General features: G+C 70.3%; 46 protein-coding genes and 1 pseudogene (1 of these 47 only partly in view). 15 read left to right on the top strand and 32 right to left on the bottom strand.

Annotated features, from left to right (window positions below; translation table 11 throughout):
• The 3 genes in view from hisB to hisD are tightly spaced (each overlapping or abutting the next) and all read right to left on the bottom strand, a layout consistent with a single transcriptional unit that may run on beyond the window.
• A protein-coding gene (gene hisB / locus QF035_RS37900) for an imidazoleglycerol-phosphate dehydratase HisB (RefSeq protein ID WP_307525480.1) crosses the window boundary here: on the bottom strand, positions 1-388 show its 5' portion. The gene continues 215 nt to the left of window position 1, outside the view; only the first 388 of its 603 coding nucleotides appear in the window; its start codon is at positions 386-388; its stop codon lies beyond the left edge, outside the window.
• Positions 385-1500 carry a histidinol-phosphate transaminase gene (locus QF035_RS37895; protein ID WP_307525478.1) on the bottom strand — a complete coding sequence of 372 codons (1116 nt, stop codon included), beginning with the start codon at positions 1498-1500 and terminating at the stop codon, positions 385-387. The genes hisB and QF035_RS37895 overlap by 4 nt, the downstream gene beginning before the upstream one ends.
• Entirely contained in the window at positions 1497-2819 is a 1323-nt protein-coding gene (gene hisD / locus QF035_RS37890) for a histidinol dehydrogenase (protein WP_307525476.1), read from the bottom strand. The genes QF035_RS37895 and hisD overlap by 4 nt, the downstream gene beginning before the upstream one ends.
• 212 nt (positions 2820-3031) lie before the next feature.
• On the opposite strand from hisD, the gene QF035_RS37885 reads away from it, so the two are divergent.
• The 4 genes from QF035_RS37885 to ybaK all read left to right on the top strand — a co-directional run bounded on the left by QF035_RS37885 (position 3032) and on the right by ybaK (position 7131).
• Positions 3032-4615 carry an oxidoreductase gene (locus QF035_RS37885; RefSeq protein ID WP_307525474.1) on the top strand — a complete coding sequence of 528 codons (1584 nt, stop codon included), beginning with the start codon at positions 3032-3034 and terminating at the stop codon, positions 4613-4615.
• A 173-nt stretch (positions 4616-4788) separates the two neighbouring features.
• The gene (locus tag QF035_RS37880; RefSeq protein WP_307525472.1) at positions 4789-5844 is read left to right on the top strand and encodes a hypothetical protein; all 1056 of its coding nucleotides are present in this window, start codon (positions 4789-4791) and stop codon (positions 5842-5844) included.
• 11 nt (positions 5845-5855) lie between these two features.
• On the top strand, positions 5856-6596 hold the full coding sequence (locus QF035_RS37875) for an LON peptidase substrate-binding domain-containing protein (protein ID WP_190230354.1): 741 nt from the start codon (positions 5856-5858) through the stop codon (positions 6594-6596).
• A 31-nt stretch (positions 6597-6627) separates the two neighbouring features.
• Positions 6628-7131 carry a Cys-tRNA(Pro) deacylase gene (gene ybaK, locus QF035_RS37870; RefSeq protein ID WP_307525469.1) on the top strand — a complete coding sequence of 168 codons (504 nt, stop codon included), beginning with the start codon at positions 6628-6630 and terminating at the stop codon, positions 7129-7131.
• Positions 7132-7325: 194 nt separating this feature from the next.
• On the opposite strand, the gene QF035_RS37865 is transcribed toward ybaK, so the two are convergent.
• The 4 genes from QF035_RS37865 to QF035_RS37850 form a co-directional block, all read right to left on the bottom strand.
• The gene (locus tag QF035_RS37865; protein ID WP_307525467.1) at positions 7326-7961 is read right to left on the bottom strand and encodes an AAA family ATPase; all 636 of its coding nucleotides are present in this window, start codon (positions 7959-7961) and stop codon (positions 7326-7328) included.
• Positions 7962-7995: 34 nt separating this feature from the next.
• Positions 7996-8847 (bottom strand): ABC transporter permease, encoded by an 852-nt coding sequence (locus tag QF035_RS37860; RefSeq protein ID WP_307525466.1) that lies wholly within the window; start codon positions 8845-8847, stop codon positions 7996-7998.
• A gap of 70 nt (positions 8848-8917) precedes the next feature.
• Entirely contained in the window at positions 8918-9898 is a 981-nt protein-coding gene (locus tag QF035_RS37855) for an ABC transporter ATP-binding protein (RefSeq protein WP_307531734.1), read from the bottom strand.
• Between the two features lie 262 nt (positions 9899-10160).
• Positions 10161-11381, bottom strand: a complete 1221-nt coding sequence (locus QF035_RS37850) for an NYN domain-containing protein (RefSeq protein ID WP_307525464.1) — start codon at positions 11379-11381, stop codon at positions 10161-10163.
• Positions 11382-11605: 224 nt separating this feature from the next.
• Here QF035_RS37850 and QF035_RS37845 point away from each other — a divergent pair, with 224 nt between their 5' ends.
• A complete protein-coding gene (locus QF035_RS37845; RefSeq protein WP_143637796.1) occupies positions 11606-11785 on the top strand; it encodes a hypothetical protein in 180 nt (59 codons plus the stop codon).
• Between the two features lie 152 nt (positions 11786-11937).
• Here QF035_RS37845 and dnaE read toward each other — a convergent pair whose 3' ends face one another.
• Positions 11938-15477 (bottom strand): DNA polymerase III subunit alpha, encoded by a 3540-nt coding sequence (gene dnaE / locus QF035_RS37840; RefSeq protein WP_307525461.1) that lies wholly within the window; start codon positions 15475-15477, stop codon positions 11938-11940.
• Positions 15478-15777: 300 nt separating this feature from the next.
• Here dnaE and QF035_RS37835 point away from each other — a divergent pair, with 300 nt between their 5' ends.
• From QF035_RS37835 to QF035_RS37820, 4 genes are all read left to right on the top strand, one after another.
• Positions 15778-17130 (top strand): DUF2252 domain-containing protein, encoded by a 1353-nt coding sequence (locus tag QF035_RS37835; RefSeq protein WP_307525459.1) that lies wholly within the window; start codon positions 15778-15780, stop codon positions 17128-17130.
• Between the two features lie 84 nt (positions 17131-17214).
• Positions 17215-17898, top strand: coding sequence for a hypothetical protein (locus QF035_RS37830; RefSeq protein ID WP_307525458.1), 684 nt, complete (start codon positions 17215-17217; stop codon positions 17896-17898).
• 46 nt (positions 17899-17944) lie between these two features.
• Complete coding sequence (locus QF035_RS37825) at positions 17945-18745, top strand: DsbA family protein (protein ID WP_307525457.1); 801 nt, start codon at positions 17945-17947, stop codon at positions 18743-18745.
• A gap of 139 nt (positions 18746-18884) precedes the next feature.
• A complete protein-coding gene (locus tag QF035_RS37820) occupies positions 18885-20543 on the top strand; it encodes an alkaline phosphatase D family protein (RefSeq protein WP_307525455.1) in 1659 nt (552 codons plus the stop codon).
• Positions 20544-20619: 76 nt separating this feature from the next.
• On the opposite strand, the gene QF035_RS37815 is transcribed toward QF035_RS37820, so the two are convergent.
• Complete coding sequence (locus tag QF035_RS37815; RefSeq protein ID WP_307525453.1) at positions 20620-21189, bottom strand: dienelactone hydrolase family protein; 570 nt, start codon at positions 21187-21189, stop codon at positions 20620-20622.
• Between the two features lie 170 nt (positions 21190-21359).
• Between QF035_RS37815 and QF035_RS37810 the strand changes: the two genes are divergently transcribed.
• Positions 21360-22481 carry a mechanosensitive ion channel family protein gene (locus tag QF035_RS37810; RefSeq protein ID WP_307525451.1) on the top strand — a complete coding sequence of 374 codons (1122 nt, stop codon included), beginning with the start codon at positions 21360-21362 and terminating at the stop codon, positions 22479-22481.
• A 146-nt stretch (positions 22482-22627) separates the two neighbouring features.
• On the opposite strand, the gene QF035_RS37805 is transcribed toward QF035_RS37810, so the two are convergent.
• The 5 genes from QF035_RS37805 to QF035_RS37785 form a co-directional block, all read right to left on the bottom strand.
• Complete coding sequence (locus QF035_RS37805) at positions 22628-24214, bottom strand: Na+/H+ antiporter (RefSeq protein ID WP_307525449.1); 1587 nt, start codon at positions 24212-24214, stop codon at positions 22628-22630.
• A gap of 238 nt (positions 24215-24452) precedes the next feature.
• The gene (locus tag QF035_RS37800) at positions 24453-24923 is read right to left on the bottom strand and encodes a GNAT family N-acetyltransferase (protein WP_307525447.1); all 471 of its coding nucleotides are present in this window, start codon (positions 24921-24923) and stop codon (positions 24453-24455) included.
• Positions 24920-25864 (bottom strand): RluA family pseudouridine synthase, encoded by a 945-nt coding sequence (locus QF035_RS37795; RefSeq protein ID WP_269650347.1) that lies wholly within the window; start codon positions 25862-25864, stop codon positions 24920-24922. Before QF035_RS37795 ends, QF035_RS37800 begins: the two co-directional genes overlap by 4 nt.
• A gap of 81 nt (positions 25865-25945) precedes the next feature.
• Positions 25946-26620 (bottom strand): signal peptidase II, encoded by a 675-nt coding sequence (gene lspA, locus QF035_RS37790; RefSeq protein ID WP_307525444.1) that lies wholly within the window; start codon positions 26618-26620, stop codon positions 25946-25948.
• Between the two features lie 110 nt (positions 26621-26730).
• Entirely contained in the window at positions 26731-27756 is a 1026-nt protein-coding gene (locus tag QF035_RS37785) for a TraR/DksA family transcriptional regulator (protein WP_307525442.1), read from the bottom strand.
• A gap of 622 nt (positions 27757-28378) precedes the next feature.
• Between QF035_RS37785 and ileS the strand changes: the two genes are divergently transcribed.
• Positions 28379-31552 carry an isoleucine--tRNA ligase gene (ileS, locus tag QF035_RS37780; protein WP_307525440.1) on the top strand — a complete coding sequence of 1058 codons (3174 nt, stop codon included), beginning with the start codon at positions 28379-28381 and terminating at the stop codon, positions 31550-31552.
• 217 nt (positions 31553-31769) lie between these two features.
• Here the strand turns inward: ileS and QF035_RS37775 are convergent, their stop codons facing one another.
• The 16 genes and pseudogenes from QF035_RS37775 to rsmH form a co-directional block, all read right to left on the bottom strand.
• Positions 31770-32957, bottom strand: coding sequence for a DivIVA domain-containing protein (locus QF035_RS37775; protein WP_055612104.1), 1188 nt, complete (start codon positions 32955-32957; stop codon positions 31770-31772).
• Between the two features lie 55 nt (positions 32958-33012).
• On the bottom strand, positions 33013-33297 hold the full coding sequence (locus QF035_RS37770) for a YggT family protein (RefSeq protein ID WP_055612103.1): 285 nt from the start codon (positions 33295-33297) through the stop codon (positions 33013-33015).
• 50 nt (positions 33298-33347) lie between these two features.
• Positions 33348-33989 (bottom strand): cell division protein SepF, encoded by a 642-nt coding sequence (locus QF035_RS37765; protein ID WP_055612102.1) that lies wholly within the window; start codon positions 33987-33989, stop codon positions 33348-33350.
• A 128-nt stretch (positions 33990-34117) separates the two neighbouring features.
• Positions 34118-34837 carry a YggS family pyridoxal phosphate-dependent enzyme gene (locus QF035_RS37760; protein WP_307525436.1) on the bottom strand — a complete coding sequence of 240 codons (720 nt, stop codon included), beginning with the start codon at positions 34835-34837 and terminating at the stop codon, positions 34118-34120.
• A gap of 6 nt (positions 34838-34843) precedes the next feature.
• Positions 34844-35581, bottom strand: coding sequence for a peptidoglycan editing factor PgeF (gene pgeF, locus QF035_RS37755; RefSeq protein WP_307525434.1), 738 nt, complete (start codon positions 35579-35581; stop codon positions 34844-34846).
• Positions 35578-36774, bottom strand: coding sequence for a cell division protein FtsZ (gene ftsZ, locus QF035_RS37750; protein WP_055612099.1), 1197 nt, complete (start codon positions 36772-36774; stop codon positions 35578-35580). Before ftsZ ends, pgeF begins: the two co-directional genes overlap by 4 nt.
• A gap of 275 nt (positions 36775-37049) precedes the next feature.
• Positions 37050-37844 (bottom strand): cell division protein FtsQ/DivIB, encoded by a 795-nt coding sequence (locus QF035_RS37745; RefSeq protein WP_307525432.1) that lies wholly within the window; start codon positions 37842-37844, stop codon positions 37050-37052.
• Positions 37845-37867: 23 nt separating this feature from the next.
• Positions 37868-38956 carry an undecaprenyldiphospho-muramoylpentapeptide beta-N-acetylglucosaminyltransferase gene (murG, locus tag QF035_RS37740; protein WP_269650340.1) on the bottom strand — a complete coding sequence of 363 codons (1089 nt, stop codon included), beginning with the start codon at positions 38954-38956 and terminating at the stop codon, positions 37868-37870.
• A gap of 6 nt (positions 38957-38962) precedes the next feature.
• Positions 38963-40327, bottom strand: a complete 1365-nt coding sequence (gene ftsW, locus QF035_RS37735) for a putative lipid II flippase FtsW (RefSeq protein ID WP_269650339.1) — start codon at positions 40325-40327, stop codon at positions 38963-38965.
• A gap of 214 nt (positions 40328-40541) precedes the next feature.
• Positions 40542-41981 (bottom strand): UDP-N-acetylmuramoyl-L-alanine--D-glutamate ligase, encoded by a 1440-nt coding sequence (murD, locus tag QF035_RS37730; RefSeq protein WP_307525428.1) that lies wholly within the window; start codon positions 41979-41981, stop codon positions 40542-40544.
• Positions 41963-43033: a phospho-N-acetylmuramoyl-pentapeptide-transferase gene (gene mraY / locus QF035_RS37725; RefSeq protein WP_055612094.1), complete on the bottom strand. Its 1071-nt coding sequence runs from the start codon at positions 43031-43033 to the stop codon at positions 41963-41965. Before mraY ends, murD begins: the two co-directional genes overlap by 19 nt.
• Positions 43030-44442 carry a UDP-N-acetylmuramoyl-tripeptide--D-alanyl-D-alanine ligase gene (locus QF035_RS37720; protein ID WP_307525425.1) on the bottom strand — a complete coding sequence of 471 codons (1413 nt, stop codon included), beginning with the start codon at positions 44440-44442 and terminating at the stop codon, positions 43030-43032. Before QF035_RS37720 ends, mraY begins: the two co-directional genes overlap by 4 nt.
• A gap of 4 nt (positions 44443-44446) precedes the next feature.
• Complete coding sequence (locus QF035_RS37715) at positions 44447-46135, bottom strand: UDP-N-acetylmuramoyl-L-alanyl-D-glutamate--2,6-diaminopimelate ligase (RefSeq protein ID WP_307525423.1); 1689 nt, start codon at positions 46133-46135, stop codon at positions 44447-44449.
• Between the two features lie 89 nt (positions 46136-46224).
• Positions 46225-48007 (bottom strand): annotated as a pseudogene (locus tag QF035_RS37710) (peptidoglycan D,D-transpeptidase FtsI family protein).
• A gap of 173 nt (positions 48008-48180) precedes the next feature.
• A complete protein-coding gene (locus QF035_RS37705) occupies positions 48181-48771 on the bottom strand; it encodes an FtsB family cell division protein (RefSeq protein ID WP_307525421.1) in 591 nt (196 codons plus the stop codon).
• A 96-nt stretch (positions 48772-48867) separates the two neighbouring features.
• Complete coding sequence (rsmH, locus tag QF035_RS37700) at positions 48868-49824, bottom strand: 16S rRNA (cytosine(1402)-N(4))-methyltransferase RsmH (protein ID WP_307525419.1); 957 nt, start codon at positions 49822-49824, stop codon at positions 48868-48870.
• A 421-nt stretch (positions 49825-50245) separates the two neighbouring features.
• Between rsmH and QF035_RS37695 the strand changes: the two genes are divergently transcribed.
• The 4 genes from QF035_RS37695 to QF035_RS37680 all read left to right on the top strand — a co-directional run bounded on the left by QF035_RS37695 (position 50246) and on the right by QF035_RS37680 (position 55796).
• Positions 50246-50794: a beta-class carbonic anhydrase gene (locus tag QF035_RS37695; protein WP_307525418.1), complete on the top strand. Its 549-nt coding sequence runs from the start codon at positions 50246-50248 to the stop codon at positions 50792-50794.
• A 204-nt stretch (positions 50795-50998) separates the two neighbouring features.
• The gene (locus tag QF035_RS37690) at positions 50999-52036 is read left to right on the top strand and encodes an AAA family ATPase (RefSeq protein ID WP_307525417.1); all 1038 of its coding nucleotides are present in this window, start codon (positions 50999-51001) and stop codon (positions 52034-52036) included.
• On the top strand, positions 52036-53388 hold the full coding sequence (locus QF035_RS37685; protein WP_307525416.1) for a DUF58 domain-containing protein: 1353 nt from the start codon (positions 52036-52038) through the stop codon (positions 53386-53388). Before QF035_RS37690 ends, QF035_RS37685 begins: the two co-directional genes overlap by 1 nt.
• Complete coding sequence (locus tag QF035_RS37680) at positions 53385-55796, top strand: transglutaminase TgpA family protein (RefSeq protein WP_307525415.1); 2412 nt, start codon at positions 53385-53387, stop codon at positions 55794-55796. Before QF035_RS37685 ends, QF035_RS37680 begins: the two co-directional genes overlap by 4 nt.
• 218 nt (positions 55797-56014) lie before the next feature.
• On the opposite strand, the gene QF035_RS37675 is transcribed toward QF035_RS37680, so the two are convergent.
• Together QF035_RS37675 and QF035_RS37670 are read right to left on the bottom strand one after the other, a co-directional pair.
• On the bottom strand, positions 56015-56416 hold the full coding sequence (locus QF035_RS37675) for a DUF3040 domain-containing protein (RefSeq protein WP_189840297.1): 402 nt from the start codon (positions 56414-56416) through the stop codon (positions 56015-56017).
• 289 nt (positions 56417-56705) lie between these two features.
• Entirely contained in the window at positions 56706-57533 is an 828-nt protein-coding gene (locus QF035_RS37670; RefSeq protein ID WP_307525413.1) for a methyltransferase, read from the bottom strand.
• Positions 57534-57671 lie beyond the last annotated feature (138 nt).

The following is a 57671-nucleotide window of genomic DNA, read 5'->3' as shown; positions in this document are numbered from 1 at the left end:
TCGGCGCCATCTTCTCGGGCTCGGTGTGCACGAGGTACGGGCGGCCGGAGAGGTCGACGGTGACCTGGGCGAGCGACTCGTCCAGCGGGACCGTGCAGTTGCCGAAGCGGTAGATGCCCACCTTGTCGCCGAGCGCCTGCTTGAAGGCGGCGCCGAGCGCGAGGGCGGAGTCCTCGATGGTGTGGTGCGAGTCGATGTGCAGGTCGCCCTCGGTCTTCACGGTCAGGTCGAACAGACCGTGCCGGCCGAGCTGGTCGAGCATGTGGTCGTAGAAGCCGACTCCTGTCGACACGTCGACCTTGCCGGTTCCGTCGAGATCGATCTCGACGAGGACCGACGTCTCCTTGGTCACCCGCTCGATTCTTCCAACACGCCCATCGCGAGTCATGTGCTCTGCTCCTTCTTCAACTCACGTACCGCGTCGAGGAACGCGTCGTTTTCGGCGGGAGTTCCGGCGGAGACCCGCAGCCATCCGGGTACGCCGTTGTCCCGGACCAGGACGCCCCGGTCGAGGATCTTCTGCCAGGCGGTGTGCGACCCGTTCTCCCCGTCGAACCGCCCGAACTGCACGAAGTTCGCGTCGGACTCGGTCACGTCGAAGCCGATCGCCCGCAGTTCGAGGACGAGCCGGTCCCGCTCGGTCTTCAGCTGCTCGACGTATCCGAGCAGGGTGTCGGTGTGCTCCAGGGCGGCCAGCGCGGTCGCCTGGGTGACGGCCGACAGGTGGTACGGCAGCCGTACGAGCTGGACGGCGTCCACGACCGCCGGGTCCGCGGCGAGATAGCCGAGGCGCAGCCCGGCCGCGCCGAAGGCCTTCGACATCGTCCGCGAGACGACGAGATTCGGCCGACCTTCGAGGAGCGGAAGCAGCGAGTCGCCGTGGCTGAACTCGATGTACGCCTCGTCGACGACGACCATCGACGGCTTCGCCGCCTGCGCGGCCTCGTACAGCGCGAGGACCGTCTCGGGCGGAACCGCGTTGCCCGTGGGGTTGTTGGGGGTGGTGATGAAGACGACGTCGGGCTTGTTCTCGGCGATCGCCTGCTCGGCGGCCGCGAGGTCGATCGTGAAGTCCTCGTTGCGCGGGCCGGAGATCCATCCGGTGCCGGTGCCGCGCGAGATCAGGCCGTGCATCGAGTAGGAGGGCTCGAAGCCGATCGCCGTGCGGCCGGGCCCGCCGAAGGTCTGCAGCAGCTGCTGGATGACCTCGTTCGAGCCGTTGGCCGCCCAGACGTTCTGGACGCCGACCGCGTGCTTGCCGGTCTTCGTCAGGTACTTGGCCAGCTCGGTGCGCAGCTCGACCGCGTCCCGGTCGGGATAGCGGTTGAGGTTCCGGGCCGCCTCGCGCACGCGCTCGACGATCCGCTCGACGAGCGGCTCGGGCAGCGCGTACGGGTTCTCGTTCGTGTTCAGCCGTACGGGGACGTCGAGTTGGGGCGCGCCGTACGGGGACTTGCCGCGCAGCTCGTCGCGTACGGGGAGGTCGTCGATGCCGGTCACTTGCTGGGTACCTTCCAGTCGAACCTTGCCTTGACGGCGGCACCGTGGGCAGGGAGGTCCTCGGCCTCGGCGAGCGCAACCACGTGGTGCGCCACCTCCGCCAGGGCGTCGCGCGTGTAGTCCACGATGTGGATCCCGCGCAGGAAGGACTGGACCGACAGACCCGAGGAGTGGCAGGCGCAGCCGCCGGTCGGGAGGACGTGGTTGGAGCCGGCCGCGTAGTCGCCCAGCGAGACGGGCGCCCAGGGGCCGACGAAGACCGCACCGGCGTTGCGGACACGGTCCGCCACCGCGCTCGCGTCGGCGGTCTGGATCTCCAGGTGCTCGGCGCCGTACGCGTTGACGACCCGCAGGCCCTCGTCCACGCCGTCGACCAGCACGATCGCGGACTGCCTGCCGCCCAGCGCCGGGACGATCCGGTCCTCGATGTGCTTGGTGGCCGCGACCTGCGGCTCCAGCTCCTTCTCCACCGCGTCGGCCAGCGCGACCGAGTCGGTGACCAGGACGGCGGCGGCCAGCGGGTCGTGCTCGGCCTGGCTGATCAGGTCGGACGCGACGTGCACCGGGTCGGCGCTCTCGTCGGCGAGGATCGCGATCTCGGTCGGACCCGCCTCGGCGTCGATGCCGATCTTTCCCGCGAAGTAGCGCTTGGCGGCGGCGACCCAGATGTTGCCCGGGCCCGTGACCATGTTGGCGGGCGGGCAGGACTCGGTGCCGTACGCGAACATCGCGACGGCGGTCGCGCCGCCTGCCGCGTACACCTCGTCGATCCCGAGCAGTGCACAGGCGGCCAGGATCGTCGGGTGCGGCAGACCGCCGAACTCGGACTGGGCGGGGGAGGCAAGGGCGATGGACTCGACGCCCGCCTCCTGCGCCGGGACCACGTTCATGATCACGGACGACGGGTAGACGGACCGGCCGCCGGGCGCGTACAGCCCGACCCGGTCGACGGGCAGCCACTTCTCGGTGACCGAGCCGCCGGGCACGACCTGGGTGGTGTGCGTGGTGCGGCGCTGCTCGCGGTGGACGATACGGGCGCGGCGGATCGACTCCTCCAGGGCCGCGCGGACGGCCGGATCGAGCTGCTCCAGCGCGTCGGTGAGCGCCCGCGCCGGGACACGGACGGACTCCAGGCGTACGCCGTCGAACTTCTCCGCGTAGTCGATCAGCGCCGCGTCTCCCCGATGATGCACGGCCTCACAGATCGGACGCACCTTCTCCAGTGCGGCCGAAACGTCGAAGTCGGCTCGGGGCAGCAGGTCGCGCAGGGCGGAGCCCTCGGGGAGGGCGTCGCCGCGCAGATCGATTCGGGAGATCACGAACCAATTCTCTCAGACGGGGATCGGGCGCCGGACGGCTGTATCAATCGCTGATACGGGCCGTGGAACACCGGTCGGCACGTGGCCCGATTTCGTTGTTGGCACGGGTTCCGGAAGATCGCCTTCACCACTGGCGTTCAGGCTGTCACTCAGCGGGCATCACAGGAACGACTGTACGAAACCCGCGAGTAGCGGGGGAGAAAGGGAAGACCGTGACCCAGGGGGCCGGCGTCCGCGCCGGAGAACTGCCCGATGACCTGACCGCCGCCGAAGCCGGGATGTGGCAGGCGTTCCGCAACGGCAGCGTGTACGACCTGCGCGCCGGGGACACGACCGTCGACGATCCGCACGGCGGCCATCCATGGGGCTCCGAGCGCTGTGTGCGGGCCCGGATAGTGGCCTGGCTGCTGCTGGACGGACCGCCCGCGCTCGACGGCCGCGTCGCCTCCCTCAAGCTGACCGGCGTCCAGATCGTCGACGTCCTCGACCTCGCGGGCGGCACGATCGAGCCGTACGTCGAGATCAAGGGCTGCCGGTTCGAGAAGGAGGTCCTGCTGCCGGAGGCCCGGTTCACGACCGTGCGTCTGGTGGACTGCGCGGTGCCGCGTCTCGAGGCGGCCCGGGTGCACACCGAGGGCGATCTGCATCTGCCGCGCTGCCGCTTCCACAACGGCGTACGCCTCACGGACGCGCACATCGGCACCGACCTGCTGCTCAACCAGGCGATCGTCTACCGGGACCGGCGCGGCCGCTCCCTCACCGGCGACGGGATGACCGTCGGGCAGGACCTCCAGGCCGAGATGCTGGAGTCGCACGGCGAGCTGAGCCTGCGCGGCGCGAAGGTCGGCGTCTCGCTGAGTCTGCGCGGCAGCCGGCTGGCCAACCCGTACGGGAGCCGCCGCGCGCTGAACGCACCGCAGCTGACCGTCGAGCGCACGCTGTATCTGACCCCGGCGAGCGTCGGCGACCCCCTCCACACCAGCGGCCGCACCCCGGCGCGCGGCACCCGCGTCCAGCGGTTCGAGTGCGAGGGCGGGATCCGGCTCGACGACGGCCGGTTCGGGGACGCGGTCGACTTCGAGCAGGCGCGCCTCATCCTGCGGGACGGCCAGGAGGTCTCGCTGCGCCGCGTCCAGGTGCCCGAGCTGCGCTTCCTCGGCGAGCGGCCGCAGCGCGGACGGGTCGTGCTGAACGGCGCGAAGGTGGTCAACCTGATGGACCAGGCGACCAGTTGGCCGGGCGCGGGCCAGCTGCAGATGGGCGGCTTCCAGTACGAGTACCTCGTGCCGCGCGGCCCGTTCCCGCTCGCCCGGCGCCTGGAGTGGGTGGCCGCGGCGACCCCGGAGTACAACCCGGAACCGTACGAGCGACTGGCGACCGTGCTGCGCAACGGCGGCGAGGACGAGGACGCCCGCGAGGTGCTGCTCGCCAAGCAGCGCCACCGACGCGAGAACCTGCCGATCGCCGCCAAGCTCTGGGGGTACGCGCAGGACTGGACGGTCGCCTACGGGTACCGGCCGGGGCGGGCGGCCGTGTGGATGGCCGTGTTGTGGGCGGCGACCTCCATAGCCTTCGCACATGCCGACCATCCGCCGCTCAAAAGCGGCGAACATCCGCCGTGGAACGCGTCGCTGTTCGCCCTGGACCTGCTGCTCCCGGTCATCGATCTCGGCCAGGTCGGCTACTGGCAGCTGCGGGGCGGCTGGCAGTGGCTGTCCGCGGTGGTGATCCTGCTGGGCTGGGTCCTCGCCACGACGGTGGCGGCGGGCGCGACACGGATGCTGCGCAGAGGGTGAGCAGGGGCCGGGCAGAGGCTGAGCAGGCCTCTCTCCCGGGTCGCACACAACCGCTTGACACATGAACAACAGTCACCGTTTACCCGGCCTTGACCATTCCGCACGCAACCAAACCATGGTTACAAAAGCGTCACCGCGTACCCCCTGGCACCCGTCCGACCTGCGGGTTTTCAATGGGCACCACCATGGCACTGCTGCGCGCGTTCCTCCGAACGGCACGGATGGCGCGGAACACTTCGCGCCTCGCCGCCGGTCTGCCCGCCGACGACGAGGTACTGCTCGACGCGCCCGACGAGCGGCTCGGACCGGCGCTCGTCGCCGCGGGCCGGGGCGAGTACGGGACCGCGGCGAAGCTGCTGTCCACCACCCGGGAGGCCGCCGAGTGGGAGAACCGGGACCGGTACGCGACGCGGCTCGCCGCCTTCGCGCGCTCCCGGCCGGAGTGGTTCGACGACTGGTGCTCCGACGCCCCGCACGACCCGGACGCGCTGCTGGTCAAGGCCGAGCTCGCGGTGTGCCGGGGCTGGGAGTCACCGGCCCGCGCCGAGCTGCTGCGCCAGGTCGCGCCGCTGATCACCGCGGCCGCCGAGGGCGACCCGCGCGACCCGGTGCCGTGGCGCATCGCGCTCGACCACGCCCGGGGCACGAACACCCCGCACACCGCGTTCGAACGGCTGTGGACCGAGGCCGTACGCCGCTCTCCGCACCACTACGGCTGCCATGTGGCCGCCCTGCAGTACCTGTCCGCGGCCTGGTACGGCTCGCACCGCGAGAGCTTCGACTTCGCCGAGCGGGCCGCGCAGGACGCGCTGCCCGGCTCCCTCGTCCAGGCCCTGCCGGTGCGCGCGGCCTTCGCCTATCTGACCGAGGGCGGCGGAGCGGCCGTGCCGCGCGAACGCCTCGACGCGGCGGCCGACCTCGCGATCGCCGTCTCCGGGGAGTACGCGGACGCCGACCCGTGGCCCGCGGAGGTCCGCAACCTGCTCACCTACGTGCTGATCCGCCTCGAACGCTGGCAGGACGCACTGGCGGAGCTGCACCGGATCGGGTCGTACGCCACCTCGTTCCCCTGGGACCGCGTCTCGGACGACCCGCTCGGCCAGTTCCTCGAACTGCGCGACGGAATACGGATCGAGGTGGCCTCGGGCATGCCCCTGAAACTACGCAACGGGGATCTTCCGTATCCACGGAGTGAGCACGGCGGACGTGCGCCCTCCGGTGACCATTAGGCTTTCTCGTCGTGACCACCGTCCGGCTCCCCCTCTTCCCCCTGAACTCGGTGCTGTTCCCCGGGCTCGTACTGCCCCTGAACGTCTTCGAGGAGCGCTATCGCGCGATGATGCGCGAGCTCCTGAAGACCCCCGAGGACGATCCACGCCGGTTCGTCGTCGTCGCCATCCGCGACGGCCACGAGGTCGCGTCCACCGCGCCCGGCATGCCGGACCAGACCGCCGTACCCCAGCGCGGGCCCGCGGCAGGCTTCGGCGACGACCCGGCGAAGGCCTTCCACGAGGTCGGGTGCGTCGCGGACGCGGCGACCATCCGGGAACGGGCCGACGGCAGCTTCGAGGTGCTCGCCACCGGGACGACCCGGGTACGGCTGCTCTCCGTGGACGCCTCTGGTGCCTTTCTGACGGCCGAACTGGAGGAGCTGGAGGAAGACCCGGGCGAGGAGGCCGGCGCGCTGGCCCAGGGCGTGCTGCGGGCCTTCCGGCAGTATCAGAAGCGGCTCGCGGGGGCCCGGGAACGGTCCCTGTCGACCGGGGCCGAGCTGCCGGACGAGCCGGCCGTCGTCTCGTACCTGGTCGCCGCCGCGGCGATGCTCGACGTACCGGCGAAACAGCGGCTGCTCCAAGCCCCGGACACGGCGTCCCGCCTCCGCGAGGAGCTGACGCTGCTGCGCGCGGAGACCGCGATCATCCGCAACCTGCCGTCGCTGCCCGCGTCGGAGCTGACACGGGGGCCGACGAGTCTCAACTGACGTGGACCACCGAGGGCAAAGGGCAGAGGTCTTGGCGAAGAAGTCGAAGAAGCAGCAGCAGCCGGGAGGGACGCCCGCGACCGTGGCGCTCACCGCGGCGGGCGTCGAGTTCACGGTCCACTCCTACGAGCACGATCCCTCGCACCCCTCGTACGGGGAGGAGGCGGCCGAGGCGATGGGCGTCTCCCCGGACCGGGTCTTCAAGACGCTGGTCGCGGACGTCGACGGGGAGCTCACCGTGGCCGTCGTCCCGGTGGCCGGCTCGCTCGACCTGAAGGCGCTGGCCTCGGCGGTGGGCGGCAAGCGGGCCGCGATGGCCGATCCGGCCGCCGCGGAGCGCTCCAGCGGGTATGTGCGCGGGGGTATCTCGCCGCTCGGGCAGCGGAAGCGGCTGCGTACGGTGCTGGACGCGTCGGCCTCGGCCTACGCCACCGTTTGTGTGTCTGCGGGGCGGCGGGGGCTCGAGGTGGAGCTTGCTCCGGAGGATCTGGCGAAGCTCACGGATGCGGTTCTGGCTCCTGTCGGGCGTGCGTGAGCCCTCGACGGGGGGCCGGTTCTCGGTTAAGTACCCAGGACATGTCGAAGAAGACGCGCAAGAGGAAGTGGCGGGTCAAGAAGGGTCGGTCCAACCACGGGCATCGGCCGGCATAGGACCGTTCGCAGCCGCGGGTGCGTGGGGGTTGCTCGCGCCCACGCGGCGAAGCCGCAAATGTCACAGCCCCGCGCCCCTTACGGGCCGCTGTGAGGGAACTGGGGCTGGTCGTACGGGTCCGGGTCTCTTGGGGCGAAGAGGGCTGTCAGGCCCAGGTGGACCAGGAGGGCCGAGACGGACCAGGCGAGCAGGGCGCCCTTGGCGTTGAGCTCGAGGGGGGCGTCGAACGTGACGCCCTTGCCTGCCTCCTTGGCGTGGGCGATCACGTCCTGGGTGGGGCCGAGCCAGATGCCCAGGCGCCAGGCGAGCAGGGAGGCGAGGATGCCCCCGACGGTGAGCGCGACGATCAGCGGGATGCCGCCACGACGCCGCAGAAGGAAGACGACCACCGCGGTGACCAGGCCGAAGCCGACCGCGAGCAGGGAGAAGGTGCCGTCCACGCCGATGACCTGCTCCCCCTCCGCATCCTTGGGATAGACCGCCGCGCCGTCCGAGACCAGCGGCACCCGTGGCGCCAGCCAGCACCACAGCAGTCCGAGCAGCACGCCGCCGATCGCCGTCGCGACCGTGATGACGGCGGCCTCGCGCAGTTCGGTCTTCATCCCGGGGCCGTCCTCCTCATGAACGGGCGCGTACCCGGGGGGCGGCGCCTGCCAGACGTGGTGCGGAGGCTGGTGGTTCGGCTGTGGAGGCGGAGTCAGCGGTGCGGTCACACCGACATCGTGCCAGGCCCGCCTGTCAGCCGCGTCACCGGACGGCCGCCCGGCGGTAGGCCCAGGTCGCGACGGCCAGCGAGGCGACGCCGACTCCCGCGCACACGGCGAGGTCGAGCAGGACGACAGCCCAGTCCGGGTCCGCCCCGAAGGTCAGCGCGAAGGCCTCGACGCCGTACGTGGAAGGCAGCAGGTCACGCGCGTACTGGACGACCGTCGGCAGCCGGTCCGGCGGCAGCACGCCGAGCAGCAGTGCGGCGGACATGCCCAACTGTCCGAGCAGTGTGGCGAGTTCGGGCCGCGGAGCGAGCAGTCCGAGCGCCGCCCCGAGCCCGGCGAGCGCGGCGCCCGCGAGCGGGATGACGGCGATGAGGATCCACAGGTGGGTCAGCGGCAGCCCGAAGAGCATGCAGCCGACCACGGCGGTGACAAGGGTCCCCGGCACGGTGAAGGAGGCGTACGCGGCGGCCGCGCCGAGCACGACTGCGGCGGGCGGCACGGGCAGCGTCGCGTAGTGGTCGAGGCCGCCGCTGGCGCGCAGCTGGCCGAAGTACTGGGCGAGCAGGTTGAGCGCCACGAACGCGACCACGAGGACCGATGAACCGGCCACCACGGCATGTGCCTCGTCCCCGCCGTCCACGACCCCGCGCATCAGGACCATGATCCCGACGGACTGGAAGGTCGCCACGAACAGCAGCGGGATCCGCGCCACCCGGGCCCGGGAGAGCTGCGCCCGGTAGACGGCGGCCAGGGCCGGCCACAGCCGCGCGCGCGGCCCGAGCCCGGCCACGGCACGGACTCCGTCCTCGGCGTCCGTGCCATCACCGGACCAGCTCCCGTCCGCACGGGCTGCGCCGGGCAGGACCTCGGCGGGTACGACACTCACGTCGAGCGGCTCCTGTTCGCTTCGGCTGTCGTCCTGTACCTGTTCCGTACGGCTGTGGAGGCCCGCACGCTCATGCCTTGACCAACCCCCGTACGTTTCCGGCGCTGCCGCCCAGCGCCAGGTACACGTCCTCCAGGCTCGGCGTCGCGAGCGTGAAGTCGTCCAGGGCCGCGAAGGCGGCGCCGCCGGTGACGGCCGCCACGGCCGCGCGGGCCTCCTCGGGGGCGAGCCGCAGCGACCAGCGACGGCCCGACTCTACGGCCCGGTCGCGCAGGGCGGCGACCTCGGGCACGTCGAGGGGCGCTCGCTCGCGCCAGACGAGTTCGAGGCGCACCTCGCCGGCGACCTGCTCCTTCAGCCCGGTGGGCGTGTCGCAGGCGATGACACGACCCCGGTCGAGAACGGCGACGCGGTCGAGGACCGTCTCCGCCTCGATGACGTTGTGGGTGACCAGGAGGACCGTCGTGGCGTGCTCGACCCGGCGCCGGTCGACGGCGCCCCAGACGGCGCGGCGGGCGACGGGGTCCATGCCGGTGGTCGGCTCGTCGAGGACGAGGAAGGGCCGCGCGCCGACGAGCGTGGTGGCGAAGCAGGCGAGTCTGCGCTGCCCGCCGGACAGTTTCTTCAGCGGCCGCGAGGCCAGCGCGGTGAGCCCGAGCTCCTCCAGGACCTCGTCCCGCTCGGCCCGCGCGCTGCGTACGTCGAGCCCGCGCAGCCGCCCGGTGGTCTCCGCGGCGAGCGACACGGTCAGCTCGTCGAGCGCGGTGGACTCCTGTCCCAGGTACGCCAGAATCCGCGCCGCCCGCTCGGGATGGCGCACGATGTCGTGCCCGAGGATCTCGACACTGCCGCGGTCGGGGCGCATCAGCCCGGTCAGCTGCCGTACGAGGGTGGTCTTGCCCGCTCCGTTCGGTCCGAGCAGCCCGAAGATCTCACCTCGCCGGATGTCGATCCGTACCCCGTCGGTGGCCCGCACCTCGGGCGTCCCGGGTGCTCCGCGCCGCCCACGCACCGCCGGATAGGTCTTCGTCAGATCCCGCACCGCGCACACGACATCCCCACCGTGCCCGTTCCGGACTCCCTGTGCGGTGCGCGTACTCACGAGGACTGAGGGTACGGGGTCCCACCCCCAAACCAACGCCCGGGGCGGGCATACGCCCAATATCGGCCCCACCCGACGCCCCGCCGGGGCACGAGGAACACCGGGCCGTGCCCCTTCAGGGGCGCGGGGAACTGCGCGACAAGCCCCCACCGGCCCGCAGCCGACCCACAACCCTCCCGGGCCGGCGGCAAGCCAACCTCAACCGAACCCCCTACTCCCCCGCGGGAGCATGCTCGGCAGCGGTCCGCACGTCGATCTCCCGCCAGAACCCCGCGCGAATCGCATACCGATCATGCTCATCGATCTGATCGTCCTTGTGCGCAAGCAGCCCGAACCGAGCCGCATACCGCAACAGCTCCCCGTCGATCCGGTGCGGCACCCGGGGATACATCGTCGACAGCTTCTGCAACTGGGCCTGGTCCGACAACCGCCCCATCCACCGCCGGGCGAACACCTGCCCGACCTCGTACGGATCCCCACCCACCGTCGTGATGTCCTCCTCACGATCGGCCCACCGCTGCTCGGCCGACGTGAGCTGCGCGAGCGTGGGCAGCAGCGCGGCCTCCGCGGACTCCGCGGCGGTACCGGGCCGGTCGACCCACCCCTTGTCGGAGGACCACCGCAGCGTCGCGTTGGCGGGCTGCGGATGCGCATGCGTCCCGGGCGCCCGCAACGCGGCCAGATCCTTCGGCGTCGGAACGCCGCCCTTGGCGGCCGGCGCCCTCTCCTCCGTGCCGTTCTCACTGGGCGCGGCCTGCGCGTGCTCGGCATCCCGCGAGGGCCGCTCCCCCGAGGAGGACAGCGCGGACTCGGGCAACGGCGCGGAGAGGATCGCGGCGATCTCCGGCCGCGGAACGGGCGGCGGCGCGCAGACCCCGCCGAGATCCTTGGCCTGGACGGCCTTGGTGATCCAGATGCGGTCGAGGACCCGCCGCTCGTCGGCCTCGGCGACCAGGTCCTCGGACTGGTTGTAGTCGCCGTCGGCGGCCTGCACGGCCCACAGGTGCACGGCGACCCCGTGCTCCTTCGCGGCCATCATGCCGGGCAGCAGATCCCCGTCCCCGGTGACGAGCACGACGTCGGAGCAGGCACGGTTGCGCGCCAGCTCCGTGAGCTCGGCGTGCATGGCGGCGTCCACGCCCTTCTGCGCCCAGCGCCCGTCGCTGCGGGTCAGCGCGCCCAGGCGCACCGTGACCCGCGGCATCACCCGCAGTCTGCGGTGCTCGGGCTGCGGTACGCGGTCGGGGGCGCCGTCGAACCAATAGATGCGCAACAGGGGCCGTTCCGTGTCGGACTCGGCGCGCTCGCGCAGGCCCTGGATGAGGGCGGCGTGGTCGACGGTGATCCGGGAGCGGGAGGAATCCCCGGCGAGGAGACTGGCAGCAGCCCCGAGCAGGTACCCGGCGTCCACCAGGACAATGCAGCGGTCCACGCGATCCACCCTCTTTCCGGGAGGTTTGCTTCGGGCTTCCTTCGAGTCTGCCCGACCCTGCGGAGGTTAACGGCCGGAACTCGATCTTCGGCGTGGCGGATCGGCAGATCACTCACCGACAGGGCTTATTACGCACGGTAATTCTCCGAAATGCGCTTGTTGTCGCGCTATGTGAGTCTGGTCCCGGCCCTGGCCCCGAGATCCCCCGTAGGAGGCAGATCACCATGGCCAAGAACAAGAACCGCAAGCAGGGCGGGCAGCAGGACCGCTCCTCGCAGGCCGAGCGCGCGCAGGAGCAGGCAGACCGGTCCTCGGCGGAGGCGCAGCAGTCGCCGATGTCGCAGGCCCAGGGCAGCCCCGCCGATGTCGCCCGCAAGCACCAGAAGCGCTTCGGCCACAACTGAGGCCCGTACGAGGCCTGTTGAGGGCTGCTGAAGCCCAGGCACACGACGAGGGGCGCATCCGCGACGGATGCGCCCCTCTCGTACCTCGCCCACCGGTTCAGGTCGTACCTCGACTACCGGTTCAGCCCGCCTCGCACGTCGAAGACCTTGGTTCAGCCCGCCAGGCAGGACGGCCCGAGCAGCACTTTCAAGTCACCGAAGAGCGCGGGGTCCGGCTTCACCCGGTGCCGGTCGAGCCGCAGGACCGTGGTCTTGCTCGGGCCCTGGAGCCTGATCCGCACCTCGCTCTCGCCCTTGTGATGGCTGAGGATCTCGCCGAGCCTGCTGATCATCGGCGGGGTGACCTTCAGTGCCGGGATGGTGAGGATCACGGGTGCGTTGGTGCCCGCGTTCGACAGGTCCGGGACCTGGAGTTCCATCGCGACGAGCCGGGGCACGTCCTCGCGCTTGTCGAGGCGTCCCTTGACGAACACCACCGCGTCCTCGACGAGTTGGGTCGACACCAGCTGATAGGTCGCCGGGAAGAACATGCACTCGATCGAGCCCGCGAGGTCCTCGACGGTGGCGATCGCCCAGGCGTTGCCCTGCTTGGTCATCTTGCGCTGCAGCCCGGAGATGATGCCGCCGATGGTGACGACCGCGCCGTCCCCGTGCTCGCCGCCGGTGAGCTGGTTGATGCCCGCGTCGGCCTTGTCGGACAGCACGTGCTCCAGGCCGAAGAGCGGGTGGTCGGAGACGTACAGGCCGAGCATCTCCCGCTCCTGGGCGAGCAGATAGGCCTTGTCCCACTCGTCGGTGGTGAACTCGACGTCGAGCCCGAAGCCGGGCTCGCTGCTGTCGTCCTCGCCCATGCCGCCGAAGAGGTCGAACTGGCCCTCGGCCTCCTTGCGCTTGACCGCGACCACGTTGTCGATCATCGGCTCGAAGTGCGCGGTGAGGCCCTTGCGGGTGTGCCCCATCGTGTCGAAGGCGCCGGCCTTGATCAGCGACTCCGTGGTGCGCTTGTTGCACGCGGCCGCCTCGACCTTGTCGAGATAGTCGGGGAACGAGCCGTACTTCCCCTTGGCCTTGCGGCTGCGGATGATCGACTCGACGACGTTCGTACCGACGTTGCGCACCGCCGAGAGGCCGAAGAGGATCACGTCGTCGCCCTGCGCCGCGAAGTTCTGCTCGGACTCGTTGACGTTCGGCGGCAGGACCTTGATCTTCATGCGCCGGCACTCGTTGAGATAGACCGCCGACTTGTCCTTGTCGTCCTTGACCGAGGTGAGCAGCGCGGCCATGTACTCGGCCGGGTAGTTCGCCTTCAGATAGCCGGTCCAGTACGACACCAGCCCGTACGCGGCGGAGTGCGCCTTGTTGAACGCGTATCCGGCGAACGGGACCAGCACGTCCCACAGGGCCTGGATCGCCTCGGCGCTGTAGCCGTTCTTCTGGGCGCCCTCCTGGAAGAGGACGAAGTTCTTCGCCAGCTCGTCGGGCTTCTTCTTGCCCATCACGCGGCGCAGGATGTCGGCCTCGCCGAGCGAGTAGCCGGCGATGATCTGGGCGGCCTTCTGGACCTGCTCCTGGTAGACGATCAGGCCGTAGGTGACCGCGAGGACCTCCTCGAGCGGCTCCTCCAGCTCCTTGTGGATCGGCGTGATCTCCTGGCGCTTGTTCTTGCGCTCCGCGTAGTTGATGTGCGAGTTCATGCCCATCGGGCCCGGCCGGTAGAGGGCCGAGACGGCGGAGATGTCCTCGAAGTTGTCGGGCTGCATCTGGCGGAGCAGCGAGCGCATCGGGCCGCCGTCGAACTGGAAGACACCGAGGGTGTCACCGCGGCAGAGCAGTTCGAAGGTCTTGGGGTCGTCCAGCGGGAGGGAGAGCATCTCCAGATCGATGCCCTTGTTGGCCTTCACCATCTTGATGGCGTCGTCCATGATCGTGAGGTTGCGCAGGCCCAGGAAGTCCATCTTGAGCAGGCCGAGCGACTCGCACTGCGGGTAGTCCCACTGCGTGATCGTGACGTTGTCGGTGTGCCGCACCCAGACCGGGGCGTGGTCGACGATGGGCTCGCTGGACATGATCACGCCGGCCGCGTGCACACCCATCTGCCGGACCAGACCCTCGACGCCCTTCGCGGTGTCGATGACCTTCTTCACATCCGGCTCGTTCTCGTACATCCCGCGGATCTCACCGGCCTCGCCGTAGCGCGGGTGCTTGGGATCGGTGATGCCGTTCAGGTCGATGCCCTTGCCGAGGACGTCGGCGGGCATCGCCTTGGTGAGCCGGTCGCCCATCGCGTACGGGTAGCCCAGCACGCGCGCGGAGTCCTTGATGGCGTTCTTCGCCTTGATCTTGCCGTACGTGCCGATCATGGCGACCTTGTCGGCGCCGTACTTCTCCGTCACGTACCTGATCACCTCGACGCGCCGACGCTCGTCGAAGTCGATGTCGACGTCGGGCATGGAGACGCGCTCGGGGTTCAGGAACCGCTCGAAGATCAGACCGTGCGGGATCGGGTCGAGGTCGGTGATGCCCATGGCGTACGACACGATCGAACCGGCCGCGGAGCCACGGCCGGGGCCGACCGCGATGCCCTGCTTCTTGGCCCACATGATGAAGTCGGCGACGACGAGGAAGTACCCCGGGAACCCCATCTGGATGATGACGTCCATCTCGTACTCGGCCTGCTTCTGGCGGTCCTCGGGGACGCCGCCGGGGAAGCGGCGCGCCATGCCGCGGCGCACCTCCTCCTGGAACCAGGTGACCTCGGTGAAGCCGTCGGGGATGTCGAACTTGGGCATGAGGTTCTTCGCCTCGAACATGCCCGTCGTGTCGATCTGTTCGGCCACCAGGAGGGTGTTCGCACACCCCTCCTGCCAGGCCTCCGAGGAGTCGACGGCGTACATCTCGTCCGTCGACTTCAGGTAGTAACCGGTCCCGTCGAAGCGGAAGCGGTCCGGATCGGAGAGGTTCTTGCCGGTCTGGATGCACAGCAGCGCGTCGTGCGCGGTCGCCTCGTGTGCGTACGTGTAGTGCGAGTCGTTCGTCACCAGCGGCGGGATGCCCAGCTTCTTGCCCACCCGCAGCAGGTCGTCACGGACCCGGCTCTCGATCTCGATGCCGTGGTCCATCAGCTCCAGGAAGTACCGGTCCTTGCCGAAGATGTCCTGGTACTCCGAGGCCGCCTTCACCGCCTCGTCGAACTGGCCCAGGCGCAAGCGGGTCTGCAGCTCACCGGAAGGGCATCCCGTGGAGGCGATCAGCCCCTCGGACCACTGGGAGATGGTCTCCTTGTCCATCCGCGGCCACTTCTGCAGCCAGCCCTCGGCATACGCGTCCGAGGACAGCCGGAACAGGTTGTGCAGGCCCGTCTTGTCGGCCGCCCAGATCGTCTTGTGCGTGTAACCACCGGAGCCGGAGACGTCGTCCCGCTTCTGATGCGGCTGACCCCACTTGATCTTCCGCTTGTTGCGTCGCGACTCGGGGGCGACGTACGCCTCGATGCCGATGATCGGCGTGACGCCCGCCTTCTTGGCCGAGTGGAAGAAGTCGTACGCCCCGTGCAGGTTGCCGTGGTCCGACATCGCGATATGGGTCATGCCCATCTCGTTGCAGGCGTTGAACATGTCCTTCAGCCGCGCGGCACCGTCCAGCAGCGAGTACTGGGTGTGGACGTGCAGGTGCGTGAACGGCGGCTTTGACACGGCTTCGGCCTCCAAGGGAAACAGGTGCGGCGCGTAGCGCCTCGATGAGGGGCGGCGGTCGGGTGACGGGTGGGCAGGCGTCGACGGACTCCCGACAGGCTGCGAACAGTCTGGCGGACAGCGTCGAAGTCTATGCCTCGGCACTGACACTCGGAGGAGTCTCCCCCGTACCTTCGTGAGGGGAAGACGGGCACTCCCGCGTACCTTCGTCCGTTGGAAGATGACGGAGACATCCGCTCCGGCGGACGGCACATTCCGTCCCACTTGTCATGCACCACCTGCACCAGGAGGCACCCAGCGATGTCGGTTCCGCAGCTCAGCGCCGAGCAACGCGGCGAACAGATCCTCGCCGTATTCGACACCGCCTTCGGCGAACTGCTGGCCGCCGACCCGGCCGCGTTCCGCGTGAAGTTCCGGAAGATGGCGGCCTCCGCGTTCGCCTTCTACCGCGGCACGGCCGGCCTCTTCTACCACGACCTGGAGCAGGAGAACGCCGGGCGGGGTGGTGGGAGGATTCTGAGTGGACCGTACCTGGACGAGCGCACCTCGCGGGTGTGGATCCACGGCGACCTGCACGCGGAGAACTTCGGCACGTACATGGACGCCCAGGGGCGCCTGATCTTCAACGTGAACGACTTCGACGAGGCGTATGTCGGCCCCTTCACCTGGGACCTCAAGCGCCTCGCGGCCTCGGTGGCCCTGATCGGCTACGCGAAGGCCCTGAGCGACGAGCAGATCACCGACCTCGTCCGGACGTACGCGGCGGCCTACCGCGAGCGCATCCACGCCCTGGCGACGGGCGCCAAGAGCGACGAGGTGCCGCCCTTCACGCTGGACACCGCGCAGGGCCCCCTCCTGGACGCCCTGCGTGACGCCCGCTCGCTGACCCGCTTCGGGCTGCTCGACTCGATGACGGAGATCCGCGACTTCGAGCGCCGCTTCGCGCCGGGCGGCGGCTCCATCGAGCTGGACGCGGCCACGCGCTACAAGGTCCTCGCGGCCTTCGACGGCTACCTGGAGACGCTGCCCGAGGCGTCCCTCTCCCGCCCGGACTCGTACCGCGTGAAGGACGTCGTGGGCCGCCGCGGCATCGGCATCGGCTCGGCAGGGCTGCCCTCGTACAACATCCTTCTGGAGGGCGCCACCGACGCCCTGGAGAACGATGTGGTGATCTACATCAAGCAGGCCCAGACCCCGGCCGTCTCCCGGCACATCACGGACTCCTCGATCCGTGAGTACTTCCAGCACGAGGGCCACCGCACGGTGATCTCCCAGCGCGCCCTCCAGGCGCACGCGGACCCGTGGCTTGGCTGGACCGAGCTGGACGGCGCGGGCCAGCTCGTCGCCGAGGTCTCGCCGTACGCGGTGGACCTGGACTGGAGCGACATCGACGACCCGGAGGAGATCGCGGCGGTCGTCGCGGACCTCGGCCGCTCCACCGCCACCATGCACGCGGCGGCGGACGACGAGAGCGGCCACTCGGAGCTGGTGCCGTTCTCCACGGAGCGCGCCATCGACGCGGCGATCGCGGGCGACGAGGACAGCTTCGGCGACCTCCTTGTCGACTTCGCGCACGAGTACGGCGCACGGGCGCGTGCCGACCACCAGATCTTCGTGGACCTTTTCCGTAACGGCCGGATTCCGGGTCTGTAGGCATCGCACAACGTAGACAGCGCACAACGCACAGGAACCCTTTAGGGACCTCTTACAGGAGTACGTGGGACACTCTCCTCCGCTATGGACATATCAGGGACCCAGCTCAGAGCCGTGCGCGCGGCGCTGTTCACGGCACTCGTCGTGACGCTCAGCACCGCGTCGCACGTGCTGCTGTCCCAGGTCCCGCTGCCGCTCACCACCGTGGCCGTGATCGCGGGTGCCGTCTTCGTCGTCGCGTACGCGCTGGCGGGCCGTGAGCGCGGCTTCGGGCGGATCGCCGCCCTGCTGATCCCGCTGGAGCTGGCCGCCGACACGCTGTTCACCGCCGGACAGCACGCCTGCTACGGCAGGGCGGGCGGCCCGGTCACCGGCCCGCTGCGCTCGGTCGGTCTCGACGTGCTGTGCGGCGGCGAGGTCGGCACCCCGCTGGCGCGGGTCGCCGGCGGCGAGACCCAGCCCGCCGCGGCCCTGCTCGCGAACGCCGATCCGGCCGCCGCCTGGCTGCTGCTCGGCGCACACATCGGTGTGGGTCTGCTCGCGGCCGCCTGGCTGCGGCGCGGCGAGCGGGCCCTGGCCCAGCTCCTGGACGCGGTGGCCGCCGCCACCTTCCGGCCCCTGCTGATCGCGGTCGCCGCGGTGACCGTCCACTTCACTCCCGTACGCCGGCTGCCGCGCCCCACGCGCCGGGTCGCCGCAACGCGTACGCGCCTCTTCGTGCACTCCCTGGGACGGCGTGGACCGCCGTGCTCGGCCGTATTCGCCTGAGCACTCCAGTCCCCGTACACCTGTCATCACCACGGAGAACACCATCATGAGCAAGAGGAACAGCCAGGCCGCGAAGTCGGCGGCCCGTGAGCGGCTGCGCGTCGAGCGCGAGCGTCAGGCCAAGCGCGAGAAGGTCAGGCGGCAGGTCATCGTCGCCGGTTCGATCGTCGCGGTGCTCGCGATAGCCGGCGGCATCGGCTACGCCGTCGTACAGAACAACGAGCCCTCCAAGTGGGACGCGGCAGCCGACGCCAAGGTCGTCGCCCCCGCCAACACCAGCGGCACGAACGGCACGACCATCGTGGTCGGCGACTCCAAGACCAAGAACACGGTCCACCTCTACGAGGACGCGCGCTGCCCGGCCTGCGCCTCCTTCGAGCAGACCGTCGGCGAGACCGTCAACAAGGGCATGACGGACGGCGACTACAAGCTGTCCTTCACCCTCGGCACCTTCCTCGACGGCAACCTCGGCGGCGACGGCTCGAAGAACGCGCTGAGCGCGCTCGGCGCCGCGCTGAACGTGAGCACCGACGCGTTCCTGGAGTACAAGACCGCGCTGTACTCGACGAAGTACCACCCCGAGGAGACGAAGGACGAGTTCTCCAAGGACAGCTACCTGATCAAGGTGGCGGACACGGTGGACGCGCTGAAGGGCAACAAGAAGTTCCAGGACGCCGTCGAGAAGGGCACGTACGACGCCTGGGCGATGAAGATGAGCAAGATCTTCGACGACGCCAAGGGTGTCGACTCGACGCCGACCATCAAGATCAACGACAAGAAGATCACGAACCCGAGCACGGTCGCCGACTGGCAGAAGTCGCTCAAGGACGCGGGCGTCACCAAGTAGCGCGGGCAGCGCAAGCAGGGCGTGGAGCGAGCAGCTCAAGTGACGCGCGGCATAAGGGCGGGCGAACTCTTCCGGGTTCGCCCGCCTTTCACGTCTTCTGCCTTACCGAAAGCGCTACCCGTCAGTAATCTGATCGGCCGTGACCAGTCGACTCAGATCCCTCTCCAGCCCCAACTCCCCCGCGCCGCGCCGCCGTACGGTGGTCAAGGCGGCCGCGGCCACGGCCGTGCTCGGGGCCCCGCTCGCCGCCGTGCTACCGGCCCGCGCCGCCGAGGCCCCCGCCTTCCTGCACGGCGTCGCCTCCGGAGACCCGCTGCCGGACGGCGTCCTGCTGTGGACCCGGGTGACACCCACGGCCGCGGCGACACCCGGCTCCGGGCTCGGCCCCGATGTCGAGGTCGGCTGGACGGTGGCCACGGACAAGGCGTTCACGAACCTCGTCGCGAAGGGCTCCACCACCGCGACCGCCGCCTCCGACCACACCGTCAAAGCCGACATCCGCGGTCTGAAGCCCGCCACGGCCTACTGGTTCCGCTTCTCCAGCGGTGGCACGGACTCGCCGGCCGCCCGCACCCGCACCGCCCCGGCCCATGACGCGGCCGTGACCGGCATGCGCTTCGGCGTGGTGTCCTGCGCCAACTGGGAGGCCGGCTACTTCGCCGCCTACCGGCACCTGGCCGCGCGCGGCGACCTGGACGCCTGGCTGCATCTGGGCGACTACATCTACGAGTACGGCACCGGCGAGTACGGGACGCGCGACACCGTCGTACGCCCGCACGCCCCCACGCACGAGATAGTCAGCCTCGCCGACTACCGCACCCGGCACGGCCGTTACAAGACCGACGCGGACCTTCAGGCCCTGCACGCCGCGGCCCCCGTCATCGCGATCTGGGACGACCACGAGTTCGCCAACGACACCTGGTCGGGCGGTGCCGAGAACCACACCGAGGGCGCGGAGGGCGCCTGGTCCGCGCGTCAGTCGGCCGCCAAGCAGGCCTACTTCGAGTGGATGCCCGTGCGGCCCGCGATCGCGGGGACCACCTACCGGCGGCTGCGCTTCGGCAAGCTGGCCGACCTCTCGCTGCTCGACCTGCGCTCCTACCGCTCGCAGCAGGTGAAGGTCGGCAACGGCTCGGTGGACGACCCGGACCGTACGCTCACCGGCCGGGCCCAGCTCGACTGGCTGAAGGCGGGCCTGAAGTCCTCCGACACCAGTTGGCGGCTGGTCGGCAACTCCGTCATGATCGCGCCGTTCGCCCTCGGCTCGCTCTCCGCCGAACTCCTGAAACCGCTCGCCGAGCTGCTCGGCCTGCCCAAGGAGGGCCTGGCCCTCAACACCGACCAGTGGGACGGCTACACCGACGACCGCCGCGAACTGCTCACGCACCTGCGGGACAACGCGATCCGCAACACGGTCTTCCTCACCGGAGACATCCACATGGCCTGGGCCAACGACGTGCCGTACAACGCCGGTACGTATCCGCTGTCGGCGTCCGCCGCCACCGAGTTCGTCGTCACGTCGGTGACCTCCGACAACCTCGACGACCTCGTCAAGGTCCCGGAGGGCACGGTCTCCGCCCTCGCCTCACCGCTGATCCGGGCCGCCAACCGCCACGTCCACTGGGTCGACACCGACCGCCACGGCTACGGCGTCCTGGACCTCACGGCCGAGCGGGCGCAGATGGACTACTACGTGCTGTCCAGCCGCACATCCGCGAACGCGACGGCGTCCTGGGCCCGTTCGTACCGCACGCGCAGCGGGACGCAGAAGGTGGAGCGGGTGTACGACCCGGTCTGATCCGGCACGAACGGGACGGAGTCCGGCACCAATGGGACGGAGTCCGTCGCCGACGGGATGAAGTCCGCCGCCGGGGCTACAGGCTGTCGAGGAAGCCGAGCGCCACCTGCCAGGTGGCCTCGGCGGCCTCCTTGTCGTAGTCCGGCAGACCGGGGTCGGTGTAGAGGTGCCCGGCCCCCGCGTATCTGTAGACCTCCACGTCGGCGCCCGCCCTCCCCATCTGGAGATACCAGGCGCTCAGCCAGTCGTCGGGCTCGAAGGCGTCCGGCTCCGCGACGTGCAGCTGGACCGGCAGATCGTCCACCGAGGCGTTCGGCGCGATGTCGGACGTGCCGTGCAGGAGCAGCAGCCCGCGGGCCTTGCTGTCGCCGAGCGCGAGGGTCTGGGCGGTCGCCGCGCCGAGCGAGAACCCGGCGTACACGATCCCCCGGTCCGAATACGGAGCCGCAGCCATGACCGCGCGCTTCAGCAGTTCCTCCCTGCCGAGCTCGTCCTTGAAGGCCCTGCCCTCCTCGACGGTCTCGAAGGTGCGCCCGTCGAACAGATCGGGCGTCCACACCTCGTGTCCCGCCGCGCGCAGCCGGTCCGCCGCGTCACGCACCGCGGGCCGCAGCCCGTAGGTCGAATGGAAGAGCATGATGTTCATGAGCCCATGGTGCCAGCCGGGACCGACAATGCCCTGGCTGGGCCGGACCGGGCCGCCGGACGCGGGCTCGGGCTCGGGGACTGCCGGAACAGGAGCAGAACAGCGCCCGGCGGACGATGGGGCCGAGACCACATGTTCATGACGGCCTCTGTCCGGTTACGGTCGAGGGCATGGAGAACGTGCTGCGCCCGCTGATCGTCGTCGGCGGCTCGCTCGTACTGACGCTGCTGGTCGGCTGGATCGCCGACCTGCTGCTGAAGCGTGCCGACCAACGCCACCAGGGGGTCCCTCTGTGGGGCCTGCTGCGCCGCTGCCGCCTGCCACTGCAGGTCGTGATGTGCACGGCGCTGCTGAGAGGGTCCTACGACCAGGCCGAGATCGCCGTCGATCACTCCGCCGCGATCGGCCAGATCCTGACGCTGGTCCTCATCGGCTCCACGGCCTGGCTCGTGGTCCGCATCGCGACGGCGATCGTCGACTCCTCGTACTCCCGCTACGCCAACGCCCACCGCGATCCGGCCCGCGTCCGCCGAGTCCGTACGCAGGTGACGCTGATCCAGCGTGTGGTGTCGGCGATCGTCGGTGTGGTCGCGGTCGCCGCCATGCTGCTGACGTTCCCCCCGATGCGCGCGGCCGGCGCCTCGCTGCTCGCCTCGGCCGGCGTCCTCGGCATCGTCGCCGGTGTCGCGGCCCAGTCCACGCTCAGCAACATCTTCGCGGGGCTACAGATCGCCTTCGGCGACATGGTGCGACTCGGTGACACGGTGGTGGTGAACGGCGAGTGGGGCACGGTCGACGAGATCACGCTCACCTTCCTGACCGTACGCACCTGGGACGAGCGCCGGTTCACCATGCCGGTCTCGTACTTCACGTCCCAGCCCTTCGAGAACTGGTCCCGCGGCGGCGTGCAGATGACCGGTACGGTCTTCTTCCACCTGGACCACAGCGCGCCCGTCGAGGAGATGCGCGACAAGCTCCGCGACATCCTCCGCGAGTGCCCCGCCTGGGACGGCCGCGACTACGGCCTCGCCGTCACCGACGCCACCCCCAGCACCATGGAGGTCCGCGCCCTGGTCACCGCGAAGGACGCGGACGACATCTGGACGGTGCGCGTCACCGTCCGCGAACAGATGATCCGCTGGCTGACCGCCCACCACCCCTACGCCCTGCCCCGCGTCAACACGGCCGACGCGATCCTCCCCCCGGGCACCCACCCGAACGGCAACGAAGGCCGGCCCCCGCGAACGACACGGGGCCGAGCGGTGGAACCGCCACGAACGGGCCGAGGCTGACGGCAAGCCCACACAGGGGCGCGGGGAACGGCGCGCTCAGCCCCAACGAACGCACACGCGCCGACGAACACGAGCCCCCACGAGAAACCAGCACCTTGCAGGCGAGGTTGAAACGGGCGGAGCGTGCGGGAAAGCCCAAAAAAGGATCACCGAAGGCTCCGCACATCCAGATGCCGCAACACCCGATCCACCACCTCAGGATCGGCCCCGACCTCACTCCGCGCGGCCAACACCTCATGCCGAGCCGCCGACAACATCTCCCCCTGAATCCGCCGAACCCGCTTGATCCGCCGAACCCGATGCTCGTGCCCCTCCCGCCGCTCGTCCTCCCCCATGTCGGGACTGATCCGGAACCCGATGTCGAAGGCCCGCCGCAGCAACTGCTCGGACAGCTCGTCCGGCAGCTCCTCGACCTCCTCGATCTCCCGCAGCCGCCGCTTCGCCGCCTTCGCCGCCCGCAGGGCCAGCGCCTTCTCGAACTCCTGCTCCCGATCCGTGTCGGCCCGTACCCCCAGCTTCCGGACCAGCCACGGCAGACTCAGCCCCTGCACCACGAGCGTCGCCATGATCACCCCGAACGCGATGAACACCATCTCGTCCCGGTCGGGAAACGGCGCCCCGCTGTCCGTCTCCAGCGGAATGGCCAACGCGAGGGCGACCGAGGCCACTCCTCGCATCCCGGCCCACCACATGACGACGGTCTCCCGCCAACTCGTCGGAATGTCCTCGTCGTGGTCCCGCTTCGCGTGCAACCGCTTCGTCAGCCAGGTCGCGGGGAGCAGATACGCCAGCCGTACGAACACGACGACCCCCACGATCGCGGCGGCCCACCCGAGCATCTCCTCCCACCGCCCCGACGCCGTCCTGATCGCGTTGTGCAGTTCGAGCCCGATGAGCCCGAACGCCACCCCGGTGACCAGCGTGTCGACGATGTCCCAGAACGTGTGCCCGGCGAGCCTCGTCATCACGTCGTCGGCGTCGTTCGCGTACTCCGCCAGGAACAACGCCGTGGTGAGCACCGCCAGCACCCCGGAGCCGTGCAGCTCCTCGGCCAGCACGTACGAGGCGTACGGCACGATCAGGGTCAGCCCGATCTGCAGCGTCGGGTCCCCGAGGTAGTCCATCAGCCGGTTCGTGCCCCAACCGAGCCCGAAACCCATCGCCACGGCGACGACGGCGGACAGCAGGAAGTCGAGCGCGGCACTCGGCAGCGAGAAGGTGCCGCTGACGGCGGCCGCGATGGCGACGTGGTACAGCACGATGGCCGTCACGTCGTTGAACAGCCCCTCGCCCTCCAGGATCGACACCAGCCGGCGCGGCAGCCCGAGCTTGCCCGCGACGGCGGTCGCCGCGACCGGGTCGGGCGGCGCCACCAGCGCACCGAGCGCCACGGCGGCGGCGATCGGCAGCCCGGGCACGATCGCGTGGGCGACCACGGCCACCACGGCGGTCGTGACGAACACCAGCGCCACGGCGAGCAGGAAGATCGGCCGTTTGTTGGCCGTGAACTGCCGCCAGGAGGTACGTCGTACGGCGGCGTACAGCAGCGGTGGAAGCAGCGCGGGCAGAATCAGCTCGGGCGGAATATCCACGTTCGGTACGAAGTCGAGGACGGCCAGCACGATACCGAGCAGCGTCATCAGCACCGGGGAGGGAAGCCCGAGGCGGTCCCCCAACGGGACGCTCAGCACAGCCCCGAGCAACATCACGAACAACAGGGCCAACTGATCCACGGTCAGCGCTCCGGACTGGGTCTAGACGATCAAGAACAACCAGACCCCAAGCGTGCCACTGAACCCGCCCGTCATTTCAAACGCCGAGCAACAGACGCGCCCCTATAAGGGGCGCGGGGAACTGCGCAGTCTTTTGCTTTTAGGGGCGCGGGGCTGCGTACATATGCGGCTCCGCCGCGTGGGCGCGACCAGCCCCCACCGGCCCGCAGCCAGAATCGCAACCGGAACCTCTGCCGCCCTAAAGACTCCGTCGCATCGCCAGATGCGATATCCCCGCATCGAAGAACTCCGGCCCGTAAGCCACATACCCCAACCGCTCATAAAACCCGAGCGCATGGGTCTGCGCGTGCAGATCCACCGCCGTCAGCCCACGCGCGCGTGCCGCGTCCTCGATGCCCCGCACGAGCGCGACCCCGACACCGAGCCCACGCGCGGCCTTGAGGACGGCGAGCCGCCCCAGCGACCCGACACCGGGCTCACCACCGGTCTTGGCGGCCGCCACCTCGCCGTACAGCAACCGCCCCGCACCGAACGGCAGCCCGTCCTCGCGCACAGCGAGAACATGCACGGCATCGGCGTCGTACGCGTCGTACTCGAGGTCCTCAGGGACCCCCTGCTCGACGACGAAGACCTCCTTGCGCACCGCGAAGCAGGCCTCACGGTCGGCGGGGTCCTCGGCCACGCGCACCACGTAGGACGACGGGCTCATGCGTAGCTTTCCTCCCGGACGCGGTCCAGCGCCTGCTGCAGGTCCTCGGCGTAGCCGCTCTCGAACTCGACCCACTGGCCGTCCCCGGGGTGCTCGAAGCCGAGCTTCACGGCCTGCAGCCACTGCCGGGTGAGCCCGAGCCGCTTGGCGAGCGTCGGGTCCGCGCCGTACGTCAGGTCACCGACGCAGGGGTGCCGGTGGGCCGACATGTGGACGCGGATCTGGTGCGTGCGCCCGGTCTCCAGCTTGATGTCGAGCAGCGAGGCCGCGCGGAACGCCTCGATCAGGTCGTAGTGCGTCACGGAGGGCTTGCCCTCGGCCGTGACCGCCCACTTGTAGTCATGGTTCGGGTGCCGGCCGATGGGGGCGTCGATCGTGCCGCTGGTCGGGTCCGGGTGGCCCTGGACGAGCGCGTGGTAACGCTTGTCGACCGTGCGCTCCTTGAACTGGCGCTTCAGCGACGTGTACGCGTACTCCGACTTGGCGACCACCATCAGGCCCGAGGTGCCCACGTCCAGGCGGTGCACGATGCCCTGGCGCTCCGAGGCGCCCGAGGTGGAGATCCGGTATCCGGCGGCGGCGAGCCCGCCGATGACGGTCGGCCCCGACCAGCCGGGGCTGGGATGCGCGGCGACGCCGACCGGCTTGACGATCACGACCACGTCGTCGTCGTCGTGCACGATCTCCATGCCCTCGACGGGCTCGGCGACGATCTGCACGGGCGCGGGCGCCTGCGGCATCTCGACCTCGAGCCAGGCGCCTCCGTGGACCCGCTCGGACTTACCGACCACCGAGCCGTCGACCGTGACCTTCCCCGCCGCGGCAAGCTCGGCGGCCTTCGTGCGGGAGAAGCCGAACATGCGGGAGATGGCGGCGTCGACACGCTCGCCCTCCAGGCCGTCGGGCACGGGCAGGTTACGGATCTCGGGACTGGTGCTCACCCGTCGAGTATGCCGGACAGGTCCGACACCCCTGACCAGAGCCCGAACAACAGTGCCCCCGAAAGCCCCGCGGGCCGGCCTTCAGTCCTTGTGGACGGTGCCGTCCGGGTCGAGCCCGCGGAAGGACAGCAGCACGATCAGGATGCCGCCGCAGACGATCGCGGAGTCGGCGAGGTTGAAGACCGCGAAGTGCTTGGGCGCGATGAAGTCGACGACCGCGCCCTCGAAGACGCCCGGCGCACGGAAGATCCGGTCGGTGAGGTTGCCGAGCGCACCGCCGAGCAGCAGGCCGAGCGCGATCGCCCAGGGAAGGCTGTAGAGCTTGCGGGCGAGCCGGGCGATCACCACGATCACGGCCGCGGCGATCACCGTGAAGATGACGGTGAAGGCCTCGCCGATACCGAAGGCCGCGCCCGCGTTGCGGATCGCCTCGAACCTCAGCCAGTCCCCGATGATCTCGATCGGCTCGTGGTGCTCCAGCTTCGCGACCACGATCATCTTGCTGATCAGGTCCAGCGCGTACGCGAGGACGGCGACCGTGAACAGCACGGCGATCCGGCGCCTGCCCCTGGAGGGCTCGGCCGGGGCCGCCGCTTCCTCGGAACCGGAGTCGGAGCCCTGGCTCCCGGCCGGGTCCTGCGCCCCCTGGGCATCGGACCGCTCGCCCGCCGCCGCGCTCTGGTCGGTCTGCTCCGGCTCGGCGCCAGCCGCCTCCGGGATATCCGGCGTACCGATGATCCGCTCCGCCTCTGCCACGTGAGTCCCTCAACCTAGGTGCCTGACTGAGGACGAGAGTACGGCACGGCCCACCGCGCCCATGTGCTCAGGAGGCGCACCGGGCCGATCAGTATCGGATCATTGGCCGATCAGTAACGGCGCTCCTGCTTCTGCTTGCACTCGACGCACAGGGTGGCACGCGGGAAGGCCTGCATACGGGCCTTCCCGATGGGGTTGCCACAGCTCTCGCAGAGCCCGTAGGTGCCCGCGTCCAGGCGTTCGAGGGCGCGCTCGTCCTGCTCCAGCATCTCCCTGGCGTTGGCCGCGAGCGCCATCTCGCTCTCGCGCGTGATGTTCTTGGTACCGGTGTCGGCCTGGTCGTCGCCCGCGCCGTCCCCGGAGTCACGCATCAGACCCGCCAGGGATTCCTCGGAGTGCGTGATCTCGGCGCGCAGCCGCAGGGCCTCCGACATCAGCCCCGTGCGTGCCTCCGCGACCTCCTCGGGGGTCCAGGGGTTCTCACCGGGGCGTACCGCGAGCTCGCCGGGCTCCGCCGCGGCGATCCGCGCCTTGGGGACCGCGGTGGTCTTCTTCGCCGCCGTGGCCGTGCCAGGAGTCTTCTTCGCTACCACCGTCGTGGCTCCCGTCGTCTTCGCGGCCTCCGCCGCACCCTCGGCCGCGGTAGCGACCGCCTTCTTGGCCGTACGTGTGCCCTTCCTGCCCGCCTTCTGCGAGGGCTCGGCGGCGGAGACGCCCGCCTCGCCCGCCCCCTTGCCGGCGGCACTCCTCTTGGCGGCCTTCTTCGCAGGAACCGCCTTGGCAGCCGCCTTCTTGGTGGAGGCCTTCTTGGTACCGGCCCTCTTCGTAGCGGCCGTTTCGGCGACCGCCCCCTCCGTGGAGGTCGCTGCCGCGACCGTCTTCCTCGAGACGGCCGCCCCCGCACCGGCCCTCTTCGAAGCAGCCACTTTCTTGGTGGCCGACTCCTTGGTGGCGACTTTCGTAGTGACCGACTTCTTGGCGGCAGCTTTCCTGGTGGCCGTTTTCCTGCCGGCCGTCTTCGTGCCGCCGACCGTCTTCTTGGCCTCGCCCTGCTTCGCCGCGCCCTTCTCGGAACGCTCCGCCCCCATGGATCTGCCGGATGCCGACTGCTGTACGGCGGTCTTCTTCGCCACCATGGCCGCGGCCCCTTCACATATTGTGATCTTGCTCGCGAATCGTGCTGGGACGATAAATCGACTTGAGTCCCGCGGCAACGGGGCACGCCGCCCGATTCGCCCGCCCCGCCCGTACCGCGCGGCGAGCCTGCAAGCGTTGTGCCCAGCTCCCCGCCGGGTAATCCGCCGAGTCGGCCGTCCCGGGATGCGAACACGGCCGCCTCGGCATTCGGGTCAGTCCGCACGCCTCCCCGGCGCCCCGCCACCCCTCGCCCACGGGCCCGGGAAAACCGGTCGGCCGCTGTCCGCCCGGCGCCGTACACTGGGCGGAGCGAGAAGCGTGGATGGGGACGAGTAGCGGCGTACGCAGCCAGGAGCGACCCGGGGACGGTGCGAGCCCGGGGGCCGGCGCGACGTGAAGATCACCCCGGAGCCGCCGGAAGAAAGCCGCAGCCGAGAGGCACGAAAGGCAGCGGCCGGTAGACCCGGCATCGCGACCCCAATGAGGGGGCTCACCGGCGCGCAGGAAGCGGCGGAGAGCCAAGGAGGGTGGTACCGCGGGAGCGCGCCGCACACGGCGTAGGTGACAACACAGCTCTCGTCCCTCCGGACGGAAGGCAGAAAGTCCGCCGGAGGAAGCTCGTTGAATACGCAGCCGAGTACACAGCCGCAGTACCGCCAGGTGCCCGCCCAGGTCGACCTGTCCGCCCTCGAGCACGCCGTGCTCGACTTCTGGCGCGAGCAGAAGATCTTCGCCAAGACCCTGGAGCAGTCCGAGGGCCGCCCGGAGTGGGTGTTCTACGAGGGCCCGCCCACGGCCAACGGCATGCCCGGTGCCCACCACATCGAGGCGCGCGTCTTCAAGGACGTCTTCCCGCGCTTCCGCACCATGCGCGGCTACCACGTGGCCCGCAAGGCCGGCTGGGACTGCCACGGCCTCCCCGTGGAGCTGGCGGTCGAGAAGGAGCTCGGCTTCACCGGCAAGAAGGACATCGAGGCGTACGGCATCGCCGAGTTCAACGCCAAGTGCCGCGAGTCCGTGACCCGCCACACCGACGCCTTCGAAGAGCTCACGACCCGCATGGGTTACTGGACCGACCTGAACGACCCGTACCGCACGATGGACCCCGAGTACATCGAGTCCGTGTGGTGGTCGCTCAAGGAGATCTTCAACAAGGGCCTGCTGGTCCAGGACCACCGCGTCGCCCCCTGGTGCCCGCGCTGCGGCACGGGCCTCTCCGACCACGAGCTGGCGCAGGGCTACGAGACGGTCGTCGACCCCTCGGTGTTCGTCCGTTTCCCGCTCACCTCCGGTCCCCTCGCGGGCGAGGCCGCGCTCCTGGTGTGGACGACGACCCCGTGGACCCTGGTGTCCAACACCGCGGTCGCCGCCCACCCCGAGGTCACCTACGTCGTCGCGACGAACGGCGAGGAGAAGCTCGTCGTCGCCGAGCCGCTCGTCGAGAAGGCACTCGGCGAGGGCTGGGAGACCACCGGCCAGTCCTTCGCGGGCACCGAGATGGAGCGCTGGACGTACCAACGTCCGTTCGAGCTGGTCGAGTTCCCGAAGGACGAGCCCGCCCACTACGTGGTGAACGCGGAGTACGTCACGACCGAGGACGGCACGGGTCTGGTTCACCAGTCCCCCGCCTTCGGTGAGGAAGACCTCAAGGTCTGCCGCGAGTACGGCCTGCCCGTGGTGAACCCGGTCCGCCCCGACGGCACGTTCGAGGAGAACGTCCCCCTGGTCGGCGGCGTCTTCTTCAAGAAGGCCGACGAGAAGCTCACCGAGGACCTCCAGCAGCGCGGCCTGCTCTTCAAGCACATCCCGTACGAGCACAGCTACCCGCACTGCTGGCGCTGCCACACCGCGCTCCTCTACTACGCGCAGCCGTCCTGGTACATCCGCACCACGGCCATCAAGGACCGCCTCCTCCAGGAGAACGAGAAGACCAACTGGTACCCGGACTCGGTCAAGACCGGCCGGTACGGCGACTGGCTGAACAACAACATCGACTGGGCGCTGTCCCGCAACCGCTACTGGGGCACCCCGCTGCCGATCTGGCGCTGCGAGGACGACCACCTCACGGTCGTCGGCTCCCGCGCCGAGCTCTCCGAGCTGACGGGCACGGACCAGTCGGACCTCGACCCGCACCGCCCGTTCATCGACGAGGTCACCTTCGCCTGCCCCCAGTGCGAGAAGACGGCCACGCGCGTGCCGGAGGTCATCGACGCCTGGTACGACTCGGGTTCGATGCCGTTCGCGCAGTGGGGCTACCCGTACAAGAACAAGGAGCTCTTCGAGTCCCGCTACCCGGCGCAGTTCATCAGCGAGGCCATCGACCAGACCCGCGGCTGGTTCTACACGCTGATGGCGGTCGGCACGCTCGTCTTCGACAAGTCGTCGTACGAGAACGTGGTGTGCCTGGGCCACATCCTCGCCGAGGACGGCCGCAAGATGTCCAAGCACCTGGGCAACATCCTGCAGCCGATCCCGCTGATGGACCAGCACGGCGCGGACGCGGTCCGTTGGTTCATGGCGGCCGGCGGCTCCCCCTGGGCGGCCCGCCGCGTCGGCCACGGCACCATCCAGGAGGTCGTCCGCAAGACGCTCCTCACGTACTGGAACACGGTCGCCTTCCAGGCCCTGTACGCCCGCACGTCCAACTGGGCGCCCAGCGAGGCCGATCCGGCCCCGGCGGAGAGGCCCGTTCTCGACCGCTGGCTCCTCTCCGAACTCCACGCGCTCACCGACCAGGTGACGCAGGCTCTGGAGGCGTACGACACCCAGCGCGCCGGCAAGCTCCTCTCGGCGTTCGTCGACGACCTGTCCAACTGGTACGTACGCCGCTCGCGTCGCCGCTTCTGGCAGGGCGACAAGGCTGCGCTGCGCACCCTGCACGAGGTCGTCGAGACGGTCACGCGCCTGATGGCCCCGCTGACCCCGTTCATCACCGAGCGGGTCTGGCAGGACCTGGTGGTGCCCGTGACGCCGGGCGCCCCCGAGTCCGTACACCTGACGTCCTGGCCGGAGGCGGACCTGTCCGTCATCGACCCGGAGCTGTCCATGCAGATGGTGCTCGTACGCCGTCTCGTGGAGCTGGGCCGTGCCACGCGCGCGGAGTCGGGTGTGAAGACGCGTCAGCCGCTGTCCCGCGCGCTGGTGGCAGCGACCGGGTTCGGGTCCCTCGACCGTGAACTGCACGCGCAGATCACGGAGGAGCTGAACGTGAGCTCGCTGGCCTCGCTCTCCGAGGTGGGCGGCTCGCTGGTCGACACGACCGCCAAGGCCAACTTCCGCGCGCTGGGCAAGCGGTTCGGCAAGGGCGTCCAGGCGGTGGCCAAGGCCGTCGCCGAGGCCGACGCGGCCGCGCTGTCCCTGGCCCTGCGCGAGGGCACGGCGTCGGTGGAGGTCGACGGCGAGACCATCACGCTCGCCCCGGACGAGGTGATCATCACGGAGACCCCGCGCGAGGGCTGGTCCGTCGCCTCGGACTCCGGTGCGACGGTCGCCCTGGACCTGGAGATCACCGAGGAACTGCGTCAGGCCGGCCTGGCCCGTGACGCGATCCGCCTGATCCAGGAGGCCCGCAAGAACAGCGGCCTGGACGTGGCCGACCGGATCGCCCTGCGCTGGACGTCCACGGACCCGAAGGTGATCGCGGCGCTCTCCGAGCACTCCGCCCTCATCGCCGACGAGGTCCTCGCCACGGCCTTCTTGAATGAGCACAGCGGCCAGGGTGAGACGGACGACACGTACGGCGCCCCGTTCACGGACGAGTCCCTGTCGCTGACGTTCCGCCTCCGCAAGGCGTAGCGACAGCCTCGAAGGCCCGGTCCCGCCAAAGATCTTGGCGGGACCGGGCCTTCGGCGTTGCGTGCCCGCGTACAGCTGCCCGCGTCCTCCGAACGAACGCACGCCCACGCGCGGAGGCGAAGGGGCCGCAGACGCCCACGCAAAAGGGCGGAGCCCCGGATGGTTATCCGGGGCTCCGCCCTGAACGCTGCCGACGCCTAAGGCGTACGGGAGGCCGTCAGTTGTCGTCCTCGTCGATCAGGAAGCCACGCATCGGCGAGGGCGCCTGCTGCATGGGCGAGGGGCCCTGCGGCCGGACCGGCGCCATCGGCTGGGTCATGGCCGGCGACATCTGCTGCTGACCACCGTAGGACGGCGGGGCCGGAGCCGGGCCACCCATCTGCTGGCCACCGTAGGACGGCGCGCTCGCCCCGGCCGGAGCCATGGACGGGCTCGGCGACGACGGAAGCGACGCGGCGGCCGGAGCACGCGGCGGAGCCAGCGAGTCGTCGGCCTGGGTCTCCAGCTGACGCAGCTGCGACTCCAGGTAGGACTTCAGACGCGTGCGGTACTCGCGCTCGAAGCCGCGCAGGTCCTCGACCTTGCGCTCCAGCGTGGCGCGAGCGGACTCCAGGGAGCCCATCGCCACGCGGTGCTTCTCCTGCGCGTCCCGCTCAAGAGCGTCGGCCTTGGCACGGGCGTCGCGCTCCAGACCCTCGGCGCGGCTGCGGGCCTCGCCGACGATCTTGTTGGCCTCGGAACGGGCCTCGGCGATCGCCTGGTCGGCGGTCTGCTGCGCCAGCGAGAGGACACGGGCGGCGCTGTCGCCACCGGGGCCCTGACCGGGCTGACCCATCTGTGGGCCACCGTGACCGCCCATCGGTCCACCCATGGGACCGCCCATCGGGCCGCCCATCTGCTGGGGCATCTGCTGCTGCATCTGACCCTGCATCTGCTGCTGCATCTGACCGGGACCCTGACCCATGGGGCCCTGGCCCATCGGACCCTGACCCATCGGGCCGGGACCCTGCTGGCCACCCTGGGCACTGGGGCCCGCGGGCAGCTGCGGCGCACCGCTCGGCAGCTGGGGCGGGCCGCCCATGGGGCCGCCCATCTGCTGCTGCGGCGGACCCGATATGCCGGCGGGCACGGGAGCGCCGGGACCGCGCATACCCTGCGGCGGACCCTGTTGTTGCTGCGGATCCTGCTGTTCGGGCGGCTTGCGCATGCCCTGCTGCTGGTTCTGCGCGGCGGCGCGTGTGGCGGCGGCCAGCTTGGCGCGCAGGTCCTCGTTCTCGCGGAGCAGGCGGGTCAGTTCGGCTTCGACCTCATCGAGGAAGGCATCGACCTCGTCCTCGTCATAGCCTTCTCGGAGGCGGACGGTCGTGAACTGCTTGTTCCGCACGTCCTCGGGGGTCAACGGCATCTCTTCACCTCAACGTAGTCGTCGGCATCGTCGGCGTTCGGCAAGACCGTATCGTTCACAGCCGGCTCACAACGGAGATCAGGATGTAGACGATGATCATCAGTACGAAGAAGGACAGGTCGAGCGCCACGCCCCCGAGACGCAGCGGCGGAATGAACCGCCGCAGAAGCTTGAGCGGTGGATCAGTGACAGTGTAGGTGGCCTCCAGAACGACCACCATCGCCTTGCCGGGTTGCCATGAGCGGGCGAACTGGAAGACGTAGTCCATGACCAGCCGGAAGATCAGCACGATGAGGAAACACATCAGCGCGACGTAGAGAACCTGCGCAACCACGCTCATGATCCGTGCTTCCCTCTCCCCTGTTTCCGTGCCTTGTCCGGTCCTGCGTCTCAGCTCTGGTTGAAGAACCCGCCCTCTGCGATGCGAGCCTTGTCCTCCGCCGTGACATCGACGTTAGCAGGCGACAACAGGAACACCTTCTGCGTCACCCGCTCGATGCTCCCGTGAAGACCAAACACCAAACCGGCCGCAAAGTCGACAAGTCGCTTCGCGTCTGTGTCATCCATCTCAGTCAGATTCATGATCACCGGGGTGCCCTCACGGAAGTGTTCCCCGATGGTACGGGCCTCGTTGTAGGTCCGGGGGTGCAGTGTGGTGATCCTGTACGGCTCTCGTTCCGACACGACCTTGGGCATGATCACCGGTGCGTTCTTCTCCAGGCTTTGACGTTCTTGTGTGATGGACGCCACGGGGGCGATACGCGCCGGACGCCCTGATTCCGCGGTGAGCGAAGCGGAATGTGACACGGGATCGCGCTGTACGGGCGGTTGCACCACTCGTACCGATTCGTCCCGTTGGGACTGATGCGGCTGGTGTGATTGATGCGACGGCTCGTGCCGTCGGCGGTCCCGCTCGGGCTCCGGGTCAAGCTCGGGCTCGAAGTCGTCGTCGGGGTCGAAGCCCCTGCCGTCGTACCCATCGTCCTCCACGAGGCCGAGGTAGACCGCCATCTTGCGCATCGCGCCGGCCATGCTCTGAGTCCTCCGCTCTGTGGTGGATCGGCTGACTATTGCCAAGTGCCCGCGATCCACGAGGTCGTTATGCCCACCTATGGTGGTAATGACCATATTTTCTGCTGTGGTCCGACTTCTTGGCGACGTTACCCGAGCCTGGGGCGGACTCCGAGTACCGCAGTACCGACGCGCACATGTGTCGCTCCGGCCGCCACGGCCTGTTCGAGGTCCGCACTCATCCCTGCCGAGACCATGTTCGCAGCCGGATGGGCGCTGCGCAGGTCAGTCGACAAATCCATCAGCCGCTCGAACGCCGCCAGTTCACGCCCGGCGTACGGTCCGGAGAGCGGGGCGACGGTCATCAGTCCGTCGAGCCTCAGCCCCGGAGCCTCGGCCACGAAGCCGGCCAACTCCTCGATATCACCGCTCCCTACACCACCACGCTCCCCCCGTCCAGTCTCTTCGGCATCGAGCGCGACCTGGATGAGGCACCCCAGCTCGCGCTCCCGCCGCACCGCCTCCTTCGACAGGGCGGTGACGAGCCGGGCCCGGTCGACGGACTGCACGACATCCGCGTAACCGACCACGGAACGCACCTTGTTGGTCTGCAACTGACCGACAAAGTGCCAGGAGAGGGGCAGATCGGAGCAGGCCGCGGCCTTGGGCGCCGCGTCCTGGTCGCGGTTCTCGGCGACGTGGCGCACACCGAGTTCCGACAGGATCCGCACATCGTCGGCCGGATAGGTCTTGGTGACCACGATCAGGGTCACTTCTTCGCGCTTGCGCCCGGCGGCCACACACGCCGCCGCAATGCGCTCTTCCACTTTCGCCAGGTTTCCGGCGAGTTGAGCCTTACGGTCCGTCATGCCCCATCAGTCCAGCCACACATAGCCCGCGAGCCGCCCCGTGGTGCGGTCCCGGCGGTACGAGAAGTGATCATCGGACTCCAGCGTGCACACCGGCGACTGCTCCCGGTCGCGCACCCCGAGCCGCTCCAGTTGCGCGTGCACCCCCGCGGTCACGTCGACCGCCGGCGTGCCCCAACTCGTCTCGGCGTACGCCGCGGGCTCGACGGCGGCGACCTCGGCGCGCATCGTGTCCGGTACTTCGTAGCAGCGACCGCAGACGGCGGGGCCGGTGCGGGCGACGATCCGGGCGGGCTCGGCGCCGAGTTCGACCATGGCCGCGACCGCGGCGGGCACGACGCCGGCGACCATGCCGGGCCGTCCCGCGTGGGCACCGGCCACGACACCGGCGACGGGGTCGGCGAGCAGTACGGGCGTGCAGTCCGCGGTGAGCACCGCGAGCGCGAGGCCCCGGCGCCTGGTGACCACGGCGTCCACCCGCGGCACCGGACGGTCTCCCCACGGCTCGTCGACGACGGCGACATCGGGCCCGTGCACCTGGTTCATCCAGACGACCAGATCGGGGTCGAGGCCGAGCGACTTGGCGGCCAGCTCCCGGTTGGCGCGTACGGAGTCGGGGTCGTCGCCGACCGCACCGCCGAGATTGAGCTCCTCGTACGGAACGGCGCTCACCCCGCCCCACCGGTCGGTGAAGGCGAAGTGCGCGCCGCTCGCAGTGCCCACTACGGAGCGCTGTCCTATCACTTGAGGAAGTCCGGCACGTCCAGCTCTTCGGCCGCGCTGTCCGAGTACGTGCGCGACGGCGGGACCGGCGGGGAGACCGACGGCAGTTCGTTGCTCACGGGCTCCGGAGTCGGCTCCGGGGCCTCCTTCGGCGTGACGCTGCCCAGCGAGCCGAAGGACGGGCGGCTGTCGCCCGACCGGGCCGGTGTGGGCTCGTCGCGCTTGGCGGAGGACGAGCCGAGCACGGTGTCCCGCTTGGACGGGGGCTGTCCGCCGTCGAAGCCGGCCGCGATGACGGTGACCCGGACCTCGTCGCCGAGCGCGTCGTCGATGACCGCGCCGAAGATGATGTTGGCCTCGGGGTGCGCGGCCTCGCTCACCAGCTGGGCGGCCTCGTTGATCTCGAACAGGCCGAGGTCGGAGCCGCCGGAGATGGAGAGCAGCACGCCTCGGGCGCCGTCGATGGACGCCTCCAGGAGGGGCGAGGAGATCGCCATCTCGGCCGCGGCCACCGCGCGGTCGTCGCCGCGGGCCGAGCCGATGCCCATGAGCGCCGAACCCGCCTCGGACATCACGGACTTGACGTCGGCGAAGTCGAGGTTGATCAGACCGGGCGTGGTGATGAGGTCGGTGATGCCCTGAACACCGGAGAGCAGGACCTGGTCCGCCGACTTGAAGGCGTCGAGGACCGAGACCTGGCGGTCCGAGATGGACAGCAGCCGGTCGTTGGGGATGACGATGAGGGTGTCGACCTCTTCGCGGAGTTCCGCGATGCCGTCCTCGGCCTGGTTGGCGCGGCGCCGTCCCTCGAAGGTGAACGGACGCGTGACCACGCCGATGGTGAGCGCGCCGAGCGAGCGGGCGATGTTGGCCACGACGGGTGCGCCGCCGGTGCCGGTGCCGCCGCCCTCGCCGGCTGTCACGAAGACCATGTCGGCCCCCTTGAGGACCTCCTCGATCTCCTCGCGGTGGTCCTCCGCCGCCTTGCGGCCGACGGCCGGGTTGGCTCCGGCGCCGAGTCCGCGGGTGAGTTCGCGGCCGACGTCGAGCTTGACGTCGGCGTCGCTCATCAACAGCGCCTGGGCGTCGGTGTTGATGGCGATGAACTCGACACCCTTGAGACCGACCTCGATCATCCGGTTGATGGCATTGACACCACCGCCGCCGACACCGATGACTTTGATGACTGCGAGGTAGTTCTGCGGTGCTGCCACGTCGAAGGCCTCTCGCCTCGAGTTACGTGTCGCCGCCTCGCACGTTCGCGATCCGACGACTGATGCCGAATGGGACGGTCCGAACGCCGACCCGAACCCTAACGCTGAAGTTTAGGGTTACCAGTGTGTCTGTTCCTTGGACTCTTCCGAACAGGACACTAAGTCGACAAGTGGCGCACGTTCAACGAACACGCCGAACCTCCCGTTTTTCTTTTCACCCTATGTGATCAGCCGTAGCGCTGCCCAACCAGGGTGCTGGCCTGCGCGGATGTGCGTCAACTCCCCGATGACGCAGGGGCGGTGGGAACGCTGACATCGAAGTGCCGGGCCTCTGGAGCGGCTTTCATGAGAGCGCTGAGCGTACGGGCCTTGACGCCGCTCTTCTCGCCACTTCCCCACAGGACGGTCCGGTTGCCGCTCAACTCCAGCGAGATGGAGTCGTACGAACGGACCTTGACGGTCCGGGTGTCACGCGCGACCGCGGCCGGAAGGGAACCCGCGACGCGTACCGCCTCACGCATCAGCCGGTCGGTCCCGAAGCGGCGCAGGCCCGCGGACCGGGAGACCGTCAATTCCAGTGCGGGAACGCCCTTCGGGGCGCGCGAAACGGTGGCATATCGCACTCCCTTGGCGTCCACTTCGATGAACTTTCCGCCCTTTTCGGCAACGAGAACCGGAGTGCGTTCGATCACTTTCAGCCCGATTCCATGGGGCCAGGAACGGACGACGTCAACCGAGTCAATTCGGGGCAATTTCCGGCGCAGTCTCGCCTCAATCACATCGGTGTCGACTGAAATCAACGGCGATCCGACCGGAACATCGGCCGCCTCGACGACCTGATCGGGTGTCAGAACCCGTGTCCCCGAAGCCGATACGCGCTCGACGCGCAGCCACTGCGAGCCGTAGAGCACCCAGAGACAGCCCGCGGCGAGCAACGCGAGACAGACAACCAAAATGATGAGCCTACGAGGCTTCGGGAGCCTCTTGAGAAGAGGTGGCCGGGGCGGGCCGGAGTCCGGATCCTGTCGGGCTTGCCGTTCGCCGCGTTCGGCGGTGGTCGGTCCGGCCACGCTCCCCTGCCTTCTGCCACGCGCTAACGGCGTGACGCGATCGCCTCGTACACCATCCCGACGAGCAGGTCGTCGGCGTCCCGGCGGCCGAACTCGGAGGCGGCGCGGGACATCTCGAACAGCCGGTGCGGATCGGCGAGCACGGGCAGGACGTTGCTCTGCACCCACTGCGGCGTCAGTTCCGCGTCGTCGATCAGCAGTCCGCCGCCGGCCTTGACCACCGGCTGGGCGTTGAGCCGCTGTTCGCCGTTGCCGATGGGCAGCGGGACATAGACGGCGGGGAGCCCGACGGCGGAGAGTTCGGCGACGGTCATCGCGCCCGCGCGGCAGAGCATCATGTCGGCCGCGGCGTACGCGAGGTCCATCCGGTCCACGTACGGTACCGGGATGTACGGGGGCATCCCCGGCATCTGGTGGACCTGCGGCAGTTCGTTCTTCGGGCCGACCGCGTGCAGGATCTGGATCCCGGCCTGCTGGAGGTACGGGGCGGCCTGCTGGACCACCTCGTTGAGGCGGCGGGCGCCCTGCGAGCCGCCGGAGACCAGCAGGGTCGGCAGGGCGGGGTCGAGCCCGAACGCGGCGCGTGCCTGCGGGCGTACGGCGGCCCGGTCGAGTGTGGCGATCGAGCGGCGCAGCGGGATGCCGATGTAACGGGCGCCACGGAGCTTGCTGTCGGGGGTGGAGACGGCGACCTGGGCCGCGTACCGCGAGCCGATCTTGTTGGCCAGGCCCGGGCGGGCGTTGGCCTCGTGGATGACGATCGGGACGCCGAGGCGCTTGGCCGCGAGGTAGGCGGGCAGGGCGACATAGCCGCCGAAGCCGACGACCGCGTCGGCCTTGGTGCGTTCCAGGATCTGCTCGGCCGCCTTGATCGTGCCACGCAGCCGTCCGGGGACGGTGATCAGCTCGGGGGTGGGCTTGCGCGGCAGCGGCACCGCGGGGATCAGCGCGAGTTCATAGCCTCGCTCTGGTACGAGTCGGGTCTCGAGTCCGCGCTCCGTGCCCAGGGCCGTGATACCCACGGTCGGGTCCTGCCTGCGCAGGGCGTCCGCGAGGGCGAGCGCGGGCTCGATGTGGCCGGCGGTCCCCCCACCGGCGAGTACGACATGCACCGAAATTCACCGCTCTCCGGACGAACGCGCCGCGGCGCGCCGTCGCATCGTGTTCCATCTCCGAGGCCCCGCGGCCCCTGCGGAGCCTCTCACCGCAGCCCGCTTTCTGCCAAAGCGGGGTTGCCGCATCGCAAGCGCCGCCCGCGCAGCGGGATCCTCCCGCGCGAAGGCGATCAGGAGCCCGATGGCGAACATGGTCGGAAGCAGGGCGGATCCCCCGTAGGAGAACAGCGGGAGAGGGACGCCGGCGATCGGCAGCAGCCCGAGCACCGCACCGATGTTGATCACGGCCTGGGCCGTGATCCAGGTGGTCACGCCTCCCGCGGCATACCTCACGAAGGGGTCCTCCGTGCGTCCGGCCACGCGGATACCCGCATAGCCTAGAGCCGCGAAGAGTGCGAGTACCGACAGCGTCCCCGCGAGGCCCAGTTCCTCACCGGTGATGGCGAAGATGAAGTCGGTGTGGGCTTCGGGCAGTTGCCCCCATTTCTCCACACTGGCGCCGAGGCCGGAGCCGAACAGCCCGCCGGAGGCGAGGGCGTAGATGCCGTGCACGGCCTGCCAGCAGTCGACGGGGCCCGACTGGGGTTCGGTGGCTCCCAGGCAGGAGAGGCGGGCCATGCGGTTCGGGCTGGTCTTGATGAGGATGAAGCCGATGGTCAGGGCGACCGCGAGCACGCCCCCGAAGAGCCGTGTGGGCGCCCCCGCGAGCCACAGCAGCCCGAACAGGATCGCGGTGAGGATGATCGCCGTACCCATGTCGCCGCCGAGCATGATCAGCCCGAGCAGCATGAAGGCCACCGGAACGAGCGGCACCAGCATGTGCTTCCACTGCGTCAGCAGCCGCTTGTCCTGTTTGCGGGCGAGCAGGTCGGCTCCCCACAGGACGAGGGCGAGCTTGCCGAACTCGCTGGGCTGGAGCTGGAAGGGGCCGCCGACCGAGATCCAGTTCTGGTTGCCGTTGACCGCGACTCCTATCCCCGGCACCTGGACGAGGATCATCAGGAAGACGGAGCCGAGCAGCATCGGGTAGGCCAGCGCCCGGTGCAGCTTGGACGGCATCCGCGAGGCGGCGAGCAGCAGCAGACCGCCGAGCACGGCGGCGAGGAACTGCTTGCGGAAGAAGTACGACCCGGGCAGCGAAAGCTGGAGCGCGGTGATCTGCGAGGCGGAGTACACCATCACCAGTCCGAGGACGGTGATCAGGAGGCTGCCGCCGAGGATCAGGTAGTAGGCGGTCAGCGGCCGGTCCCAGGCACGGCGTACGCGCGTGTAGAGGCGTCCTACGGGGTTGTCGCGAGGGGGGCGGGGGCCGGCGGGCCGGCGGGGGGCGCGCTGGACGGGAGGACGCCCCGTACGGCTACTGGACATCGGCGGCACCTGCCATGCCGTGGGAGGGCGCCCCGCCGGTGATCTCCCCGGGCCGTACGCCCGAAATCTCCCCGGACCGTTCGGGCCCTGGGGGCGGGACGGGCCGGCACAGTGCCGTGCCACCGGCAGAAAGCCACCGACGAAGCCCCAGCCGGATCCGTGTCACGCGTCCCTCCCAGGTGTGCCCGGCGCCGCCGGGCGAGGCGGACCCGGGTCAGCCGTCGACGGCGCCGAGTTCGCGAACCGCCTCCGCGAAAGCGTCGCCGCGCTTGTTGTAGTTGGTGAACATGTCCATGGACGCACAGGCCGGCGCCAGTAGGACAGTGTCTCCCGGCTCGGAGAGCCGTGCGGCCTCACGGACCGCCGCGAGCATCGCCCCAGTGTCTGTCCGGTCGAGGTCGACCACGGGTACTTCCGGCGCGTGTCGCGCGAGCGCTTCACGGATGAGGGCCCGGTCGGCGCCGAACAGGACGACGCCCCGCAGTCGCTTTGCCGACTTGGCGACCAGCTCGTCGAAGGTCGCGCCCTTGGCGAGCCCGCCGGCGATCCACACGATCGACTCGTACGCCGCCAAAGAGGCTTCCGCCGCATGCGTGTTGGTGGCCTTGGAGTCGTCGATGTAGGCGACCCGGTCCACGTCGGCCACGTGCTGGATGCGGTGGGCGTCGGGCTTGAAGGCCCGCAGCCCGTCCCGTACGGCCGCGGCGGGCACTCCGAAGGCGCGGGCCAGGGCCGCCGCCGCAAGGGCGTTGGCGATGTTGTGCGGGGCGGGCGGGCTGACGTCCGCGACCTCGGCGAGTTCCTGGGCCTGCTTGTGCCGGTCCTCGACGAAGGCGCGGTCGACCAGGATGCCCTCCACGACGCCGAGTTGGGACGGGCCCGGGGTGCCGAGGGTGAAGCCGACCGCCCGGCAGCCCTCCTCGACGTCCGCCCCGCGCACCAGGTCCTCGGTCGCCTTGTCGGCCGTGTTGTAGACGCAGGCGACCCGATTGCCCTCGTAGATACGCCCCTTGTCGGCGGCGTACGCCTCCATGGAGCCGTGCCAGTCGAGGTGGTCCGGGGCGAGGTTCAGGACGGCGGCGGAGTGGGCGCGCAGCGAGGGCGCCCAGTGGAGCTGGTAGCTGGACAGCTCGACGGCCAGTACGTCGTAGGCGTCGTCGCCTTCCTGGACCACGTCGACGATCGGGGTGCCGATGTTGCCCACGGCGGCCGTACGAAGGCCCGCGGCGGCCAGGATCGAGGCGAGCATCCGGGTCGTGGTGGTCTTGCCGTTGGTGCCCGTGATGGCGAGCCAGGGGGCGGCGTCTGGGCCCCGCAGGCGCCAGGCGATCTCCACGTCGCCGACGACGTCCACGCCCGCCTCGGCGGCGGCCTGGAAGAGGGGGCTGGTCGGCTTCCAGCCCGGCGACGTGACCACGAGGTCGGTGCCCTCGGGAAGCGTCTCGGCGTCCGCGAGACGTACCGAAATCCCTTCCCCCTCAAGGGAGGCGGCCCGCTCGCGGTGGGCCTCCGAGGAGCCCCCGTCGACGACCGTGACCGACGCGCCGAGGCCGGCCAGGGCGCGGGCGGCGCTGATGCCGCTCACGCCGAGACCGGCGACGGTGATGTTCATGCTCTGCCAGTCGAGGGCGGTCGTCACTTCTGGGCTGCCCATCCCGCGTAGAAGAGGCCGAGTCCGACGATCACGCACATGCCCTGGATGATCCAGAAGCGGACCACCACAAGGACCTCGGACCACCCCTTGAGTTCGAAGTGGTGCTGGAGTGGTGCCATTCGGAAGACGCGCTTGCCGGTGAGGCGGAACGAGCCGACCTGGATGACGACCGACATGGTGATCAGGACGAAGAGACCGCCGAGCAGCGCGACGAGCAGCTCGGTGCGGGAGCAGATCGCGAGGCCGGCGAGCGCGCCGCCGAGGGCCAGCGAACCGGTGTCACCCATGAAGATCTTGGCGGGCGAGGTGTTCCACCACAGGAAGCCGAAGCAGGCGCCCATCAGGGCCGCGGCGACGACGGCGAGGTCGAGCGGATCCCGTACCTCGTAACAGGCGGCCGGGTTGGTGAGGGTCTGCGCGTTGGCGCAGGACTCCTGGAACTGCCAGACACCGATGAAGGTGTACGCGCCGAAGACCATCACGGAGGCACCGGTGGCGAGGCCGTCCAGGCCGTCGGTGAGGTTCACGCCGTTCGACATCGCGAGGATCATGAACAGCGCCCAGACCACGAACAGCACCGGGCCGATGGACCAGCCGAAGTCCTGCACGAAGGAGAGCTTGGTGGAGGCCGGGGTGTTGTTGAGGTTGTCCGGGAACTGCAGCGAGAGCACCGCGAAGGAGACACCGACGATCAGCTGGCCGGCCATCTTCGCCTTGGCCCGCAGACCGAGCGACCGGCGCTTGACGATCTTGATGTAGTCGTCGAGGAAGCCGACCAGGCCCATGCCCGTCATCAGGCCGAGCACCAGCACTCCGGAGAATCTCGGCGGCTGGCCGGTGATCACCTTGCTGAGGAAGTACGCCAGGAGCGTGGCCAGGATGAAGGCGATGCCACCCATGGTCGGCGTACCGCGCTTGGCGTGGTGCTCGCGCGGGCCGTCGTCGCGGATGTACTGGCCGTAGCCCTTGCGGGCCAGCAGCTTGATCAGCATGGGAGTGCCCACGAGAGTCAGGAAGAGGCCGATGACTCCCGCGAAGAGGATCTGATTCATCGGACGGCAACCTCACCCTCGGTGCCCTCGACCAGCGCCTCTGCGACCCGCTCCAGGCCGACCGAACGGGACGCCTTCACGAGTACGACGTCTCCCGGGCGCAGTTGACTGCGCAACAGGTCGATCGCCGCCTGTGTGTCGGACACGTGCACCGACTCCTCACCCCACGAACCCTCGTTATATGCGCCCAGTTGCAGCCAGGACGCTTCCCTGCCCCCGACCGCGACGAGCTTGCCGACATTGAGCCGGACGGCGAGCCGTCCGACCGCGTCGTGCTCGGCGAGCGCCTCGTCCCCGAGCTCGGCCATCTGACCGAGCACCGCCCAGGTCCGCCGCCCCTTGCCCATGGCCGCGAGCGCGCGCAGGGCGGCTCGCATGGACTCGGGGTTCGCGTTGTAGGCGTCGTTGACGACCGTCACGCCGTCCAGGCGCTCGGTGACCTCCATGCGCCAGCGGGAGAGGGAGCCCGCCTCGGAGAGCGCGGTGGCGATCTCGTCTGCGGACATGCCCAGCTCATGGGCGACGGCGGCCGCGGCGAGCGCGTTCGACACGTGGTGCTCACCGTACAGGCGCATGGTCACGTCGCTGCACCCGGAGGGTGTGTGAAGGCTGAACGCGGGCTGTCCGCTCTCCATGAGCGTCACGTTCTCGGCCCGTACGTCCGCTTCGCCGGACTCTCCGAAGAGGATCACGCGTGCTTTCGTCCGCGAGGCCATGGCTCGTACGAGGGGATCGTCGGCGTTCAGGATCGCGACGCCGCCCGCGTCCGCCGGGGGCAGGCCCTCCACCAACTCGCCCTTGGCCTGGGCGATTTGTTCGCGGCCGCCGAACTCGCCGATGTGGGCGGTGCCGACGTTCAGGACGAGGCCGACCTTAGGGGGCGTCAGATCCGTGAGGTACCGGATGTGGCCGATGCCGCGGGCCCCCATCTCCAGGACCAGGAACCGGGTCTCCTCGGTGGCGCTGAGGGCCGTGAGCGGCAGCCCGATCTCGTTGTTGAGCGAGCCCGGCGTGAAGACCGTCGGCGCCTTGCGCTGCAGCACCTGGGCGATCAGGTCCTTGGTGCTGGTCTTGCCCGCGGAGCCGGTGAGGGCCACGAGGGTCGCGCCGAGCCGTTCGACGACATGGCGTGCGAGGGCGCCCAGGGCCGTCTGGACGTCGTCCACGACGATCGCGGGCACGCCGACGGGCCGTGACGCCAGCACGGCCGCCGCGCCCGCCTCGACGACGCTCGCCGCGAAGTCGTGGCCGTCCACGCGCTCGCCCACGAAGGCGACGAAGAGGCTGCCTGGCTCCACCTCACGGGAGTCTCTGACGACCCGTCCGGTGACCTGGACCGACGGATCCGGTATGTCGTGTGTCTGCCCGCCGACGACTGAGGCGATCTCGGCGAGAGAGAGGGCGATCACAAGTTCATCCCTGGGTCTTCTGGATAGCTTCGCGAAGCACCTGGCGGTCGTCGAAGGGACGGACCACTCCGGCGATGTCCTGGCCCTGCTCATGACCCTTGCCCGCGACCAGCACCGTGTCGCCCGGCTGTGCGCGGGCGACGGCCGCGGCGATCGCGGCGGCCCGGTCCTCGAAGACCTGGACCTCTCCGCGCTCGTACGCCGGTACCTCGGCGGCACCCGCGAGCATCGTGGCGAGGATCGCGAGGGGGTCCTCGGAGCGGGGGTTGTCCGATGTCAGTACGGCGGTGTCGGCGAGCCGGGCCGCGGCGGCGCCCATGGGCATCCGCTTGGTCTTGTCCCGGTCCCCGCCGCAGCCGAGGACGATGTGCAGCCGGCCCTCGGTGACCTTGCGCAGGGCCCGCAGCACGGACTCCACGGCGTCCGTCTTGTGCGCGTAGTCGACGACCGCGAGGTACGGCTGTCCTGCGTCCACGCGCTCCAGCCGGCCCGGCACGCCCGGTACGGCGGCGATGCCGTCCGCGGCGGTCTGCGGGTCGAGCCCGGCGACGGCGAGGGAGACGATCGCCGCGAGCGTGTTGGCGACGTTGAAGGGGCCCGCGAGCGGCGACTTGGCGGTGATGCGCTCGCCCTTGGGGCCGACCGCGACGAACACCGAGTCCATCGGGCCGACCTGGACCTCCTCGGCCCGCCAGTCGGCGTCCGGGTGGCCCTCCGCGGAGAACGTCACCACGGGCACCGTGGCCTCCTTGGCGAGCCTGCGACCGTACTCGTCGTCGAGGTTGACCACGCCGAGCCTGCTGCGTTCCGGCGTGAACAGCTGTGCCTTGGCCCGGAAGTAGTCCTCCATGTCGGAGTGGAACTCCATGTGTTCCGGGCTGAGGTTGTTGAAGACCGCGATGTCGAAGACACAGCCGTCGACCCGGCCGAGGACCAGCGCGTGGCTGGAGACCTCCATGGCGACCGCGTCGACGCCGCGCTCGCGCATGACGGCGAACAGCGCCTGGAGATCGGTCGCTTCGGGGGTCGTGCGCTCCGACTTGATGCGCTCGTCGCCGATGCGCATCTCCACGGTGCCGATGAGCCCGGTGCTGCGGACCGTCTTCAGACCGCCCTCGACGAGGTACGCCGTCGTGGTCTTGCCGGACGTGCCGGTGATGCCGATCTGGAGCAGGTCGCGGCCGGGGTGACCGTAGATGGAGGCGGCCAGCTCGCCCATCTGCCCGCGCGGGTCGTCGACGACGAGGACCGGCAGACCGGTGGCCGCCGCGCGCTCGGCACCCGTCGGGTCGGTCAGCACGGCGACGGCACCGAGGCCGGCCGCCTGCGTCACGAAGTCGGCGCCGTGCATCCGGGCGCCCGGCAGCGCGGCGTAGAGGTCGCCGGGGCGCACGGCCCGGGAGTCATGGGTGATGCCCGTGACCTCGACGGCGCCCTGCGCGCCCTGCGGCGCCGGAGCCGCCATCTGATCGGCGACTACCGCCACGAGCTCCGCGAGGGGTGTGGCGGAGTTCTGAACCGGTCGCGGCGGCCCCGGATATGTCACAGGAACGCCCTTCTGGGTGGTTTGGGACTGATCAGCGTGTGGCACGGCGGTGAGCGTACCGGGCACACCCCCGCCGGAGCGAAGCGAGGGGCGTGGCGGAGTGTGCGGCGTGCCGCGGTTCCCGGGGTCGGGAGTGATCGTTGTCACGAGCTGTTCCTGGTCGGTGATCCGGGGTGCTGGAGCATGGCGTTCCGGTCGGTGCCGATGAGGGCCCGGCCCGGGCTGGTCGGGGCTGGTCAGGGCGTGAAAGTGACGGGAAGTCTGGCGGCCTGGGCCCCGGTGGGCGGTACCTGGAGGGTCTTCAGGGCGAACTCCAGCACCTCCTTGTAGACGGGCCCGCAGATCTGACCGCCGAAGTAGCTCCCCTTGGTGGCGTTCTGGATGGCGCAGTAGACGGTGACCCGGGGGTTGTCCGCGGGCGCGAATCCGGCGAAGGAAGAGGTATAGCCGTGGTAGCGGCCGGTGGCCGGATCCACACGGTTGGCCGTGCCGGTCTTGCCCGCGACGCGGTAGCCGGGGATACGCGCCTTGGTGCCCGTACCCTCCCGGTCGTCCACGACGGACTCCAGCATCTGTGCCAGGGTCTTCGCCGTCTTCTCGCTGACGACCCGTGTCTCCTTGGGCTTGGCGGCCGGGGTGAAGCGTCCGTCGGGGCCCTTCGTGCCGCGGACCAGGGTCGGTTCGATCCGTACGCCGCCGTTGGCGATCGTCGAGTAGACGGAGGCGGCCTGCATCGCGTTGATCGACACGCCCTGGCCGAAAGGAATCGTGTACTGCTGGGAGGTCGACCACTGGCCGGCGGGCGCGAGGATGCCCCTCGTCTCGCCGGGGAAGCCGAGCCCCGTGTAGTCGCCGATTGCCGAACTTGCGCAGATACGAGTAGAGGACCTGGTTGGCCTCCTGCTGCGTCTTGCCCAGCTGGCCGGTCGCCAGGATGGTGCCGATGTTGCTGGACTTGGCGAGGACGCCGTTGAGCGTCAGGTACCAGGTCGGGTGGTCGATGTCGTCGCGGAAGAGCCGGTCGCCGCGGTGCAGCCGGTTCGGCACGGTCACGTGCGTCGCGGGCGTGGCGGCGTTCTCCTCCAGGACGGCGGCCATCGACATGACCTTGGCGGTCGAGCCGGGCTCGTAGGCGTCTTCGAGGCCCCAGTTGTGCAGGGCGTTCCCGTCGGCCTTGGAGAGGTCGTTCGGGTCGAAGCCGGGCGAGTTGGCCATCGCGAGGATCTCGCCGGTCTTGTTGTCCTGCACTATGACGTAACCGCGGTCCGCCTTGGACTCCTTCACCTGCTCGGCGATGGCGTTCTGGGCGGCCCACTGGATGTCGCGGTCGATGGTCAGCTCGACCTCGGAACCGGCCACGGCGGGCTTCTCGGTGGAGCCCGCGGTCGGCACCTGGCGGCCGCCGGACTGGGCGTAGCGGATCTCGCCGTCCTTGCCCGACAGCTCCTTGTTCAGCTGCTGCTCGATGCCGCCGCCGCCCTTGCCGTCGGCGTTGACCCATCCCACTATCCCGGCGCCGAGCTCACCGTTCGGATAGACCCGCTTGCTGCTGGGCTCCTGGAGGACGCCCGCCAGGACGTTCACCTCCGACCCGTCCTCGCCCGCCTTGTCGGCGAGCGTGCTCTTCAGATCCTTGATCTGCGTCCAGACCTGGGGGGTCTGGCGCCGGGCGAGCACGACGTACCGGGTGTTCTTGGTCCGGAGCTTCGCGGCGAGTTCGTCGGGGTCCTTGTCGAGGATCGGGCCGAGCAGGGCGGCGGCCTGCTCGGGGGCGTCGCCGATCTTCGTCGCCTTCCGTGTGAACAGCGTGGGGTCGGCGGTGATGTCGTTGGCGTCCACGCTGATCGCCAGGTCGACACCGTTGCGGTCGGTGATACCTCCGCGCTCGGCGGTCAGGGTGCGGCTGAGGTACCGGTTCTTCTCGGCCTTGGCGGTGTACTCGTTCGCGTCGACGGCCTGCACCTGGAGGAGCCGGACGACGAAGGCGATCAGTACGAGGGCCAGCGCGAGGCTGACCAGGCGCAGCCGCGGCCTGGGGCTGCCGAGGCGGATGACGCGCGGGCCCGGGCCCTGCCCCCGGGACGGGGCCGGACGGCGGGCGGGGCGTGCGCCGGGCCCCGGCCGCCGCTGGCTGCCGGGCCGGGCGGGCGAGGGCACCCGGCGGCGGGGGGGTTCCCTGTCGGACACTTCCGTCACCTGCCGGGATTCGTAGCGGGCTGCGTGGGCTGGGGGGACGGCTCCGTGACCGTCTCCGCGAGCGGATCCGGCGCCGCGGTGGGCACGGCGGGTGCGGTGGGTGCCGGGGTCTCAGTCGGCGTCGAGGACCCCGCGGATGCCTGGCTCTCGGTGGGCGTCGGGGACGGCGCGGGGAGGAGCACCTCGGGCGGGCCGATCACGGGGACAGACACGGACGACTGCTCGGCGGCCGCGCTGGGAACGCCGCGGACGCTGCCGTCGGGGTTGAGGAAGGCCGGGTCGCCACCGGGCACCATGCCCAGCTCGCGGGCGCGGCGCTGGAGTGCGTCGGGGGCGGAGTAGGCGTCCACGTCCCGCTGGAGCGCCTGCTCCTCGTCGGTGAGGCTCTTGGTGTCCCTCTGGAGGTCGTCGAGCTGGAACGACCCTTCGCTGAGCGCGGAGTTCAGGACCAGGAGTCCGATCAGGCCGCCGCCGAGCAGCAGCACGACCAGGAGCACGAAGGGCGTACGGGCGGCCTGTCCGGGGCCCGTCGGGAAGAGTCGCGCGAGCCGGGCCGCCCTCCCTCGCAGTTCGGGTCTGCTACTCACTCGCCCTCCCGCTGAGCCGGCGTTCTCGGCTGATGGGTCCGGGCCTGCGACCCACGCGTCCGGTGAGTTCGGTCGTCCAACTCACACACCCTCCCGTCACTCGGCGTCCTCCCTGATGCGCTGTGCCCCGCGCAGCCGCGCCGGGGCGGCCCGCCGGTTCTCCGCGACCTCTTCCTCGGTGGGGAGTTCGGCACCGCGCGTCAGAAGCTTGAGCCGGGGCTGGTAGCGCTCGGGGACGACCGGCAGGCCGGGCGGTGCGGTGTTGGCGGCTCCCGCGGCGAACACCTGCTTGACCAGCCGGTCCTCCAGGGAGTGGTAGGACAGCACGGCGATCCGGCCGCCGACGGCGAGCGACTTCACGGCGGCGGGGATCGCCCTCTCCAGGACGGTGAGTTCGCCGTTGACCTCGATGCGCAGTGCCTGGAAGGTGCGCTTGGCGGGGTTGCCGCCGGTGCGCTTGGCGGCCTGCGGCAGGGAGTCGCGGATCAGTTCGACGAGCCGTGCGCTGTTGCTGAAGGGCTCCTTGTCGCGTTCGCGCACGACCGCGGAGACGATCCGCTTGGCCTGCTTCTCCTCGCCGTACGCCCTGAGGATCCGGACGAGTTCGCCCGCCGGGTAGGTGTTGAGCACCTCGGCGGCGCTGATGCCGGTCGTCTGGTCCATGCGCATGTCGAGCGGGGCGTCCTGGGCGTACGCGAAGCCGCGGTCGGCCTCGTCGAGTTGCATGGATGAGACGCCGAGGTCGAAGAGGACGCCCTGGACGCGCGGGAGGTCCAGGCGGTCGAGCACGTCGGGGAGTTCGTCGTAGACCGCGTGCACCAGGGTGGCCCGGTCACCGAAGGGGGCGAGCCGGTCCCCGGAGAGGCGCAGCGCCTCCTTGTCGCGGTCGAGGGCGACGAGGCGGGCCTCGGGGAATCGGGCGAGCAGGGCCTCGCTGTGGCCGCCGAGGCCGAGAGTGCAGTCGACGACGACTGCTCCCGGGCTCTCCAGCGCGGGTGCCAACATGTCCAGGCATCGCTGGAGCATCACCGGGACATGTCGGCTCTGGGTCAAGGGGCCCTCTCAGGTCCGGCACGGCGCGCACGCACCGCCGGGTCCCCGCCCGCTCCGTGAAGGGGAGGCCTGCCGGCGCCGGAAGCGTCAGCCGACCGGGAGCGGGAGGAGGCCGAGCCGTACGTACGCGCCGCGCACGTGGGGAGATCCCGGCTCGTCACCGGTCCTCCGGGGGTAGCAGTCCAGCGGGGAGAGTGTCCGTCTCCCGCTTCGCGTCACTTTAGTCCACGGTCTCCCGCGGTCAACGAACCGGCCTGCGCGTCGCGGCTCTCGGCCCGGATGAAGCGCCAAACCGGGTTTTTCCACCCGTACGGGCGTAGCCGATCCACCCTTGTGGGTTACCTCACAACAACGCTCATTGATGTTCTTTGTCCCCTCTCACAGCAGGCCCGGACAGCGTGTGACCACTACCGTTATAGATATGACGACTTCCGCATCCGTTCCCACTGAGCCCGGAGACGCCATATCCAACGGCGGCACCGTCACCGACCGCCTCGTCGAGGCGAACGAGCAGTACGCCGCCGCGTTCACCGATCCCGGCATGGACGCCCGTCCCGTGCTGCACGTCGCGGTCGTGGCGTGCATGGACGCCCGCCTCGACCTGCACGACGCTCTGGGCCTGGAGCTCGGCGACTGCCACACCATCCGCAACGCGGGCGGTGTGGTCACCGACGACGTGATCCGCTCCCTCACCATCAGCCAGCGCGCGCTCGGCACCCGCAGTGTCGTACTGATCCACCACACCGGCTGCGGCCTGGAGTCCCTCACCGAGGACTTCCGGCACGACCTGGAGATGGAGGTCGGCCAGCGCCCGGCGTGGGCCGTGGAGGCCTTCCGGGACGTCGAACAGGACGTGCGGCAGTCCATGCAGCGGGTGCGCACCTCTCCATTCCTTCTGCACACGGACGACGTACGTGGTTTCGTGTTCGATGTGAAGACGGGCCTGCTGCGTGAGATAGACCCCACCTGACGCGAGTTGGACCCCCTCAAAGACCCCAGGCCGTGACATATCGCGGCCAGTTATCCACAGGCGAGTGACACGAACAGGTAACGGCAACAAGAATGCGGGTGTGGCGTCACGCGGAACTATTCGCGCGTGGTGTCCGTGTTTCGGGGTGGGCCGGTCCGCATCGCAGAGCGTCGGCCCGGGAAAGAACGGGCCGAGGAGGGCCGGGTGACGACCTATGACGATCGAGCGAGCCTTACAGATCTGACCGCCACTGTGGAGAGAGTCCGCAGTTCGGTGGAGGAAGTGATCGAGGGCAAGCCTGAGGTCGTACGGCTTTCGCTGACCGTACTGCTCGCCGAGGGGCATCTTCTGATCGAGGATGTCCCCGGCGTCGGCAAGACCATGCTGGCCAAGGCACTGGCGCGGTCCATCGACTGCTCAGTGCGGCGTATTCAGTTCACGCCCGACCTGCTGCCCTCGGACATCACAGGTGTGTCCATCTGGGATCAGCAGCGCAGGGACTTCGAGTTCAAACCGGGTGCGATCTTCGCGCAGATCGTGATCGGCGACGAGATCAACCGAGCGTCGCCCAAGACACAGTCGGCGCTTCTGGAGTCCATGGAGGAGCGCCAGGTAACCATCGACGGCACGACCTACGAGCTGCCCAGCCCGTTCATGGTGGTGGCCACACAGAACCCGGTCGAGATGGAGGGCACCTACCCGCTGCCGGAGGCGCAGCGCGACCGCTTCATGGCCCGGGTCTCCATCGGCTATCCCAGCGCGGAGGCCGAGCTGCAGATGCTGGACATCCACGGCGGTGTGTCCCCGCTGGACGACCTCCAGCCGGTGGCGCACGCGCACGAGATCGTGAAGCTCATCGACGCGGTCCGCAGCGTCCACGTCGCCGACCCGGTGCGGCGGTACGCGGTGGACCTGGTCGCCGCCACGCGTACGCACCCGGACCTGAGACTCGGCGCCTCGCCGCGTGCCACGCTGCACCTGCTGCGTGCGGCGAAGGCCTCAGCGGCCCTCAGCGGCCGGGAGTACGCACTGCCGGACGACATCCAGGCCCTCGCGGTGGCGGTCCTGGCCCACCGGCTGCTGCCCACCGCCCAGGCGCAGTTGAACCGTCGTACGGCCGAGCAGGTCGTCCTGGAGATCCTCCAGCGCACGCCCGTGCCCGCGGCGCCCCAGTCGCCAAGCGGTCTGGGGATGGGCCGGGGCTCGTCCGCCTTCGGCCAGCAGCCGCCCCGGAGGCTGTGATGACCACCGGGGGGATGCCGGCGGCGCAGGCCGAGGAGGACAAGGGCGGGCTGCGTACGGCACTCGCCGGTCTCACCACGCGCGGGCGGTCCTTCCTGGCCGCCGGCATCGCGGCCGCGATCTGCGCGTACGTCCTGGGGCAGAGCGATCTGCTCCGGGTCGGGCTGCTGCTCGCCGTGCTGCCACTGGTCTGCGCGACCGTGCTGTACCGCACGCGCTACCGGGTCGCCGGCAGCCGTCGCCTCTCCCCCGGGCGGGTGCCCTCGGGGTCCGAGGCGCGGGTCCATCTGCGGATGGACAACGTCTCGCGACTGCCCACGGGACTGCTGATGCTCCAGGACCGGGTTCCGTACGTGCTGGGGCCGCGGCCCCGGTTCGTACTGGACCGGGTCGAGGCGGGCGGCCGCCGCGAGGTGTCCTACCGGGTGCGCTCGGACCTGCGCGGCCGCTATCCGCTGGGGCCGCTGCAGCTGCGGCTCAGCGACCCGTTCGGGATGTGCGAACTGACCCGCTCCTTCTCGACGTACGACACCCTGACCGTCATCCCGCGCGTGGAGGCGCTGCCGCCGGTGCGACTGACGGGCGAGGCGAAGGGGTACGGCGACGGGCGGCAGCGCTCGCTGGCCCTGGCCGGCGAGGACGACGTGATACCTCGCGGCTATCGCTACGGCGACGATCTGCGCCGGGTCCACTGGCGTCTGACCGCGCGCTACGGCGAGTTGATGGTGCGCCGCGAGGAGCAGCCGCAGCGGTCCCGCTGCACGGTGCTCCTCGACACCCGGGGCATCGCCTTCGACGGCGCGGGCCCGGACTCGGCCTTCGAATGGGCGGTTTCGGGCACGGCGTCCACGCTGGTGCACATGCTCGAGCGGGGCTTTTCGGTGCGGCTGTTGACCGACACCGGCACCTCGGTGCCCGGCGAGGGCGCCGACGGATTCGCCGGAGCCAGCCAGGAGTCCGCGGACGCCGCCGGGCTGATGATGGACACCCTCGCGGTGATCGACCACTCCGACGGTACGGGCCTGTCACGGGCGTACGACGTTCTGCGGGGCGGCAACGAGGGGCTGTTGGTGGCCTTCCTCGGAGACCTGGACGAGGAGCAGGCGACCGTGCTCGCCAAGATGCGTCAGCGCAGCGGCGGGGCCGTGGCCTTCCTGCTGGACAGTGAGACGTGGGTGCACGGCGCGGCCGACGAACAGAGCGAGGAGCGGCTTCGGATGCTGCGCGAGGCGGGCTGGACCGCCCTGGCCGTACCGCCGGGCACGGGCCTGGCCGACCTGTGGCGGGAGGCCGACCGACAGCGCAACGGGGTCGCGTCGACGGGAAGCACGGCAGGGGGCGGTGTCTCATGAGCGGGCGCGCGCGACTCGCGCTGTGCGCCGTGGCGGCGACGCTGTTGGCGTCCGGCGCACTGCTGCCGCTGGTCGATCCGGCCACATGGATCCTTCAGGCGGCGTTCCTGCTCGCGGTGCAGACCGCGGTGGGGGCGGCGACCCGGCGGGTGCCCCTGGCGCGGGCCGTGACGATCGCGGTTCAGGCGCTCGTCACCCTGACCCTGCTGACGCTGTTCTTCGCCCGCGAGCAGGCCATCGCCGGGCTCGTGCCCGGACCGGAGGCGTTCCGGCACTTCGGGGAGCTGCTGCAGGCCGGCGGGGACGACGTCGGGCGGTACTCGATCCCGGCTCCGCTGTCCCCCGGTATCCGGCTGATGCTGGTCGGCGGGGTCGTGGTCATCGGGCTCGCGGTGGACGCCCTCGCGGTGACGTTCCGCAGCGCGGCCCCGGCCGGACTGCCGCTGCTCGCGCTGTACTCGGTCGCCGCGGGTCTCTCGGAGGGCGGTGGCGCGAGCTGGCTGTGGTTCGTGATGGCGGCGGCCGGCTATCTGGTGCTGCTGCTGGCCGAGGGACGTGACCGGCTCTCGCAGTGGGGCCGGGTCTTCGGCGGCGGTCCCCGGACTCCGGGGGCGGACGCCTCGGCGGGCGCGGTCGCGCCGATCCGGACGGGGCGGCGCATCGGTGCCGTCGCGCTCGGTATCGCCCTGGTGGTGCCGCTCGCCCTGCCCGCGCTCGACGGCGGTCTGCTGGACGGCACCGGGACCGGCGTCGGCACGGGCTCCGGCGGTGGCGGCACGATCTCCGCGGTGAACCCGCTGGTCTCGCTCCGCGACAGCCTGAACGTGGACGAGGACCGCGAGGTCATGTCGTACCGCACCAACTCCGAGGAGACGCAGGACCTCTATCTGCGGATCGTCTCGCTCGACGAGTTCGACGGCACGGCGTGGAAGCCGGCCAAGCGCCATGTCGAGGACGTCCCCGGGTCGTTCCCGACACCGCCGGGCCTCAGTGACGACGTCCGGCGCACCGAGATCCAGACGAGGATCTCCGCGGCGGACTGGTACGCGCAGGACTGGCTGCCCATGCCCTACCCCGCCAGCGCGGTGGGGCTCGGCGGCAAGTGGCGGTACGAGCCCGTGGGCCGCACGCTCGTGGGCGACCACGGGCAGACCACCCGCGGCCTGGAGTACACGGTCAAGAGCCTGATAGTGCAGCCGACCGCGGAGCAGCTCGCCAACGCGCCGGAGGCGCCCGCGGCGCTGAGGCGCGAGTTCACGAAGGTTCCCGAGTCGCTTCCGCCGGTGGTGGCGGAGACGGCTCGCGACGTCACGGCCGGCTCGGCCAACAACTACGAGCGCGCGGTGAAGCTCCAGGACTGGTTCGCCCTGGACGGCGGCTTCACGTACGACACGGAGGTGCAGGTCGGCAGTGGGTCGCAGGCCATAGCGCGCTTCCTGAGGGACAAGGAGGGCTTCTGCGTCCACTTCTCCTTCGCGATGGCCTCGATGGCCCGCACGCTGGGCATCCCGGCCCGTGTCGCGGTGGGCTTCACGCCTGGTTCGCCGCAGGCCGACGGCACGAATTCGGTGGGCCTGCGGGACGCGCACGCCTGGCCCGAGCTGTACTTCGAGGGCGTGGGCTGGACCCGCTTCGAGCCGACCCCGAACCGGGGCACGGTTCCGGAGTACACCCGCACGGACACGCCGGGCACCACGCTTCCCAACCCGGACCTCCCCTCGCGCTCGTCGTCCTCGGCGCCGTCCGCCGAACCGTCGAGCAGCGAGAGCTGCACGGCGGCGGAGAAGAAGCTGGAGCAGCCCTGCGGCAGCGAGTCTCCGCAGGCGGCGTTCGGATCGACGGACGACGGACCGCCGTGGTTCGCGATCCTCGGGTTCACCCTGGCGGGGCTCGCCGTGCTGGCGGTGCCGCTGCTGCCGATGCTGTGGCGGATGCGGGCCCGGTCCGTGCGGCTCGGCTCGCACGGACGCACCGAGGAGGACGCCGCGGCCGCCACCCTGGCCGCCTGGCAGGAGGTGACCGATACCGCGTGGGACTTCGGTATCGCGCCGGACGACTCCCAGACGCCCCGCAAGGCGGCGGCACGGATCGTCCGCATCGGGCACCTCGAACCGGAGGCCGCGGCCTCCGTCCACCGGATCGCCGACGCGGTGGAGCAGGTCCTGTACGCGCCACGTCCCCGGCCGACCGCCGGTCTCGCCGATGACGTACGCCGTATGACCGCGGGCCTGCACGCCGCGGTCAGCCGCGGTACACGTCTGCGCGCACTGCTCGCACCGCGCTCGGCCGTACGGGTGGCGTGGGCGGCGTCCGAGGGCTGGATCGCGCTGAAGTCCCGGGCCACGGCCCGCTGGACGGCGCTCGTGCGCCGCCCGTCGGGACGCCCGTCGGGGCAGAGCAGCGGCTGAGGCCGTCCGGCTCGGCAAGCCGAAAGGGGGGTGTCCACCCGGGTCGGGTGGGCACCCCCCTTCGCTACCGCCATGCGGCGCCCTGCGTGTGCGGCAGCCCTGCGTGTGCGTGTGCGGGCGGCTCTGAGTCCCGGCTGCGGCCGGGCACGCTGAAGGGGCGGCCACCCCAAGGTGGTCACCCCTTACGTGTGTGCGTCTGTCGGCCCGAGCCCGGAGGCCTACTGGCCGCCTTCGTCACGGCGCTTCTGCCAGCGCTGTTCGATGCGATCCATCATGGAGCGCCGCTGCCGGCCCTGACGACGGGCCTGCGGAGCGCCCGGCGCACCCGCGGCGGGCTGTTCGCCCGGCTTGGGGGCCTTGCGCCAACCGGTTACGGCGAGCACCGCGCAGCCCAGCATGACGAGAAAACCCACCACGCTGACCCAGATCTGCTGTGCGACCATTCCGGCCATGAGGAGCGCGATACCTACGAGGAAGCCGGCGACCGCCTGGTAGACCCGTCGCCGGGTGTACGTACGCAGCCCGCTTCCCTCAAGCGCTGTCGCGAACTTGGGATCTTCGGCGTACAGCGCTCGCTCCATCTGCTCGAGCATTCGCTGCTCGTGCTCCGAGAGCGGCACGGCGTCCTCCTCATCGTGCAGTCGCCGGGGCGACCGGGGGTCCCCTTCAGGATAGGCAGGGAATCGCCCCCGTGAAACCCGCCCCTCTGCGCCAATTCGCCAACCGGAACCCGCCATAGCGTTCCGATCCACTGAGGCGTAGATTCCCCAGCGACCGGCCCGTCATGCCGGACGGTCTCCCTCGATCATACGGCTCCGAGCGCCCGATCGGGGGGCCTGTGGCGTACTCCATCTGCCGTCGCGCCCCTGATCAGCGGCGCGCCTCCACAGCTCCCTCACGGGAGGCGGCTCAGGTCTCGGTGGACTCGCGAGTCTCACCGAGCACATGGAGCTGCGTCGCCACGGAGTGGAAGGCCGCGAGTTCGGCCGCCGCGGCCTCCAGCTTGAGCAGGGCGTCAAGGGCCCCCGGTTCGGTGTCCACGAGGACGCCGGGCACCAGGTCCGCGAAGACCCGTACGCCGTGCACGGCACCGACGCGCAGGCCCGCGCCCTCGACCAGACCGGTGAGCTGGTCGGCCGTGAAGCGCCGCGGTACGGGATCACCCTCGCCCCAGCGGCCGTCCGGGTCACCGAGGGCGTGCCGGGCCTCCGTGAAGTGGCCGGCGAGGGCCCGCGCGAGCACCGCGCCGCCGAGGCCGGAGGCGAGCAGGCTGAGTACTCCCTCGGGGCGCAGGGCCCCGACCGCGTTGCGGAGGCCCTCGGCGGGGTCGTCCACGTACTCCAGAACGCCGTGGCAGAGCACCGCGTCGTAGCCGCCGCGCTCGACGACGTCGAAGAGGCCGTGGGCGTCGCCCTGGACGCCCTGGACGCGGTCGGCGACGCCGGCTTCGGCTGCCCGGCGCTCCAGCGCGAACAGCGCGTTCGGGCTGGGGTCCACGACCGTGACGCGGTGGCCGAGGCGGGCGACGGGCACCGCGAAGTTGCCGCTGCCGCCTCCTGTGTCGAGGACGTCCAGCGACTCCCGGCCCGTGGCCTTGACCCGGCGGTCGAGGGCGTCCTTCAGAACGTCCCAGACCACGGCGGTACGGAGAGAGGCGCGGGGGCGGGAGGGCTCGGAGCGCAGCGACGTCGGCTGAGGGCGGTGGTGGGAGACGGGCGGGCGCATCGGGTCCGACACGGCAGTTGACTCCTCGGCACGGCCGCCGCCCTTGCGTACGGCGGAGCGATGGGGCGATGGGGATACCTCCCCCGCCCTGTTCGGCGCCGGGGAGATGCAGGCGTCCCAACCCTATTGCCTCGCGCCCTGTCGCCGGCC

The organism is Streptomyces umbrinus, assembly GCF_030817415.1.
GTDB classification, from domain to species: Bacteria; Actinomycetota; Actinomycetes; order Streptomycetales; family Streptomycetaceae; genus Streptomyces; species Streptomyces umbrinus_A.
This window is presented reverse-complemented; position numbering and strand designations above follow the sequence as displayed.

Bases quoted from the DNA above. Each gene is read 5' to 3' on its own strand.
- QF035_RS37880 (WP_307525472.1), top strand. From the start codon at position 4,789: ATGGGCACCACCATGGCACTGCTGCGCGCGTTCCTCCGAACGGCACGG.
- QF035_RS37845 (WP_143637796.1), top strand. From the start codon at position 11,606: ATGGCCAAGAACAAGAACCGCAAGCAGGGCGGGCAGCAGGACCGCTCC.
- QF035_RS37835 (WP_307525459.1), top strand. From the start codon at position 15,778: ATGTCGGTTCCGCAGCTCAGCGCCGAGCAACGCGGCGAACAGATCCTC.
- QF035_RS37830 (WP_307525458.1), top strand. From the start codon at position 17,215: ATGGACATATCAGGGACCCAGCTCAGAGCCGTGCGCGCGGCGCTGTTC.
- QF035_RS37825 (WP_307525457.1), top strand. From the start codon at position 17,945: ATGAGCAAGAGGAACAGCCAGGCCGCGAAGTCGGCGGCCCGTGAGCGG.
- QF035_RS37815 (WP_307525453.1), bottom strand. From the start codon at position 21,189: ATGAACATCATGCTCTTCCATTCGACCTACGGGCTGCGGCCCGCGGTG.
- QF035_RS37810 (WP_307525451.1), top strand. From the start codon at position 21,360: ATGGAGAACGTGCTGCGCCCGCTGATCGTCGTCGGCGGCTCGCTCGTA.
- QF035_RS37800 (WP_307525447.1), bottom strand. From the start codon at position 24,923: ATGAGCCCGTCGTCCTACGTGGTGCGCGTGGCCGAGGACCCCGCCGAC.
- QF035_RS37785 (WP_307525442.1), bottom strand. From the start codon at position 27,756: ATGGTGGCGAAGAAGACCGCCGTACAGCAGTCGGCATCCGGCAGATCC.
- QF035_RS37775 (WP_055612104.1), bottom strand. From the start codon at position 32,957: ATGCCGTTGACCCCCGAGGACGTGCGGAACAAGCAGTTCACGACCGTC.
- QF035_RS37770 (WP_055612103.1), bottom strand. From the start codon at position 33,297: ATGAGCGTGGTTGCGCAGGTTCTCTACGTCGCGCTGATGTGTTTCCTC.
- QF035_RS37765 (WP_055612102.1), bottom strand. From the start codon at position 33,989: ATGGCCGGCGCGATGCGCAAGATGGCGGTCTACCTCGGCCTCGTGGAG.
- QF035_RS37760 (WP_307525436.1), bottom strand. From the start codon at position 34,837: ATGACGGACCGTAAGGCTCAACTCGCCGGAAACCTGGCGAAAGTGGAA.
- ftsW (WP_269650339.1), bottom strand. From the start codon at position 40,327: ATGTCCAGTAGCCGTACGGGGCGTCCTCCCGTCCAGCGCGCCCCCCGC.
- murD (WP_307525428.1), bottom strand. From the start codon at position 41,981: ATGGGCAGCCCAGAAGTGACGACCGCCCTCGACTGGCAGAGCATGAAC.
- mraY (WP_055612094.1), bottom strand. From the start codon at position 43,033: ATGAATCAGATCCTCTTCGCGGGAGTCATCGGCCTCTTCCTGACTCTC.
- QF035_RS37695 (WP_307525418.1), top strand. From the start codon at position 50,246: ATGACGACTTCCGCATCCGTTCCCACTGAGCCCGGAGACGCCATATCC.
- QF035_RS37685 (WP_307525416.1), top strand. From the start codon at position 52,036: ATGACCACCGGGGGGATGCCGGCGGCGCAGGCCGAGGAGGACAAGGGC.
- QF035_RS37680 (WP_307525415.1), top strand. From the start codon at position 53,385: ATGAGCGGGCGCGCGCGACTCGCGCTGTGCGCCGTGGCGGCGACGCTG.